Source organism: Crossiella cryophila (genome assembly GCF_014204915.1).
GTDB lineage: Bacteria > Actinomycetota > Actinomycetes > Mycobacteriales > Pseudonocardiaceae > Crossiella > Crossiella cryophila.
Genome location: NZ_JACHMH010000001.1, coordinates 1,759,205 through 1,816,214, shown reverse-complemented (window position 1 = coordinate 1,816,214; position 57,010 = coordinate 1,759,205). Strand labels below are relative to the sequence as shown.

General features: G+C 70.8%; 51 protein-coding genes (2 of these 51 cut by a window edge). 28 read left to right on the top strand and 23 right to left on the bottom strand.

Annotated elements, in window-relative coordinates:
• The 3 genes from HNR67_RS08545 to HNR67_RS08535 all read right to left on the bottom strand — a co-directional run.
• Window positions 1-2,322 carry the 5' portion of a S8 family serine peptidase gene (locus tag HNR67_RS08545; protein WP_185010350.1) on the bottom strand. The gene continues 825 nt to the left of window position 1, outside the view, so the window shows 2,322 of its 3,147 coding nt (coding positions 1-2,322); the start codon lies at window positions 2,320-2,322; its stop codon lies beyond the left edge, outside the window.
• Between the two features lie 225 nt (window positions 2,323-2,547).
• Window positions 2,548-5,799 (bottom strand): S8 family serine peptidase, encoded by a 3,252-nt coding sequence (locus HNR67_RS08540; protein ID WP_185001532.1) that lies wholly within the window; start codon window positions 5,797-5,799, stop codon window positions 2,548-2,550.
• 159 nt (window positions 5,800-5,958) lie between these two features.
• A complete protein-coding gene (locus tag HNR67_RS08535; RefSeq protein WP_312986789.1) occupies window positions 5,959-6,612 on the bottom strand; it encodes a DUF305 domain-containing protein in 654 nt (217 codons plus the stop codon).
• A 176-nt stretch (window positions 6,613-6,788) separates the two neighbouring features.
• Between HNR67_RS08535 and HNR67_RS08530 the strand changes: the two genes are divergently transcribed.
• Together HNR67_RS08530 and HNR67_RS08525 are read left to right on the top strand one after the other, a co-directional pair.
• Entirely contained in the window at window positions 6,789-8,186 is a 1,398-nt protein-coding gene (locus tag HNR67_RS08530; RefSeq protein WP_246492479.1) for an LVIVD repeat-containing protein, read from the top strand.
• Between the two features lie 427 nt (window positions 8,187-8,613).
• A complete protein-coding gene (locus HNR67_RS08525) occupies window positions 8,614-9,612 on the top strand; it encodes a LacI family DNA-binding transcriptional regulator (RefSeq protein WP_247763373.1) in 999 nt (332 codons plus the stop codon).
• 80 nt (window positions 9,613-9,692) lie between these two features.
• Here the strand turns inward: HNR67_RS08525 and HNR67_RS08520 are convergent, their stop codons facing one another.
• The 4 genes from HNR67_RS08520 to HNR67_RS08505 form a co-directional block, all read right to left on the bottom strand.
• On the bottom strand, window positions 9,693-10,292 hold the full coding sequence (locus HNR67_RS08520) for an HAD family acid phosphatase (RefSeq protein WP_221489814.1): 600 nt from the start codon (window positions 10,290-10,292) through the stop codon (window positions 9,693-9,695).
• Window positions 10,293-10,433: 141 nt separating this feature from the next.
• Window positions 10,434-12,311, bottom strand: coding sequence for a glycoside hydrolase family 97 protein (locus tag HNR67_RS08515; RefSeq protein WP_185001529.1), 1,878 nt, complete (start codon window positions 12,309-12,311; stop codon window positions 10,434-10,436).
• A gap of 139 nt (window positions 12,312-12,450) precedes the next feature.
• On the bottom strand, window positions 12,451-12,660 hold the full coding sequence (locus tag HNR67_RS08510) for a DUF397 domain-containing protein (protein ID WP_185001528.1): 210 nt from the start codon (window positions 12,658-12,660) through the stop codon (window positions 12,451-12,453).
• Between the two features lie 16 nt (window positions 12,661-12,676).
• The gene (locus tag HNR67_RS08505; protein ID WP_185001527.1) at window positions 12,677-13,525 is read right to left on the bottom strand and encodes a helix-turn-helix domain-containing protein; all 849 of its coding nucleotides are present in this window, start codon (window positions 13,523-13,525) and stop codon (window positions 12,677-12,679) included.
• A gap of 169 nt (window positions 13,526-13,694) precedes the next feature.
• Between HNR67_RS08505 and HNR67_RS08500 the strand changes: the two genes are divergently transcribed.
• A complete protein-coding gene (locus HNR67_RS08500; RefSeq protein ID WP_185001526.1) occupies window positions 13,695-14,174 on the top strand; it encodes a hypothetical protein in 480 nt (159 codons plus the stop codon).
• A gap of 28 nt (window positions 14,175-14,202) precedes the next feature.
• Here HNR67_RS08500 and HNR67_RS08495 read toward each other — a convergent pair whose 3' ends face one another.
• The 3 genes from HNR67_RS08495 to HNR67_RS08485 form a co-directional block, all read right to left on the bottom strand.
• Window positions 14,203-14,631 (bottom strand): hypothetical protein, encoded by a 429-nt coding sequence (locus tag HNR67_RS08495; protein ID WP_185001525.1) that lies wholly within the window; start codon window positions 14,629-14,631, stop codon window positions 14,203-14,205.
• A 16-nt stretch (window positions 14,632-14,647) separates the two neighbouring features.
• A complete protein-coding gene (locus tag HNR67_RS46150; RefSeq protein ID WP_312986785.1) occupies window positions 14,648-15,832 on the bottom strand; it encodes a cytochrome P450 in 1,185 nt (394 codons plus the stop codon).
• 225 nt (window positions 15,833-16,057) lie between these two features.
• The gene (locus tag HNR67_RS08485) at window positions 16,058-17,677 is read right to left on the bottom strand and encodes a glycosyl hydrolase family 8 (RefSeq protein WP_185001523.1); all 1,620 of its coding nucleotides are present in this window, start codon (window positions 17,675-17,677) and stop codon (window positions 16,058-16,060) included.
• A 399-nt stretch (window positions 17,678-18,076) separates the two neighbouring features.
• Between HNR67_RS08485 and HNR67_RS08480 the strand changes: the two genes are divergently transcribed.
• From HNR67_RS08480 to HNR67_RS08440, 9 genes are all read left to right on the top strand, one after another.
• Window positions 18,077-19,126 carry a gamma-glutamylcyclotransferase family protein gene (locus tag HNR67_RS08480; RefSeq protein ID WP_185001522.1) on the top strand — a complete coding sequence of 350 codons (1,050 nt, stop codon included), beginning with the start codon at window positions 18,077-18,079 and terminating at the stop codon, window positions 19,124-19,126.
• A 52-nt stretch (window positions 19,127-19,178) separates the two neighbouring features.
• On the top strand, window positions 19,179-19,784 hold the full coding sequence (locus tag HNR67_RS08475; RefSeq protein WP_185001521.1) for a DUF4232 domain-containing protein: 606 nt from the start codon (window positions 19,179-19,181) through the stop codon (window positions 19,782-19,784).
• A 15-nt stretch (window positions 19,785-19,799) separates the two neighbouring features.
• Window positions 19,800-20,588 carry a transporter substrate-binding domain-containing protein gene (locus HNR67_RS08470; protein WP_185001520.1) on the top strand — a complete coding sequence of 263 codons (789 nt, stop codon included), beginning with the start codon at window positions 19,800-19,802 and terminating at the stop codon, window positions 20,586-20,588.
• 160 nt (window positions 20,589-20,748) lie between these two features.
• Entirely contained in the window at window positions 20,749-21,309 is a 561-nt protein-coding gene (locus HNR67_RS08465) for a hypothetical protein (protein ID WP_185001519.1), read from the top strand.
• Complete coding sequence (locus tag HNR67_RS08460) at window positions 21,309-21,986, top strand: hypothetical protein (RefSeq protein ID WP_185001518.1); 678 nt, start codon at window positions 21,309-21,311, stop codon at window positions 21,984-21,986. Before HNR67_RS08465 ends, HNR67_RS08460 begins: the two co-directional genes overlap by 1 nt.
• Window positions 21,987-22,085: 99 nt before the next feature.
• The gene (locus HNR67_RS08455; RefSeq protein ID WP_185001517.1) at window positions 22,086-22,385 is read left to right on the top strand and encodes a putative quinol monooxygenase; all 300 of its coding nucleotides are present in this window, start codon (window positions 22,086-22,088) and stop codon (window positions 22,383-22,385) included.
• Complete coding sequence (locus tag HNR67_RS08450) at window positions 22,382-23,134, top strand: helix-turn-helix transcriptional regulator (RefSeq protein ID WP_185001516.1); 753 nt, start codon at window positions 22,382-22,384, stop codon at window positions 23,132-23,134. Before HNR67_RS08455 ends, HNR67_RS08450 begins: the two co-directional genes overlap by 4 nt.
• Before the next feature lie 172 nt (window positions 23,135-23,306).
• Window positions 23,307-23,855: a carboxymuconolactone decarboxylase family protein gene (locus tag HNR67_RS08445; RefSeq protein ID WP_185001515.1), complete on the top strand. Its 549-nt coding sequence runs from the start codon at window positions 23,307-23,309 to the stop codon at window positions 23,853-23,855.
• A gap of 17 nt (window positions 23,856-23,872) precedes the next feature.
• Window positions 23,873-24,703 carry a hypothetical protein gene (locus tag HNR67_RS08440; protein ID WP_185001514.1) on the top strand — a complete coding sequence of 277 codons (831 nt, stop codon included), beginning with the start codon at window positions 23,873-23,875 and terminating at the stop codon, window positions 24,701-24,703.
• On the opposite strand, the gene HNR67_RS08435 is transcribed toward HNR67_RS08440, so the two are convergent.
• Complete coding sequence (locus HNR67_RS08435) at window positions 24,681-26,414, bottom strand: M14 family zinc carboxypeptidase (RefSeq protein WP_185001513.1); 1,734 nt, start codon at window positions 26,412-26,414, stop codon at window positions 24,681-24,683. The genes HNR67_RS08440 and HNR67_RS08435 overlap by 23 nt on opposite strands.
• A 241-nt stretch (window positions 26,415-26,655) precedes the next feature.
• On the opposite strand from HNR67_RS08435, the gene HNR67_RS08430 reads away from it, so the two are divergent.
• The 4 genes from HNR67_RS08430 to HNR67_RS08415 are packed head-to-tail and all read left to right on the top strand — an operon-like array spanning window position 26,656 to window position 30,368.
• Entirely contained in the window at window positions 26,656-26,916 is a 261-nt protein-coding gene (locus HNR67_RS08430; protein ID WP_185001512.1) for a hypothetical protein, read from the top strand.
• 6 nt (window positions 26,917-26,922) lie between these two features.
• A complete protein-coding gene (locus HNR67_RS08425; protein ID WP_185001511.1) occupies window positions 26,923-27,174 on the top strand; it encodes a hypothetical protein in 252 nt (83 codons plus the stop codon).
• A 30-nt stretch (window positions 27,175-27,204) separates the two neighbouring features.
• Window positions 27,205-30,000, top strand: coding sequence for an FtsK/SpoIIIE domain-containing protein (locus tag HNR67_RS46145; protein ID WP_185001510.1), 2,796 nt, complete (start codon window positions 27,205-27,207; stop codon window positions 29,998-30,000).
• The gene (locus HNR67_RS08415; protein ID WP_185001509.1) at window positions 29,997-30,368 is read left to right on the top strand and encodes a hypothetical protein; all 372 of its coding nucleotides are present in this window, start codon (window positions 29,997-29,999) and stop codon (window positions 30,366-30,368) included. Before HNR67_RS46145 ends, HNR67_RS08415 begins: the two co-directional genes overlap by 4 nt.
• A gap of 6 nt (window positions 30,369-30,374) precedes the next feature.
• Here the strand turns inward: HNR67_RS08415 and HNR67_RS08410 are convergent, their stop codons facing one another.
• Window positions 30,375-31,016 carry a TetR family transcriptional regulator gene (locus tag HNR67_RS08410; protein ID WP_246492993.1) on the bottom strand — a complete coding sequence of 214 codons (642 nt, stop codon included), beginning with the start codon at window positions 31,014-31,016 and terminating at the stop codon, window positions 30,375-30,377.
• Window positions 31,017-31,114: 98 nt separating this feature from the next.
• Here HNR67_RS08410 and HNR67_RS08405 point away from each other — a divergent pair, with 98 nt between their 5' ends.
• Window positions 31,115-32,125 (top strand): NADP-dependent oxidoreductase, encoded by a 1,011-nt coding sequence (locus HNR67_RS08405; protein ID WP_185001507.1) that lies wholly within the window; start codon window positions 31,115-31,117, stop codon window positions 32,123-32,125.
• Here HNR67_RS08405 and HNR67_RS08400 read toward each other — a convergent pair.
• Both HNR67_RS08400 and HNR67_RS08395 read right to left on the bottom strand, forming a co-directional pair.
• Window positions 32,122-33,156, bottom strand: a complete 1,035-nt coding sequence (locus HNR67_RS08400) for an amidohydrolase family protein (protein ID WP_185001506.1) — start codon at window positions 33,154-33,156, stop codon at window positions 32,122-32,124. The genes HNR67_RS08405 and HNR67_RS08400 overlap by 4 nt on opposite strands.
• Before the next feature lie 9 nt (window positions 33,157-33,165).
• Window positions 33,166-34,818: an FAD-binding oxidoreductase gene (locus HNR67_RS08395; RefSeq protein WP_185001505.1), complete on the bottom strand. Its 1,653-nt coding sequence runs from the start codon at window positions 34,816-34,818 to the stop codon at window positions 33,166-33,168.
• 16 nt (window positions 34,819-34,834) lie between these two features.
• Between HNR67_RS08395 and HNR67_RS08390 the strand changes: the two genes are divergently transcribed.
• From HNR67_RS08390 to HNR67_RS46140, 9 genes are all read left to right on the top strand, one after another.
• Entirely contained in the window at window positions 34,835-35,452 is a 618-nt protein-coding gene (locus tag HNR67_RS08390) for a TetR/AcrR family transcriptional regulator (protein WP_221489812.1), read from the top strand.
• On the top strand, window positions 35,449-37,038 hold the full coding sequence (locus HNR67_RS08385; RefSeq protein ID WP_425554137.1) for a glycerol-3-phosphate dehydrogenase/oxidase: 1,590 nt from the start codon (window positions 35,449-35,451) through the stop codon (window positions 37,036-37,038). The genes HNR67_RS08390 and HNR67_RS08385 overlap by 4 nt, the downstream gene beginning before the upstream one ends.
• Before the next feature lie 222 nt (window positions 37,039-37,260).
• Entirely contained in the window at window positions 37,261-37,581 is a 321-nt protein-coding gene (locus HNR67_RS08380) for an acyl carrier protein (protein ID WP_185001504.1), read from the top strand.
• Window positions 37,578-38,342, top strand: a complete 765-nt coding sequence (locus HNR67_RS08375; RefSeq protein ID WP_185001503.1) for an alpha/beta fold hydrolase — start codon at window positions 37,578-37,580, stop codon at window positions 38,340-38,342. The genes HNR67_RS08380 and HNR67_RS08375 overlap by 4 nt, the downstream gene beginning before the upstream one ends.
• A complete protein-coding gene (locus HNR67_RS08370; RefSeq protein WP_185001502.1) occupies window positions 38,339-39,514 on the top strand; it encodes a glycosyltransferase in 1,176 nt (391 codons plus the stop codon). Before HNR67_RS08375 ends, HNR67_RS08370 begins: the two co-directional genes overlap by 4 nt.
• On the top strand, window positions 39,511-41,319 hold the full coding sequence (locus HNR67_RS08365; protein ID WP_185001501.1) for a class I SAM-dependent methyltransferase: 1,809 nt from the start codon (window positions 39,511-39,513) through the stop codon (window positions 41,317-41,319). Before HNR67_RS08370 ends, HNR67_RS08365 begins: the two co-directional genes overlap by 4 nt.
• A 136-nt stretch (window positions 41,320-41,455) precedes the next feature.
• Window positions 41,456-42,367, top strand: coding sequence for an ABC transporter ATP-binding protein (locus HNR67_RS08360; protein WP_312986778.1), 912 nt, complete (start codon window positions 41,456-41,458; stop codon window positions 42,365-42,367).
• Window positions 42,364-43,572 (top strand): ABC transporter permease, encoded by a 1,209-nt coding sequence (locus tag HNR67_RS08355; RefSeq protein ID WP_185001500.1) that lies wholly within the window; start codon window positions 42,364-42,366, stop codon window positions 43,570-43,572. The genes HNR67_RS08360 and HNR67_RS08355 overlap by 4 nt, the downstream gene beginning before the upstream one ends.
• 296 nt (window positions 43,573-43,868) lie before the next feature.
• Window positions 43,869-44,993, top strand: coding sequence for an alpha/beta fold hydrolase (locus tag HNR67_RS46140; RefSeq protein WP_312986776.1), 1,125 nt, complete (start codon window positions 43,869-43,871; stop codon window positions 44,991-44,993).
• On the opposite strand, the gene HNR67_RS08345 is transcribed toward HNR67_RS46140, so the two are convergent.
• The 5 genes from HNR67_RS08345 to HNR67_RS08325 all read right to left on the bottom strand — a co-directional run bounded on the left by HNR67_RS08345 (window position 44,990) and on the right by HNR67_RS08325 (window position 51,287).
• Window positions 44,990-46,324, bottom strand: a complete 1,335-nt coding sequence (locus HNR67_RS08345; RefSeq protein ID WP_185001499.1) for a cryptochrome/photolyase family protein — start codon at window positions 46,322-46,324, stop codon at window positions 44,990-44,992. The genes HNR67_RS46140 and HNR67_RS08345 overlap by 4 nt on opposite strands.
• Window positions 46,325-46,405: 81 nt before the next feature.
• The gene (locus HNR67_RS08340) at window positions 46,406-47,728 is read right to left on the bottom strand and encodes a citrate synthase (protein WP_185001498.1); all 1,323 of its coding nucleotides are present in this window, start codon (window positions 47,726-47,728) and stop codon (window positions 46,406-46,408) included.
• Window positions 47,729-48,213: 485 nt separating this feature from the next.
• Window positions 48,214-49,149, bottom strand: coding sequence for a carbohydrate kinase family protein (locus HNR67_RS08335; protein WP_185001497.1), 936 nt, complete (start codon window positions 49,147-49,149; stop codon window positions 48,214-48,216).
• Entirely contained in the window at window positions 49,146-50,366 is a 1,221-nt protein-coding gene (locus tag HNR67_RS08330; RefSeq protein ID WP_185001496.1) for an amidohydrolase, read from the bottom strand. The genes HNR67_RS08335 and HNR67_RS08330 overlap by 4 nt, the downstream gene beginning before the upstream one ends.
• Before the next feature lie 54 nt (window positions 50,367-50,420).
• Complete coding sequence (locus HNR67_RS08325; RefSeq protein ID WP_185001495.1) at window positions 50,421-51,287, bottom strand: class I SAM-dependent methyltransferase; 867 nt, start codon at window positions 51,285-51,287, stop codon at window positions 50,421-50,423.
• A 95-nt stretch (window positions 51,288-51,382) separates the two neighbouring features.
• Between HNR67_RS08325 and HNR67_RS08320 the strand changes: the two genes are divergently transcribed.
• Complete coding sequence (locus tag HNR67_RS08320; RefSeq protein WP_185001494.1) at window positions 51,383-52,195, top strand: alpha/beta fold hydrolase; 813 nt, start codon at window positions 51,383-51,385, stop codon at window positions 52,193-52,195.
• Here the strand turns inward: HNR67_RS08320 and HNR67_RS08315 are convergent.
• Both HNR67_RS08315 and HNR67_RS08310 read right to left on the bottom strand, forming a co-directional pair.
• The gene (locus HNR67_RS08315; protein ID WP_185001493.1) at window positions 52,179-53,084 is read right to left on the bottom strand and encodes an aldose 1-epimerase family protein; all 906 of its coding nucleotides are present in this window, start codon (window positions 53,082-53,084) and stop codon (window positions 52,179-52,181) included. The two genes, HNR67_RS08320 and HNR67_RS08315, sit on opposite strands and share 17 nt — an antisense overlap.
• 22 nt (window positions 53,085-53,106) lie before the next feature.
• Entirely contained in the window at window positions 53,107-54,498 is a 1,392-nt protein-coding gene (locus HNR67_RS08310) for an APC family permease (protein ID WP_185001492.1), read from the bottom strand.
• A 111-nt stretch (window positions 54,499-54,609) separates the two neighbouring features.
• On the opposite strand from HNR67_RS08310, the gene HNR67_RS08305 reads away from it, so the two are divergent.
• Window positions 54,610-55,254, top strand: a complete 645-nt coding sequence (locus HNR67_RS08305; RefSeq protein WP_185001491.1) for a hypothetical protein — start codon at window positions 54,610-54,612, stop codon at window positions 55,252-55,254.
• A 3-nt stretch (window positions 55,255-55,257) separates the two neighbouring features.
• On the opposite strand, the gene HNR67_RS08300 is transcribed toward HNR67_RS08305, so the two are convergent.
• On the bottom strand, window positions 55,258-56,313 hold the full coding sequence (locus HNR67_RS08300; RefSeq protein ID WP_185001490.1) for a hypothetical protein: 1,056 nt from the start codon (window positions 56,311-56,313) through the stop codon (window positions 55,258-55,260).
• Window positions 56,310-57,010, bottom strand: partial view of an ABC transporter ATP-binding protein gene (locus HNR67_RS08295; RefSeq protein WP_185001489.1) — the 3' portion only. It continues 178 nt past the right edge of the window; 701 of the gene's 879 nt are visible here — the last part of the coding sequence; its start codon lies beyond the right edge, outside the window — the gene reads right to left on this strand; the stop codon is at window positions 56,310-56,312. The genes HNR67_RS08300 and HNR67_RS08295 overlap by 4 nt, the downstream gene beginning before the upstream one ends.

The following is a 57,010-nucleotide window of genomic DNA, read 5'->3' as shown; positions in this document are numbered from 1 at the left end:
GGTGGGCGTGAACGGCAGGAACCGCAGCTGGCCCTTGCCCGGCGCGCCGCCACCGGCGAAATCGATCTTCAGGCCGGTGCTGCCCGCCGGCACCCTGACGAAGGTCGAGCGGGTGCTGTTGCGCCCGGCCTCGCCGCTGGCACTGGCGGTGAAACCGTTGGCGGCGTTGAGTTCCAGCGGGGCGAACACCGAGTTGAGGGTGAACAGGTCGATGCCGGGGGTCATCGGGTTGTCGATGCGCAGCAGCGCGGAATGCGCGCCCGCGGTGCGCGGGGTGATCCGCACCGGCAGGGTGACCGGCTGGTTCAGCGGCAGCCGGATGCTGCTCGCGGAGCTGAACGTGCCGTCGTTGCCGAGCCATTCCACCCGGTGCCAGGCCCGGTTCGGCGATCCGGTGGTGCGGGTGAGCGTGTAGGTGCGGGTGTAGCCCACGCCGACCTGGACGCCCTCGCGGTCGTGGATGCCAACGCCCACATCGGGTTTGGCCAGCTGTCCGGACAGGACGGTCTTGACTCCGACCTCGGCCTTGATCACCTCTGGCGCCGGATCCCGTTGCAGGGCGGCGAAAGCGGCCGGGACGTCCATCAGTCCGGCGCCCTGTTCGTAGGCGCCCAGGTTCGGCAGGAAGCGTGCGGTGGAGTAGATCGCGTTGCGCAGCAAGGCCGGATCGGGCCGGGCGCCGCCGCGGGCGGCCTTGTGCGCGCCGATCAGCAGCGCCGCGCCGCCGGTGGCCTGCGGGGAGGCCATCGAGGTGCCGTTGAACATCGAGTACCCGGCGGGCAGCGGATAGGTGCCGGCGATCGGACCGGGCGTTTGCCACGGTGGCACAGTGGAAATCGCCGCGCCGGGGGCGATGATGTTCGGCTTGAAGCCGCCGTTCTCCGCCGGTCCGCGGGAGGAGAACGGGTGCAGGCCCTGCTTGGCCGAGACCACGGATCCGTAGTCGGCCAGCCAGGTCTCGGCGGTGATCGAGGAGCCGACGCTGACCGCGTCCGCGGCCACCGAGGGGTCGCCGACGGTGTTCGCGCCCGCGCCCTCGTTGCCCGCGGAGATGAAGAGCTGGACCTTGTACTCGGCGATGGTGCGGTTGTAGAGCGCGGCGCGGGCGTTGTCCCCGTCGTTGAGACCGGGCAGGCCGCCGATGGAGATGTTGACGACATCGGCGCCGTTGCGCGCGGCGTAGAGCACGCCGTCGACCAGGCCGCTGGAGGTGCAGGCCACGGTGGCCAGGCAGGCCTTGACCGAGATGAGCTTCGCACCCGGCGCGCCACCGGCCATCGCCCCGCCGAAGAGCTTGTTCCCGGCCGCGATCCCGGCCACGTGCGAGCCGTGCGCTGCGCTGGCCATGCCCAGGCTCACATACGGCGTGGCCTTGCCGTCGTAGGTCGAGCGGTCGGTCTGCACCACGAAGGCGACCCGGTCCAGCACCGGCGTCTGCGGCCGGTCCTGGCCGAAGTGGCCGATGTCGTGCTTCACCTTGTAATCGATCATCGGCGTCTCGTCGGTGAAGTCGCCGTCGCCGTCCAGGTCGACCCGGACCTGCTTGGTGACCGTGTCCTGGAGCACGCCCCAGGAGTCGGCGCGGTCGCCGTCCCGGTTGACGTCGCCGCCGATCTCACTGCCCGTCGCACCCAGGTCCTGCGCGATTTCCCGGAACAGGCCGAAGGAATAGGGCCCACCGGTCGCGGGTGCGGACCAGTCCCGGTCGGCGGCGTTGAACTGTCCACTGTGGAGCTTGGTGGACATCTGCACCCAGGTGCCGTCGCCGGAGGTTGGCGAGTTCGCGGTGTACCAGTCGACGATCTTGCGCTCACCGGTGCTGGTGGTGGCCAGCGCCGGGTGATCCAGATCCACGCCGGAGTCCAGGATCGCGATCGTGGTGCCCCGGCCGTCGGCGCCGAAGCCGGGCGCGCCGATGTCCCTGGTGGGCAGATAGGGGTTGTCGCGCGGGGTCGCGGGGCCGGGCGCGGGCTGCGGGATCGGCTGCTCGGCGCCGTCCGGCCGCGGATTCTCCCGGCGCACCAGGTGATCCACGTCCACCGCCTTGACCGAGGCCAGCCGGGCCGCCCGCTCGGCGTGCTCGGCGGGCAGGTCGACCTTGAGGTACCCCACCGCGGGCTCACTCGCCCGCACCACCCCGCCCAGTTCCCGCAACTCGGCCTCGGCGTCCCCGGCCCGCCCGGTCTCGGCGGCGACCAGCAGGGTGACCGTGGCCTGCCCGGCACCGCGCGCCTCGGCGATCCGGCCGCGGTCGGCCTTGTCGAGCTGTTTGACCGCCTCGCCCGGCGGGGCCGCGGTCGCGGGCAGCGCGGTGAGGCTCATCGCGGCCAGCACCGAGCAGGCGAGCAGGAGCACCGCGCCGGGATGACGCGGCGGGCGAAGCGGTGTGGTCACGGCGGCACCCTTCGTACGGACGATCAGCGGAGCATCGGTCGCACGGTATCCACAATGGACGGTTTCGGCGCTTCGAGACGGGTGCCTTGGCCGGAAAGGACGAGACCCCGTCCGGGAGTGCAGCCCGGACGGGGTCTTCGTTCATTCAGTTGGTCAGCCGGTCACGGCCTGGATCTGCACCGCGCCACGGCCGACGGTCACCTTGTCGGCGGTCTGCACCAGCAGATCGCCGCGCAGGTGCCGCCCGGCGCCGGGCTGGCCGCCGACGTTGATCTTCGCCGGGACCGCCCACGAGGTGCCCGCCGCGTGCGCGGCGTCCGTGTCGGTCGCCGTGATGTTGCCAAGGGCCGCCGCGACGAAGGAGTCGAGGTAGTCATAGGCGGTGGTGCCGGCGGGCACCGAGTAGCCGTCGATCACCACGCGCCACTTGCCCGCGGCGGGGTTGGCGATGGTGACCGACTCCTCCGAGTCACCGTCGGCACTGGCCGCGGTGTCCACGCAGGTGCCGCTGGTGCAGTTCTGGACGGTGAGGTCCAGGTCGGCGGCGGCGTCGGCGGTGTTGCCGATGGTGGCGGTGAAGCTGGACGCGCCGGCCGGGACCGTGACGTCGTACTGCTGGGACGTCAGGTTGGCGATGCTCGGCCGGTCGGTCTTCGCGCTGGCCAGGGTGCCGCCGACGAGCTTGCCGGTGAAGCCTGCCAGGTTGTTGGCCACGGTGTACTGGCGCTCCAGCGGAGTGCCGACCGCGGCCGTGGGGATCACGTCCGGGTTCGGGGTGATCTTGGTGCCCAGCACCTCGGCGGTGACCGAGTACGGCGCGACCTTCACATCCGAGGTCCGGCGGGCCTCGATGATGATCTCCCACACGCCGGGCTGCGGGTTGGTGATGGTGCGGCTGTTCGGCGTGCCGCCCGAGCAACCGGCGCCCGCGTCCGGGTTGTAGCAGTTGGTGGTCGAGGTGACATCCCTCGGCACACCGGTCGGGTCGTAGCGCAGGAAGCGCACCTGGCCCTTGCCCGCAGCGCCGCCGGCGGCCAGGTCGATCTTGAGTGCGCTGGCGCCCTGGGGCACCCGCACGAAGACCGACTTGGCCTGGTTGCGGCCGATCTCACCGGTGGAGGTGACCTTGTACCCGGCCGCGGCGGTGAAGTCCTGGGCGGCGAAGACCGCGGCCAGGCCCTGCGAGTCGATGCCAGGGGTGGCCGGGTTGTCCAGGCGCAGCAGGGCGGAGTGCGCGCCTGCCGACTTCGGGTTGACCTTGACCTCGAACTTGACCGGGGTGTTCAGCGGGAGCTGCACCGAACGCGCCGAGGAGAAGGTGCCGTCGTTGCCCACCCAGTCCACCGAGTAGCGGTGGTTGCCGGCCGCGCCGGTGGTGCGGGTCAGGGTGTAGGTCCTGGTGTAGGACTTGCCGGCGGCCACGCCCTCACGGTCGTGGATGCCGACGCCGAAGCCGGGCTTGGCCAGCTGGCCTTCCAGCGAGGTGTCCACCTCGACCTCGGTGCGCACCGTGTCGGTGGCCGGTCCGCGCTGCAGCGCGAAGAACGCGCCCCAGACGTCGAACTTGCCGGCGCCCTGCTCGTAGGCGCCCAGGTTCGGCAGGAACTTGGCGCTCGAGTAGATCGCGTTGCGCAGTTGGGCTGGCGTCGGACGCTGCCCGCCGTGGGTGGCCTTGTACGCGCTGAGCAGCAGCGCGGCCGCGCCGGTCGCCTGCGGGGAGGCCATCGAGGTGCCGTTGAACATCGAGTACCCGGCAGGCAGCTGGAAGGTGCCGACGGTCGGACCGGGGGCCTGCCAGCGCAGCGTGGTGGAGATCGCCGAGCCGGGGGCGATGATGTTCGGCTTGAAGCCGCCGTCCTCGGCCGGACCGCGCGAGGAGAACGGGTGCAGGCCCTCCTTGGCCGCGGCCTCCGAGCCGTAGTTGCTCAGCCAGGTCGCCGCGGTGATCGAGGAGCCCACGCTGACCGCGTCGGTGGCCACCGAGGGGTCGCCGACGGTGTTCGCGCCTGCGCCGCTGTTACCGGCCGAGATGAAGATCTGCATCTTGTACTCGGCGATGGTGCGGTTGTAGAGCGCGGCCCGCGCGTTGTTGCCGTCGTTGAGGCCGGGCAGTCCGCCGATGGAGATGTTGATGACGTCCGCGCCGTTCTTGGCCGCGTACAGCACGCCGTCGAGCAGACCGCTGGAGGTGCAGCCGGGGCTGGACAGGCAGGCCTTGATCGAGATCAGCTTCGCGCCCGGCGCGCCACCTGCGATGTTGCCGCCGAGCAGCTTGTGCCCGGCCGCGATGCCTGCCACGTGCGAACCGTGCGAGCCGGAGGCGATGCCCAGGCTGACGTACGGGGTGCCACCGATGTCGTAGATCGAGCGGTCGGTCTGCACCACGAAGGCCATCCGCTCAACGATGTTGGCGGTCTCGGCCTTGTCCGTGCCGAAGTACTGCACGTCCTGCTTGACCTTGTAGTCGATCATCACCTTGTCGTTGGTGAAGTCGCCGTCGCCGTTGAGGTCGACCCGGACCTCCTTGGTGACGATGTCCTGCAGCACGCCCCAGGAGTCGGCGCGGTCGCCGTCCCGGTTGACGTCGCCGCCGATCTCGCTGCCCGCCGCGCCCAGGTCCTGCGCGGTCTCCTTGAACAGGCCGAAGGAGTACGGGCCACCCGTGCTGGGCGCGGTCCACTCGCGGCCGGCCTCGGTGAACTTGCCGGTGCGGCCGTTCTTGGTCATCGCGACCCAGGTGCCGTCGCCGGAGGTGGGCGAGTTCGCGGTGTACCAGTCGACGATCTTGCGCTCACCGGTGCTGGTGGTGGCCAGCGCCGGGTGGTCGAGGTCGACGCCGGAGTCCAGGATCGCGATGGTGGTGCCCCGGCCGTCCCAGAACGGCAGCGTCTGCCCGAACTGCGCGGCGCCGATGTCGCCGGTCGGCATGTACGGGTTGACCCGGGGGGTCTTGGCGTCGGGCGCCTTCTGCGGCAGCGGCTGCACCGCGCCGTTGGGCTGCGGACGCGGGTCGTCGACCGGGATGACCGCGTCGACGTCGATGGCGTCCACCGACTTCAGCTTCGCGACCTGCTCGGCCTTCTCGCGCGGCACGGAGACCTTGACGTAGTCCACGCTCTTCTCGGTGGACTCCACGACACCGCCGAGCGAGCGCAGCTCCTCAACGGCCTTGTCGGTGCGGCCCTTGGCCGCGGCCACCAGCAGGGTCACGTTCTGCTTGCCCTCGCGGGCGGCCTCGGCCAGGAGTTCCCGGTCGCGCTTGTCGAGCTGTTTGTCCGCCTGGGGCGGATTCTGTTGCGGGGCCGCCGAGGCGGGCGCGGCCAGGCCGAACGCGGCGGTGCCCAGCGCTGCGGCCAGCACGGCCGCGGCAGGCGCACGCCAGCGGCGGGTGGAGGGGTTGGTCACGGCTGATCCCTTCTTGGGAACGATGCCCAAGAGCAGAACCCGCCGCCAGGGGAAGTTCAATGGCGCAAACGGAGCACTCAATACTGTTCAATACAGTCCACTATGGACGTTAGCCATCCCACATAACGGTTGTGCGTCAAGGCTTCCGCCGGAAACGGTTCAGAACCGCATTTCCTTCATCCGCTTGATCTCCGCGGTCTGGGTGGCGATGACGTCCTGGGCCATCTCCTCGACGAAGATGTCGTGCCCGCTGGCCAGCACGTCGTTGGCCATCTTCACCGCGCCCTCGTGGTGGGCGATCATCAAGCGCACGAACAGCTTGTCGAAGTCCGCGCCCCTGCTGTTCTTGAGGTGGACCATGTCCGCGAAGGAGGCCATCCCCGGCATGGCCGCGTCACCGGAACCGTGTCCGCCGCCGGCATGCGCCTCCGGCACCGGTTTCTTGTGCCGCTGCAGGTAGGCCGACATGGCCTGGATCTCCGGGGCCTGCGCGCCGTCGATCCGCGCGGCCAGCCCGCGCACATCCTGGTGCTGGGCGCGGTCCGGGGCCAGCGCGGTCATCTCCAGCGCCTGCCGGTGATGCGGAATCATCATCGAGACATAGCGGAAATCGGCATCACCGGGCGGCCGCTCGGCCAGCGGCGGCATGCTCGACAGGGTTTTCGCCGGCTCACCAGGCTTGCCCGGCGCGATCACCGGCACCCGCTCGGTGGCCTCCGGCGGCGCACCCTGCGTGCCATTGCCGGTACAGGCAGTGAGCGACAGGACGGCGAATACCGCGAGGACACCGGTTTTCCAGGGCAGACGGCTCACGACCAGCGACGCTACCTGGGCGTCCGCCTGCTGGGAACCTGGAAAAACTGTGTGCAGCGGGGGGCCAAAGGCTGTTTCCTAACCGAAAGCACACGTAGATACTGCACAGATCCAGCCGTCACGCGATGGGAGCTTTGAGGGTGGCGTCTACCCAACGCACTGCACGCCGTTTACTGATGGTGCTGTCCGGAGCGGCGCTCGTCGCCGCCTCCACGCTCGCCGGCTCGCCCGCTGTGGCAGCCGAGCCGACCGACGGCATCCCCGGCGTTGACCAGATCGTCAGCAGCAGGAACATCAAGCAGGTCGCGAACCTGCCGAAGGAAGGGCCGTTCGCACCGGAGAACGCGCTCGGCACCGACATGGCCTTCCAGGGCGACTACGCCTTCGTCGGCAACTACAACGGGTTCGACATCTTCGACATCCGCCGTCCGGCGAAGCCGAAGCGGGTCGCCCAGGTGCTCTGCCCTGGTGGGCAGAACGACGTCTCGGTGCACGGGAACCTGCTGTTCCTGTCCACCGACTCCTCCCGCAGCAACAACTCCTGCGAGAACGTGAGCCAGCCGGCCACGGTCAAGGAGTCCTGGGAGGGCGTGAAGATCTTCGACATCAGCGACGTGCGCAACCCCAAGTACGTCGCCGCCGTGGAGAACGACTGCGGCTCGCACACGCACACCCTGGTGCCCGACAAGGGCAACCGGAACGTGTACCTGTACAGCTCCTCCTACGGCCCGTCGGCCGCCTTCCCGGACTGCCAGCCGCCGCACGACAAGATCTCCATCGTGAAGGTGCCGCTGCGCAACCCGGCGGCCGCCTCGGTGATCTCCGCGCCGGTGCTGTTCCCGGACGGTGGCAACCCCGGCGGTAGCCCCAGCACCAACCCGAACCTGTCCGCGACCTCGGGCTGCCACGACATCACCGTCTACCCCAAGCTGGACCTGGCGGCCGGCGCGTGCATGGGCGACGGCATCCTCTTCGACATCTCCAACCGGGAGAAGCCGAAGGTGATCGAGCGGGTGCGCGATGACGTGAACTTCGCGTTCTGGCACTCCGCGACCTTCAACAACCGCGGCGACAAGGTCGTCTTCACCGACGAGCTCGGCGGCGGCGGTGGCGCCACCTGCAACGCGGCCACCGGCGACAAGCGCGGCGCGAACGGCGTCTACGACATCGTGGGCAAGGGCGACAAGCGCAAGCTGGTCTTCCGCAGCTACTACAAGATCCCGCGGCCGCAGAAGGACACCGAGAACTGCGTGGCGCACAACGGCTCGCTGATCCCGGTTCCCGGCAAGGACATCATGGTCCAGGCCTGGTACCAGGGCGGCGTGTCGGTGTGGGACTTCACCGACTCCAGCAAGCCCAAGGAGATCGGTTTCTGGGAGCGCGGCCCGCTCTCGGACACCCAGCTCAAGACCGGCGGTTCCTGGTCGGCCTACTGGTACAACGGTTACATCTACTCCTCGGACATCCAGAAGGGCTTCGACGTCCTCCGGCTTGACGACTGGCGCACCGACCTCGCGAAGTTCCAGCACTTCGACGAGCTGAACGTGCAGACCCAGGGCCGTTACTTCGGCTGATGTCCTAACTCGACACACCCTGCGGGGGTGTCGCATTCTTGCCAACCAGGTGAGGGTGCGGCACCCCCGTTGTCGTGTCCGGGGGCAGAAACCGATTGCCTACAACAGCTTCCCTAAACCATCAGTGTTGCCGAATGTCGTGCGGGGAGCCTGTTCGGAGTAGCGTCCGGCATCCAGGAGTTCCACTTTTGTCGAGCTTCCGCCAGTTGACTGCGGCCGTTCGGGTGGGGATCACCGAGACACCTGGACAGCCCACACTCAGCAGCCGACAAACCCCCTAGAGTGACGGCTGTACCGGAGGGGGTTCAAGGGGGTTGGAGTGGTAACTCGGCCAGAGGCCGCTGGCTGGCGGCCAGTGGCAGTTTCGCCCGGCGCGTCCTTGTCCCTCACTCGAAGTCGGCGGCGTGATCGTCCGACCTTGCGCGAGGTGGCGGCGGCGGCCGGGGTGGATGTGTCGACAGCCTCGCGGCTGTTGCGGGGACAGGACACCGCCTATCGGGCGGAGACACGGCAGCGGGTACTCGACGCCGCCGAAGCGCTCGGGTATCGCCCGAACGCACAGGCTCGCGCACTGCGCCTGCAACGACAGCAGGCCATCGGTCTGCTCGTGCCCGACCTGGACAATTTCGGCTTCACGCAGATAATGCGGGGCGTCCAGGAAGTGGCGACCGAGCAGGACTACACACTGATGGTGGTCGAGGCCGGCAGCGGTGAGGGCGCGGGCAACGCCTACGACAAGCTCGGGCTCGAAGGCAAGGTGGACGGCGTGCTGGTGGCCTTCGCCAGCGTCGATGACCCGAACATCCAGGAGTGGGCCTCCCGCGAGCACCTGCCCATGGTGCTCGTGCAGCGCGGCACCCCCGGCTACCCGGCCGCGGTGGTGATGGACGAGGTGCGCAACGTCTCGATCATGGTCGATCACCTGGTGGAACTGGGGCACCGGCGGATCGGTCATGTGAGCGGACCACTGCGCACCGACACCGGCCTGCGGCGGCGCCAGGGTTTCGCCGCGGCCATGCGGTCGCACGGGCTCACCGTGCGCCCGGAATGGATCTGCGACGGCAACTTCCACTGGCGGGGCGGCCACCAGGCAGCCCTGCACATCCTGGACGCGCCGGCCGCCCAACGGCCGACCGCCCTGGTGGTGGCCAACCTGCTGAGTGCCCTCGGCACTCTCAGCGCAGCCCGTGAGCTGGGCCTTTCCGTGCCGCACGACCTGAGCGTGATCGCCATCGACGAGCACATCGTCGCGGCGCACACCGACCCTCCCCTGACCGCGGTGAAGACGCCGCAACGGGAGCTGGGCCGTGCCTCGGCACACATGTTGTTGCAGGTGCTCCAGGGGAACCGGCCCAGCAAGCTGGTGCTCCCCACACCGCCGGAACTCGTGGTGCGGGCTTCCACCGCACCCGCGCCGTCGGCGTAGCTGGACAAAGCAAGCGCGAACATTCGTGGGCGCCACCGGGTCAGGGTGGCGCCCACGTTTGTTGCTCGGGTCCGGCCAGATCAGTCCAAAGCGCCGTCGTAGTCGGGGAGCTTGAAGGTGCGTTCGGCGTGGCCGCCTGCCAGGTCCCAGGTGTTGTTGCCGACGTTGGCGACGATGGTGTAGCCCTGCTTCTCGATGGCGATGCGGGCGTCGGTCTTGACCTTCTCGGTCGGGTCGAAGTTGAACCAGGGGCGCAGGTGCAGGCCGTCCACGGCGTAGCCGACCCGCTTGAGGTTGTCCTCGGTTGGCAGGCCGAGCAGGTACGGGCGGTTGGTGACGAAGAAGATCGACGCGCCCTGTTGCTTGGCCCGCTTGGCCGCGGCCAGCACCGGTGGGATGGCCGGGGTGGGGATGCCGAAGTTGTAGGCGGTCTCCAGCGTGGTGTTGTCGATGTCGAAGACCACGGCCTTCTTGCCGCCGCCGGGCAGCCTGCTGTCGAGGTAGCTGCTGAGCTGGGTGGTCACCGCGGTGACGTCCCGGATCCAGGTCTCGTACGGGGGCTTGTCCGCCGCGAGGCGGGCCGGGGCGGGGGCCGTCGGCGCGGCCAGCGCCGCGGGCGCGCCCAGGCCCAGTGCCGCCACGGTGATCATCCCGACCAGGGCGGATCGCAGAACCCGCATGTCGCCTCCTCGCAGTCAGCGCGCTGTCGTCACGCGCCCGGCAAGTGCAGTGCAGGCGCGTGACGACAGCGTGACCGCGAGGTTTACCGGTCGGTAGCACCGAACGGCGGTAACGCGAACTATCTTCGGGAATTCGGCCGATCAGCCAGCCGGGCGCAGCCGGACGACGTAGCCCCCGTTCTTGGCCACCGGCACGGACAGGGTGCTGTCCCGACTCACCCGCTGGCTGGTGCGGACGATCTTGCCTTCCGGGCCGTCGCCGTAGATGTCGGCCGTCCACTCACCCGCGGGCAGGAAGGACAGCGCCGCGTCCACATTGCGGCCCGGACCGGCCAGTGCCGCGCCCACGTACCACTCGGCGCCCGCCCGCCGGGCGAACACCGCGTGCTTGCCAGGGTCGCCGTCGACCAGCTTGGTCTCGTCCCAGGCCGCCGGGACCGAGCGCAGCAACTCCTCGGCCAGTGGCTGCTTGGCGTAGTTCTCCGGGCTGTCCGCGAAGTGCTGCACGCCGGACTCGAAGACCACGGACAGGGCCAGCTCACCGGCGTCGGAGTTGGGCCGCACGCCGCTGAAGGTCACCGGGGTGAAGTCCATCGAGCCGGTCAGGTTCCTGGTGAACGGCAAGGTCAGGTAGTGCTCGATCGGGAACGGCTCGCGCCCCGGCCGCGGCTTGGTGCCCTCCGCGCCCTTGACCGCCTCCACCGTCATCACGTGCGGCCAGGTGCGCTCGGTGCCGCGCGGGATCGGCGCCCCGTGGAAGTTGAGCATCAGCTTGTACTTGGCCGCGGCCGCGAAGACCATGTCGTACCAGCGCATCCGGTCCTGGCCGTCGGACTCGACGAAGTCGATCTTCAGGCCGACCACGCCCCAGTCCTGGTACCGCTTGAACAACCGCTCCAGCTCGCTGGGGGTGTCGATGGTCTGCCAGCGCACCCACAGCCAGGTGTCCACGTTGCGCGCCTTGGAGTAGGCGACCAGGTCCGGGATCCAGGCGTCCGCCCAGCCCGAGTCGACCAGGTTGTACTCCCAGCCCTGCTTGCTCGCGTAGTCCACGTAGCGCTTCTGCAGGTTCAGGTCGCCGGTGCCCAGCGCCCACCAGGACCAGGCCGCGACGCCGGGCTTGATCCAGGAGGTGTCCGCGATCTTGGACGGCGGGGCCAGGTCGGTGATCAGGTCGCTCTCGGTCACCGTGGCCAGGTCGCCGACCACCAGGGTGCGCCATGGCGTGGCCAGCGGGCCGTTGCTCACCTCGGCCGGGTCCGGCAGCACCAGCTTGAAGCGCCGGTCGGCCGGGTCCAGCCGCACCCGCGAGCCGCCGTAGCGACCGTCCACATCGGACTCGGCCAGCAGCAGCCAGCTGTCGCCGACCTTGAACAGCGAGGGGTAGCCGTACTCGGTGGCCTCGGCCTGGGCCACGCTGCTGTGCTTGTGCGCCGACTCGTAGTCCCCGCGCCCGTTGTCGAAGGGCAGCAGGAAGGAGTCCGCGGCGGCCGGCACGGCGAACTCCGATGCCTCCCCGACCACGGTCACCCACTTCGGGCCGGAGAGCACGTAGCGGTAGGCCACGCCGTCGGCGGAAACCCGCACCACCACGTCGATCCGCTGGCCGTCCTTGATGAAGCGCAACGTGGTCTCGGCCGCGTCCGTGCTGTGCTCGCGGCGCTTGCCAACGGTGGTCGTGTACTTCTCGTGCACCGCGCGCTGGCTGATGCCGGTGAACCGCAGGCCGCTGGTGAAGTCCGCGTGCGCGGTCTCCACCCCCAGCGCGGACGGCTCCAGCACGGTGGTCTCACCCCGGCGCACGGTCAGCTTCAGCCGCCCGTCCTGCCCCAGGTCCAGCTCGGCCGACGGGGTCGCGGCCGCGCCTGGCACGGAGCGGGCGCCGGGCGCGGTGAGCTGCCAGTTCGTCGCGGCGCTGGCGCTGCCGATCGCGGGCAGGCTGAGCGTGACCGCGCTACCGGCCAGCACACAGACCAGCGCGACCCTGGCGCCGCTGCGGTGCGGCGATTGTCGTCTCATCGTGCGTTCCCTCCCAGATACCTGGCGGCAGGCACTCCGAGTCAACCCGGTCGCGTGAAGTACTCCTGTATACGTTTTCAGCCTTCATATGAAGGGAGGGCGGCCGACCATGTCGACCGCCCTCGTCCACCAGGTGCGACTAGACCAGGTCGAAGGACCCGGCCAGCAGTGTCGACTGGAAGGTGCCCCACGCGCCGGGGGTGAACACCAGGGCAGGGCCACTGGCGTTCTTGGAGTCCCGCACGCCGACGACGTCCGGGACGACAGCGACCTCCACGCACTGGCCGCCATTGCCGCTGCTGCGACTGGACGTGCGCCAGGTGGCGTAGAAAAGGTCGGAGGACAACATACTGACCCCTATTTACTCAGAATTCACTTACTGCCCGCTCGATGACCGCGACGGACTCGGCCGGGCCGAGTGCCAACGCTTGCAGGCGGTCGAACGTGAGCTTATACACGTCCAAATCCGCGGCTTCATCGAGATAGGCGGCGGAGGTCAGATCCTCCAGATACACCAGCGTGGGAGCCGGTTCGTCAGGGAAACGGAGCATGGTGAAGGTGAATCCGATGGCCGCGTGCGCCCCGGACCGGAAAGGCAGCACCTGGATGGTCACGTTGGGGCGACGCTGCACCGCCACCAGAAATGCGAGTTGTTCTCGCATAATCGCCGGACCACCCACCATCCGGCGAACGGCGGCCTCACTCATGATGAGATTCAGTCGCTGAGGGTCACCACTGAGCAGCCGGGCCTGCCGCTCCGCCCGCACCCGCACCAGCCGCTCCACCTGCTCCTCGGCCAGCTCCGGGCTGACCGCGGCGATCACCGCCCTGGTGTACGCCTCGGTCTGCAGCACGCCGGTGATCAGCTCGGCCTCGTAGACCCGCATCTCGCAGGCGGCCGACTCCAGGCCGACGAAGGTGCGGAACCAGTCCGGCACCGCCTTGCCGTAGCGCGACCACCAGCCGCGCTTCTTCGCCTCGGCCGCGATGACCAGCAGGGACGCTGACAGCTCGGCGGGGGCGGAATAACACTCGAGCAGCTTCTCCAGCTCGGCCCGCTTCACCGCGACATTGCCCAGCTCGATCTTGGTGATCTTGGACAGCGAGCAGTCGAGCAGCTCGGCCGCGCTCTCCCGGTCCACGCCTGCGGACTCGCGCAACCGACGCAGTTCCGCACCGACGTGCCTGCGACGCACCGTGGGGCTTTCGGCCATGTAGGGCCTCCTCGTCAACCTCCGGCACGCACAGTTACACCTTCGAGGGATGTGGAAAATGGAACATTCTGTTTTACTGTGCGATAAGTCTGGGTGGCCGCACGGTACAGGTCACCCCGTCTCACTCATTCGAGTGACCCCGGCAAGGCAGCAGGAAGGGACCAGGACCATGACCACCCCGGCGACCTTTCCGTCGCCCGCCGCGCATTCGGTCAGCACTCACCGACATCGGGCAGGCGAGCTGAACCCGATTGAGGAACGTATTGCCGAATACATGCACATGTCGCTACGTGACCAACGTTTGTTGCTCGCCTCACTGCGCGAGCGCAGCGTCGAATTCCGCGCCTTCGACCGCCGCTCCTCACTTTTGGTCTATACCGCACTGGTGGGATTCACGCTGGTAGCGGTCTCGGTGACGCTGCACAGTTTCAACGTGCCACGTTTCCTGGCCAGTGGCTGCGCGGTCGGCGCGCTGCTCGTGCTGGTGGTCGTGCTGGTCGGCATCACCCGCCGCCGGGAGGCGCTGCTGTGGGCCGCGGTGGCCGCGCACAGCCTGGATCTGGACCGGGCGGAGTTCGGGCGCGTGCTCAACCCGCCCCGGCAGAGCGGCGAATGGCTGCCCGAGCCGCGTTCCGCGGAATCGGGCTGAGACCCGGGAGAGCGGAAGGCTCGGGAGTTCAGTCCCAGAGCACGGGGGTTTCCGCGCAGCGCGGGGCCGGGATGGCGGTGCCCCTGGCGAACTGCGCGCACGGGGTGAAGGACAGCGCGGGCGCGGCCAGCGCGAGCAGGCTGACGAAGAAACGCTGATCAGCCACGGTGATCACGAAGTCCACCCCGGTGCGCCGCGGCGGGACCGGATCCTCCGAGGCGTCCCGGCGACGGTCCTCCTCGGCCATCAGCAGCAGGTGCCGGTAGGCGGCCTCGCCACCGGCGGGTGTCTGGGCGTCGAAGGCGGCCACGAAGGTGGTGCAGCTCGGGTCGAAAGCGCCCGCACCGCGTACCAGTCCGGCCAGGTCAGCCCAGGTCCGCGCGGCATCCGCGGGATCGGCGAGGCTGCCGTAGGCGCGTTGCACCAAGCGCCGGTGGGCGCGCTGGGGCGTCGTCATCTCGTCCTCCCGATTATCAGTGCCACTCAACCGGCAGCTCCCGCACGCCGTAAACCGCCATCTCGTGCCTGAACTTCACCTGATCGGGGGCAATGGCCAGCCGCAATCCCGGAACTGGCAACAGAGCGCGCACGGCCTCGGTCAGCTCGGCCCTGGCCAGCAACTGCCCGAGGCACTGGTGCACCCCGTGCCCGAAGGCCAGGTGCGGGGCGGCATGCCGCTGGAGGTCGAGTTCGTCCGGCTCCGGGTAGACCGCGGCGTCCCGGTTGGCCGAGGACAGCGAGACGATCACGCCGTCGCCGCGGGCCAGCCGCACGCCGCCGAGGTCCACCTCGCCCAGCACCGCCCGCACCACGCCCTGCTGCACCACGGTGGCGTGCCGCAGCAGCTCCTCCACCGCGGCGGGCACCAGCCCCGGATCGGCCAGCAGCTGTGCCCACAGCGCCGGGCGGCGCAGCAGGAGCAGCATGCCGATGCCGATCATGTTGGCGGTGGTCTCGTGCCCGGCGACCAGCAGCAGCCTGCTCATCCCGACCAGGTCGTCCTTGGTCAGCTCGCCGGTGCGCACCCGCTGCACGGCCAGCCTGCTGATCAGGTCCGCGGCCGGGTCGGCGAGCTTGCGGGCGACCAGGCCGTCCAGGTAGTCCCACAGCTCGGCCATGGCCGCGGTGACCTCGTGCCCCGGCCGGGAGCGGTCGAGCTGGATCTCGCTGCGGCCGGCGAAGAACTCGCGGTCGGCGAAGGGCACGCCGAGCAGGTCGCAGATGACCAGCGCGGGCAGCGGCCGGGCGAAGGCGCTCATCAGGTCGGCGGGCGGGCCCTGGCCGAGCAGCCCGGCCAGGCAGTCCCGGACCACGGCCTGGATGCCGGGGCGCAGCGCGGCCATCCGGCGCACGGTGAACTCGCCGGTGAGCATCCGGCGATACCGGCCGTGTTCCGGCGGGTCCATCGAGAGGAATATGCCGGGCATCCGGGGGCCTTCCGGCGCCGGCCGGATCTGCGGGAAGCCCGGATTGGCCGGGTCGCTGGAGAAGCGCGGATCGCCGAGCACGAACCGGGCATCGGCGTACCGGGTGACCAGCCAGACCGTCTCGCCGTGCGGGGTGCGCACCAGCGAGACCGGCTCGTGCGCGCGCAGGTGGGCGAAGCGCGGTGGTGGGTCGAGCGGGTTCACCCGGCTCGGCGGGTAGTCCGGGGGCACCGTCTCATCAAACCCGGCGCCCCCGGACTTCGAAAGGGGTGAGGGGTTGCCCCCGCCGCCAGACGGACAACCCCTCACGTTCATGGTGCGACCTGCTGTACCTGGTACGGATCGCAGTGCCGGGATGGTTCAACCCAATTCGTGAGACCGCTCCCAACCACCCGAAAGACTGGTCTGCGGCACTGGGCTAAACAACCCCCGATCGTCTCTTCTGTCGGAAACCGGTCATGCCGCCACGTACCGTCCGGCGAGCACGAGCAGCACCTGGACCTGGATGCTGCTGGCGTAGTAGTCGGTGGTGCTGAGCGAGGTGCTGGCGAGCTTGGCCCACAACCGGTCCAGCCACGCCTGGCTGCCGGGGTCGGCCATCGCGGCCACCGCGAACGGCGCGAAGAACGCGGCTGAGCTGCCGCTCTCCACCACCGCGCCGTTGAGGTCGTAGCCCTTGGCGATGCGGTTCGGGTCACCGCCGGTGGCCTGCTTGATCCAGGCGTTCATCTTGCGCACCTGGGCCTGGGCCGCACTGCCGGAGACGGTGATCGCGTCCACGCCGAGCCGCCACGGGTCGCGGCAGGCGTTCCAGCTGTACTTGCCGTCGGTCTCGGCGTTCTCCAGGAACTTGCCGATCGCGGGCCGCAGCGAGGACTGGGTGTCCTGCACGAAGTCCGGCAGCAGACCGGTGTTCGGCGCGAACTGCTGCTGCAACCGGGTGACCGCGTTCTCGGTCGCGCCACGCACGTTGTGCCAGAAGGAATCGCCGGTGGCCTTGGCGAAGGCGCGGAAGTGGCCGGGCATCCAGTCCGAGGAGCGCGAGCCGTTGTTGTGCGAGCCGGAGCTGGCCCAGTCGGCCACCAGCGGCAGCTTGTTGCCGGCGTGGACCTCGCTGCGCTTGATCGCGGCGATGATCCGCAGCGCCTCCTGGCGGTAGTTGTAGGCGCCGCCACTGCCCCACCGGCGGTCGGCCAGCAGCAGTGCGTAGGCGATCTCCAGGTCCGCGTCGGTGGCCGAGTCGCTGCCGTTGACGCTGACGCAGTCCGGGTTCTGCTCGGCCGCGTGCAGGTCCCGGTCGATCACCGAGGGATGGTTCTTGACGAAGCGCAGGATGCCGTCGAAGACCGTGCGCGCCTGCGGGTCGACATCGGCCATCAGCGCGGAGATGGTCATCCCGTAGCCCTGGCCCTCGCCGACGAAGGCGTGGTCGGCGTCCACCGAGCGCACCGCCCACTGGCCGCCGCCGCAGCTGGTGGTGAGGAAGTTGGTCTTCCACTGCTGGTAGTAGCGGGAGAGCACCTGGTCCTGCTCGGCCTGGGAGACCGAGGGGCGCAGCGTGCCGGGCAGGTAGCCACCGGTGGGCGGCGGTTCCTGGCCGCCGACGCCGTAGACCTCGAACTCCCACAGCGAGTAGCCGTAGACGGTGCCGCGCTGGGTGCCGGTCAGCCGCAGGTGCCGGGCGGTGGTGCTGACGTTGATCTCGTCAAGGCCGCCGTCGCCCGAACTGGTGCTGTGCAGGGCACGCCAGGTGTTGCCGTCGTCGGATGCCTCCAGCCGGTAGGCCCTGGCGTAGGCGTCCTCCCAGTTGAGCCGGATCTGCCGGATGTCCTTGGCAGCACGCAGATCCAGCTGGATCCACTGTGGATCGGCGCCCTCGGCGCTGGCCCACCGGGTGCCGGTGTTGCCGTCCACGGCCGAGGGGCCGGCCAGCGACGCCTCCTCCACGGAGGACGTGCTGACGTTTGCACCCAGGGCGAGGTTGGTGGCGGCGGAGGCGGTGCCCGCGCCGACGCAGAGACCGGCGAGCAGTGTCGTGACCACGACACCGGTGATCAGCCGAGGTGAGCCGTTCATGGTTTCGCGTCCTCTCGACTAGCGGATCGGGAGAAGCGGCAGGGGGATCCGAGGGTGACCCAGGCCACGTCGGCCGTCAAGGTTGTTAGGTAACTTTCCTGTCTATTGCGGCGCAAACTGGCCTGCTTGGGGCAATCGTTTGTGCCAACTGGCCGAACGCAGCCGAACGCGGCCGGTGCGTCACACGCAACGGCCGCGTTCGTAAGGGAGGCGGGCGCCCATCTCTCCCCCATGCCGATGGACGCCCGCCTGGTCAGCGCCCCCGGCTCCAGCGGTCCGGGTTGGGGCCTCTCGCCGGAGCTTTGCGCAGTGGGGCTTTGAACACCACGAACGTTATCCGCGGCCCCCGGTGCGGAAGTACGACCGGAGGTCGAGCGGTGCGCTGACGAAAGTCGATGGTTGGCTGGGGCCGTGTACCGCGACGAGGACTTCCCCGCCGACCCGTACCCGGGCGCGGTGCCGCCCACCTCCTACCTGCACACCGACGGCCTCGGCCTGCCGCTGCACGAGACCAGCACCGGCGCGCTGGTCCAGCCCGACGGGGTTGACCTGGACGAATGGCTGCTCCAGCGCGGCGAGGCGCCGTTGTCCGGGCGGATCCCGGTGCTGACCTACGGCTCCAACCGATGCCCGTCCAAGATCACCTGGCTGCGGGAAAACCTTCGTCTACCCGGGCCGGTGGTGGTGCTGCGAGCGCACTGCGCGGACCTGGCCGCGGTGTGGGCCAGCGGGTTCCGGCTACGCGACGGCGCCCGCCCGGCCACCCTGGCCGCCATGCCGGGGGTGACCGAGACGCACGCGGTGTGGCTGGCCACGCCCGAACAGCTCCGGGTGCTGGACGTGGTGGAGGGGCGGGGCGAGCGCTACCGGCTGGCCAGGGTGCACACCGGCCGGGTCACCCTGGGCACCGGCGCGCACCTGGACGGGGTGCTCGCCTACGTGGCCCGCGGCGAGGTGCGCGAACCGCTGCTGGTGGACGGCGAGCCGGTGCGCTGTCAGGAGCTGTCCCAGGCCGCGGCGCGGGAGCTGACCGGCGAGCCGGGGTCCTGCGGGCTGGCGGTCACCGAGATCACCGGCGACCCTGATCCGGGCCTGTGGCCGGACCGGGTGTTCGTCTACGGCACCCTGCAGCCGGGTGGTTCGGCCTGGTCGCTGGCTGCCCCGTTGGTCGGTGGGACGCCGCGGCGGGTGCGTGTGCCTGGCACGTTGTACGACACCGGCGAGGGCTGGCCTGGGCTGCGGATCGACCCGGCCGGCGAGGTGCCGGGCTGGCTGCTGCCGCTGGCCGATCCGGTGGCCGCGCTGCCGGTGCTGGATGAGTACGAGGGCACGGAGTACCGACGGATCCGGCTCGCCCTCGCCGACGGCACGGTGTGCTGGACCTACGTCTTCACCGCGGCCACCGACGGGTTCCGCGTGGTGCCGTGCTGGCCGGCCGGGCACGTGTGAAGATCACCGGCAGCGGGAAACCCGAGGGGGCCGACTCGGGAGGAGAACTGACGTGCGCATCCGACCTTTGCTGGCGCTGTCCGCGCTGACCCTGCTCGCCGCCTGCGGCCAACCAGCCGCCCAGTCCCCTGGCAGCGGCACGCCGAGCAGTGCCACGGCGAGCAGCAGCGCGGCGGCCAGTCCGAGCAGCACGCCCGCGGCCAGGGAACAGCCGCCGGAGGTGACCGCGGCGGCCCAGGTCGGCCGGTGCACCGCGGCGACGCTGCGCGGCGAGCTGAAGGCCGGTGATCCCGGTGCCGGACAGCGCTACGCGACGCTGCTGGTGACCAACACCGGCAAGGCCAACTGCACGCTCTACGGCTACGGCGGCCTGGCCCTGCTGGACGGTTCCGGCAACGCGCTGCGCACCCAGCTGGAACGCAAGCCCAGTCCCGGACCGAAGCTGGTGACGTTGCGCCCCGGCGGCAAGGCCGGCAAGGAACTGCACTGGGGCGCGGTGCCCGGTCCCGGCGAGCCGACCTCCGGCCCCTGCCAGCCCGCCCCGGCCAAGATCAGCGTGATCCCGCCGGACGAGCGCACGCCGTTCGAACTCGGCTGGTCTTTCGGCCCGGTGTGCCAGCAGGGCAAGATCGAGGGCTCCGCCTATCACGCCCTGTGAGCTAGGAGCGCGCCGATGAGGTCCAGGATCCTGCCGCTGGTAGTCGGCCTGTTGCTGATCGGCGGGGTCTCCGCCGCCGCCCCGGCCGGTGACGCCGGGGCGCGCGGCCGCCTTGACCTGGTGACCGCACGCGGTGAGCTGCGGGTGTGCAGCACCGGCGACTACCGCCCGTTCACCTACCGCGCCCCTGACGGCAGCTGGACCGGTATCGACCTGGACCTGGCCCGCGACCTGGCCACCCGCCTCGGCGTCCGGCTGAAGATCGTCCCCACCACCTGGTCCACCCTGCTGCCCGACTTCCGCAGGCACTGCGACATCGCCGTCGGCGGCATCTCGATCACCCTGGACCGCGCCCGGCAGGCCTTCTTCAGCAAGCCCTACGTACGCGACGGCAAAACCCCGATCACCCGCTGCGAGAACAAGGACCGCTTCCAGACCCTGGACCAGATCGACCAGCCGGGTGTGCGCGCGGTGGTCAACCCCGGCGGCACCAACGAACAGTTCGCCCGCGCCAGCCTCAAGCGCGCCACCATCGTCGTGCACCCGGACAACAACACGATCTTCGACGAGATCATCGCCGGCCGGGTGGACCTGATGATGACGGATGCGACCGAAACCCGTTGGCAGGCAAGGCAACGCCCGGAGCTGTGCGCGGTGCACCCGGAGGCCCCGTTCACCTTCAGTGAGAAGGCGTACCTGGTGCCGCTGGGCGATGTGGTGTTCCAGCAGTGGGTCGACCAGTGGCTGAATCTGGCGTTGCACGACGGGACCTGGGCGCGGATCAGCAAGCCCTGGCTGGGCTGAGACCAGGGTTGTCTTTTCGGCTGAACGGGCCAGGTTGTTTCGGCATCCGGCCGATCGAGACCAATTCGAACCCGATTGGTCGTACCTGGTAACAACCGGCGTGGTTCCGGCGACCTGACCACCATCTCTGCTCGGAAAAACGGGACAGCGAGGGGTCGAAGTGCCGGAAGAGGAACCTGGGCCGGTTCGGCTGTGGTGGTGGTCGGCCGCGAACTGGAAGCGGGGGGTGTCGATCTTCGCCGGGGCGTTTCTGTTGCTGTTCGGGCTGATCGGCACGGTGGGTGCGGTCCGTGGGCCGATGCCGCCGGTGACCAGTTCGGTCACCGTGGCCGCCACCGCGGCCAGTTCGACCGTGCCGCTGTCCGCGACCACCGCGGGGACCAGCACCACCAGCGTCGTGGTCAGCTCGGTCACCGCCACCAGCACGCCGGTCGGCAGCACCGAGGCCGTCCCGTCGAGTTCGGCGGAGCCGCCGCCTGCCCCGCCCGGTGGGCGGACCACCAGGGCCGCACCGCCACCGCCACCGCCGCCGCGGACGACCAGGGCGAGCACGCCGAAGCCGCCGCCGCCTCCGCCCAGCAGTCAGAAACCGCCGCCCGCCGGGGTGGTGACGCCCGGCGCGTTCTGCTCGACCGCGGGTGCGGTCGGGGTGTCCAAGACCGGCAAACCCATGGTGTGCGCGCCTGCCAGTGACGGCCGGTTGCGTTGGAGGTCCGCGTGATGACGAATGCGACCGACGCGGTGCGCGTGCTGCGTGTCTGGCAGACGCCGACCAATCCGGTGGCCTACCGCTGTCCGCAGGGGCACGGGGTGCTTGGACTGTTCAGTGATCGGGAGGCGGATACGGGGCTGATCCTGGCCTGTGCCGCGTGCAGTCACCGGGTGCCGGTGGACGCCGCGACCGTGGACCGGGCCGCGGCGGCGGCCGATACCCCGCCGACCATGGCCTTCGGCGCGGAGGAGATCCCGGCGGGCCACGGGTCCTGGCGTGGGCAGCTGGACAACGGGCTGGTGCGCACGCATGGGTGGCTGCTCGTCGGCAATCGGCCGGTCAGCTCGGGGTTGCTCAGCGCCATCGGCGGATTCCTTGTCTCGCTGGGGTTCCTGGCGGGCAACGCGTTGTGGCCGGTGCTGACCACGGCGCTGGGGTACGGGCTGTGGAAGCTCACGGTGGTGCGGCTGCGGCCCGCCTCCCGGGTGCGCAACCACAGCCTGATCACCGCGCGGGAGCTGGTGGAAGGCGATTTTGTGCGGCGGTACGGCCAGATCGGGCCGGTGGCCCGGGTGGAGTCGGCCACGCCGTGGACGGATGGGCTGATCGCGGTGCACTTCACCGGGGGTGGGCAGGCTCGGTGGGAGCCGACGCGGCAGGTTTGGGTGGCTGAGCTGCTGGACTGAGGCTGTCCGATAGGAGCGTGAATCTGTCAGACTGGCGGCAGTGTGCCAGGTGGTGTTCGGGCGAGGATCTTCTCAGCAACCACGACAGAGGAGGTCCACATGTTGATCGCCACCGTAGATTTCAGCACCGCGCCCGCCGACCGGGTCGCCGCGCTCGCCCAGTTCGACGCCGAACGGGACCGGGTGCGGGCCATGCCGGGCAACCGCGATTTCCGGGTCTTCGCCTCGCGGGAGGACGACGGGCAGATCACCGTGCTGCACGAGTGGGTGGACGAGGAGTCCTTCCGCGGCTACCTGGCCTCGGAATCCTTCGCCAGCTTCGGCGCGGTGGTCCGGCCGCTCACCGTCGGGGCGCCGGTGAGCAGGCGATTCCTGGCCGAGCCGGTCGAGATCGGATGACGGCCAAGGCGTACAGCTTCGTGCGGGAGGTCGAGGCGGGGCCCGAACGGGAACTCCGCACCGACCGGCACTACCTGCTGTACGCCTCGGCCGGGGCCCTGCGACTGACGGCCGACGGCCAGGTGTGGCTGCTGCCGCCGGCCAGGGCCGCGCTGGTCGAGGCGGGGCGGCCGATCCAGGTGAGCATCCCCCGGCCGGTGCGCACGGCCTCGGTGCTCTTCGACACCGGGTTCGCCCCGCCGCCGTCCGCGCCGCTGGCCGTGTTCGACCTCAGTCCGCTGGCCCGGTGCCTGGTCGCCGAGTGCGGGGCGTGGGGTGATCCCGACGCGGAGCTGCCGCCCTACGCGGAGACGATGTTCGCCGCCCTGGCCGCGGTGACCTGGCGGCTGGCCGAGCAGCCCAGCCCGGTCACCATCCCGGCCGGGCGGTCGGCGGAGCTGCGGCAGGCACTGCGGCTGACCGAGGCGCGACTCGGCGAGGAAGTGCGCTTCGAGGAGGTGGCGGCGCGGGTCGGGCTGGCGCCCCGGTCGCTGGCCCGCCGGTTCGCCGCGGAGACCGGGATGACCTGGCGGGCGGTGCTGCGCCGGATGCGGCTGGCGCGGGCGATCGAGGAACTGGTCGCCGGGGACGCACCGGTGACCGAGGTGGCCTTCCGGGTCGGCTACGCCTCGCTGTCGGCGTTCAACGCGGCCTTCCTGGAGCTGACCGGCCGCACCCCGACGGAGTACCGCGACAGCTGCCGGGGCTAGGGCATGTCCGCGGAGCCGCGTGGGCGAGAGTCGTGATCGAGGTGGTTCCTGGTGGCGCGGCCGGGCCGCCCTCATACCGGGCGTATTCGGGTGGTCCGGCCGTGCCGCCAGGGGCCGCCTCGGCGCGGCTATCGCGTGCGTGGCTGTGCGGACATGCCCTAGCGTTTCCCGGGTGACGTTGCGGTCGGTGCTGGCGGCGATGCCGGACTACGCCGAGGACATCCGGGCCAGCCTGGAATCGGTGCTCGGGGAGTCCGTGCTGAACACCCAGCGGCTCTGGGGCGCGGTGGTGGCGGTGGCGCTCACCGACGGGCGGACCGGGGCCCTGGCGGGGCTGGTGGAGGAGGCCAAGGGCCGGCTGTCGGCGCAGGCGTGGGACGCGGCCAGGGCGGCCGGGGCTGTGCTGGCCATGAACAACGTCTACTACCGGGCCAAGCACCTGCTGGGCGAGCAGGAGTACCTGAAGATGCCCGCGCGGTTGCGGATGCGGGTGGTGGCGCGGCCGGGTGTAGACAAGGGCGACTTCGAGCTGTGGTGCGTGGCGGTCAGCGCGGTGAACGGCTGCGAGGTGTGCCTTGAGCTGCACGAGCGCAAGGCGCGGGCGGCCGGGGCCTCGGCGGATGAGGTGCACGAGGTGCTGCGGGTGGCGGCCGTGGTGCACGCCGCGGGGGTGGTGCTGGCCGCGGAAGAGGCCCACCGCACCTCCTGTTCACACCACTGAGGGACAATTGGCCGGCGATGGTGGAAGACGAGCTGGAGCTGCTGATCACCGTGGTGGTCGCCGCCGAGAACGAGTCCCAGGCCCGGAATGCCTGTCTGGGGCTGGTAGCGCTGGGCGGCGGGCGGATCGTCGAGGCGGGTGACTGCTCCGATGAGGAGCCGGGCTGCTGGTCGGTGACGATCAGCCAGCCGAGTGACGAGCGGGCCGCGGCCAGTGACGCCGGGGCGTTGTCCAGGGCGGTGCGCACCTTCGTGCGCGGGCTGGGACCCGATGTCAGCGTGCCGAGGGTGTCCTGCGAGCTACCCACCGCCTGGACCGTGCTGGACGATCCCGACCTGGTCACCCAGCTGGTGCCCGGCGGCGAGCGGGTGCTGGTGGAGGCCTGGCTGGGCGCGAGTCCGCTGCTTCCGCAGGCGCCTGCCGACGAGGACCCGGACGAGGTGATCCCCGAGCCGGAGCCGGTGGTGCTGCCGGACGGGCCGGTGCAGCGGCTGCGGCTGTCGGTCGACGTGGCCGCGGACCGGCGGGCCGGGGCGGAGTGGCAGGCCAGGGCGGTGGCCAGCCGGATCACCCACGACGGCGAGCTGACCGACTTCACCCCGTGCGGACCGGGGGTGCTCGGGGTCGAGTTCGACCTCGGACTGGTGCCCGGCGACACCGCGACCGCGCTCAAGGACGCGATGGCCCGGATCGGCGAGGACAACTGGTCCGAGCTGGAATGGGACGGCGAGCACGCGGCCAGTTACTGGTCGGCCGACCCGGCGCCGAGTGCTGGCGTGATCGCCCTGCAGCTCAGCGCCGGACCGGCCGGGGTGCCGGAAGTGGCTACTTCACCCACGCCGCGGTGACCGGACCCCAGTTGCCGTCGGCGTCCTTGGCCCGCACGTAGGCCAGTCGCTCCAGGCCCCAGGCGCCGGCCTTGCCACCCAGTTCCACGGTCGCGCCGTCGCCGCTGACCTTCAGCGGCCGGGCCCGGCCGCCGTCCCAGGGCGCGCGGTCGAAGTAGATCTCCGCCTCGACCACCTTCTGCGCGGCCGGACGGCCGACGCCGACCGTGCCGTAGGCGTTGTCATCGGCCTTGGCGCTGACCTCGACGCTGAACAGGCCGCGCTTGACGGTCAGGCCGGACACGGTCGGGCCCAGCGTGGAGACGTAGGGCTGCCTGGCCGACTTGGCCGCGTAGAGCAGCGCGTCCTTGTTCAGCTCCCAGAACCTGTCCTGGCAGGTGTAGGCCGGGTGGAAACCGTTGCACTCACCGCTGTTCGGGCCGATCTCGAAGGTGAAACCGGCGATGCCCAGCTTGTCGTAGGCCCAGTCGTCGGCCGCGCCGGTGACGTTGTAGAGCACCTCGCCCGGCTGGCCGGTGGTGTAGCCGTTGTAGCCGCTCATCCGGAAGGCCATCGAGCGCAGCCCGGCGTCGTTGGGGGTCTTGACCTTCGGGTCGTGGCCCCATGGCATCAGCACCAGATTGCCGTAGGTGTGCAAGGTGATCATCGCACCGCGGGCGGTCGCCGGGGCGGCGTCGGTCTCGCCCGGTCCGCGCTGGTCCGGGAACAGCTTCTCGAACAGCCCGGCCAGCTGGTGGGTCTCCGGCTCGCTGGCCGCCTTCGGGCCGCGGTAGGTCTGCGCGCAGGCGTTGCCCGAGGTGCCGACCCCGCCCCAGCGGGAGTCCCAGTTGCGGTTGAGGTCGATGCCCTCGTGGTTGCTGCTCCACGGGCCGGGGCACGGGGTGACGCTGTTGCTGTCGTTGCGGTTCTTGCGCTGCCAGGCCGAGCTGTTGGCCGAGGTGCCCGCGTTGGTCAGGCCGTCCTGGACCACGCCGATGCCGTCCGGGTTCACCTGCGGCACCACCCACACCTCGGTGCCGCCCAGCAGCGCGGCCACCTCGGCCTCGCCGTAGGCGCCGTCGAGCAGCCGGGTGATGAACCGCCATGCCTGCTCGCTGGTGGTCACCTCGCGGGCGTGGATCTGGGCCATCAGCAGGAACCTCGGCTTGGCCGAGTCCGGCTTCAGCTCACAGCCGCGCCAGGCCTCGGCGGTGATGCACAGCGCTTCGAGCTGGTTGCCCTTTGCCGGGTCCTGCCCGCGCTCCCAGGACTCGCCGTAGGCCACCCGCCTGGTCAGGTCCGGGTAGTGCTTGGCAACGTCGGCCACGAAGGAGTGAAAACCCTCGACCGTCCGGTAGCCGCCGTAGAACGTCGGATATTCCTTGCCCGCCAGTCGTTTCGGCTTCGGGTAGGCCGCGGCCGCGCGCGGGGTGACCGCGGCGGGGACCTGCTGGACCCGGACCGTGCGCGCGCCGAGCCCGGCCAGCGTGCCGGGCACGCCGTCCTGGCTACGGACCAGGATCGCCGAGCCCTCCCGGCCCAGGACGTCCAGACCGGCCTCGGCCAGCCTGCGGCCCAGTTCGGCCGGGTCGCCGGGGGCGGTGACGTGCAGGATCTGCGCCGCGTCGGCAGCGGCTCCCGGTGCCGCCAGCGCGGGTGCGGGCAGCAGCGCGGCCGCGGCGACCGCGGTGGCGGCCAGCGCGGTGCGCAGCACGGAAAGGCGTTTCGCCATGTGAGCAGCCGTCCTTCCAGAGGATCAGTACCGCTCGATCCTGTGATGCGCCCGTGACCTGGAGCAAGCCCCAGACGGCTGGTGGACGGCACGGCGCGTAGTCCCCGCCCTCACCCCAATGGCGGTGGAAATCAACCCGATCTTGGTTGTACTGAGGAGGTGTTTGGGTACTACCTTCAACTAAATAAGCCGTGCCATGTCCGTGGCACGGCTGGAGTCGCATGGAGGAGCTGGGCGCGAGATGGCAAGTGTGGAGCAGGTACGCCACGGGATCTCACAGGCCACGGAGAAGGCGAGGGAGAGCGTCAACGCCCTCCAACAGGCCGTGACAGCCCTCGAAGAAGCCCAGACCGCGCTGCACCAGGTGACCCAGGGCAGCAGCCAGTCCGACGCCGAACAGGCCGCCAACCTGCTCACCCAGGCCGTGTCGAGCATCGGCGAGACGCAGAGTCAGGTGCAAAGCGCGATCAGCACCGCCGAGGGCTACGCCAACCGGCTGTAGGCGCCGGTGTCCTCTGTCGCGGAGGTGCTGGCCGTACTGGGCACCGTGCGGGACCAACTGCTCCAGGCGCACCAGGGCCTGACCGAGGCCGATGAGCTGCTCGGGGAGTCCCTGGCCGTGCTGGCCAGACTCGGCAAGCACCACTCGGAGTCGTTGACCCCGCCCGAACTGCTCGGCGCCAGCACCCAGCACCAGCGCAGCGTGGAACTGCTCACCGCGGCGCTGGACCGGGTGGAAGGCCTGATGACCTCCCTGTGAGACTGGCGGCGTGATCTTGGGCGGTGCAGCGTGAGCAAGAAAATCGAGCGGCGGGCGCGGATCGGCGAGGTCTTCGGCGAGTTCCACGACGCGGTGGCGATGGCGCTGGGCGCGGCCAGGCAGGAGCACACCGTGGCCGAGGCGCAGCACCGCCGGGCCGAGTTCGAGCTGACCCTGCGCAAGCAGGGAATCCGTGCGGTGCAGGCGGATCCGGCCTTCGCCGGGCAGTACGCCGACCCGGCGCTGCGCCCGCTGGCCGAACACGCGCTGGCCGAGCACGAGCAGGTTTTCGCGCAGTGGACCGGGAACGGCCCGGCCACCCTGGCCGAACTGGTCCGCGAGCACGCGCCCGGCTCGGCAGGGGATCACTGGGAACACTGGCTTGGCCTGCCGGGCACGCACGACGGCAGCGTCCCGGCGCCGGGGCTGTGGCGGATCGGCTCGGCCCGGATCGAGGACGCCTCGCTGGCCGAGGAGTTCCCGGCCGCGGTGCCGTTGCTCGACCACGGCCACCTGCACGTGCTCTCCGACCACAGCACCCGGATGCACGCCGAGGCACTGGTGGAAACGCTGGTGCTGCGCGCGCTGTCCTACTTCCAGCCGGGGCTGGTGCAGGTGCACGTGTGGGACACCGGCCAGTTCACCGGCTCGCTGCCCGGCCTGTACCCGCTGGCCCGCGCCGGGCTGCTCACCGTGCACGACCCGAGCCGGTTGCAGGACCTGCTCACCGAGTTCTCCGAGCACATCCGCCGGGTGCACACCCGGATCCTGGTCGACGGGCACGCCTCGCTGCGCGCGCTGACCACGGCCACCGGCAAACGTTCGGAACCGTGGCGGATCGCGATCCTCTTCGGCAACCGGGAGGACCTGGACGACCAGCTCCGCCAGCAGTTGCAGCGGGTCGCCCGCAACGGACTGGCCTGCGGCATCCAGCTGATCATGGTGGACATGCGGCTGTCGGTGAACAGCCCGCTGGAAACGGTGGAACTGCACCGGGACGGCACCGTCACCGCCAGCATGACCGGCGAGCACGCCACCGTCACCCTGGACGATCCACTGCCGAGGGACCGGGTGCCGGTTGCCTGCGGGGCCATCGCGGACGCGCTGCTGGAGCGGCGCAGCCGGGTGTGCACCTTCGCCGACCTGCTGCCCGAGACCCGCTGGGCCGAGCACTCGGCCACCGGGGTGAGCGCGCCGATCGGCCGCAGCGACGGCCAGGACGTGTTGCTGCACCTTGGCGATTCCTCGCCGCACGCGCTGATCGGCGGGCCAAGCGGCTCCGGCAAGACCAACTTCCTCTACGCCATGCTGGGCAGCCTCACCGCCCGCTACTCCCCCGACGAACTCGAGCTGTACGTGCTCGACTTCAAGGAGGGCGTCTCCTTCGCCCAGTTCACCCCCGGCCGCAAGGACCCGAGCTGGCTGCCGCACGCCCGGCTGGTCGGGGTGAACGTCAACGCCGACCGCGAGTTCGGGCTGGCACTGCTGAAGTACCTGGCCGATGAGATGCGCCGCCGGGCCGAGGCGGCCAAACGGCACGAGGTCACCAAGCTGGAGGAACTGCGCACCGAGGACCCGGAGGGGCGCTGGCCGCGGATCGTGGCGGTCATCGACGAGTTCCAGTTCCTCTTCGCCGAACGCGACGCGGTGACCAACCAGGCGGCCGGACTGCTGGAGGACGTGGCAAGGCGCGGGCGCTCGCAGGGCATCCACCTGGTGCTCTCCAGCCAGGACGTCTCCGGCATCGAGGCGTTCTGGGGCAAGCCGGCCATCTTCGAGCAGTTCATCGTGCGGATCGCGCTGCCCAAGGCACGCCGGGTGCTGGTGGACACCAACCAGGCCGCGATCGAGATCCCCCGGCGGCACGCGGTGATCAACCACGATTCCGGCGTGCGGCACGGCAACGAGGTGGCCCGGATCCCGGACGCCACCAGCCGCGGCACCTTCGACGCGCTCCAGGTCGAGCTGTGGCAACGCCGGCCGGCGCACCTGGGCGAACCCCGGCTCTTCGACGGCGACCACGTGCCCGCACTGTCCACTGTGGAGGATTTCCGGCTGCTGGAACCACGGCGCGGCAGGCCGCCGGTGGCGTTGCTGGGACAGGTGATCGACGTGGCGGGCAGCGCGGCCGGGGTGACCCTGGCCCGCACCCCCGGCCGCAACATCGCCGCCTTCGGCTCGGTGCTGCGCGATGCCACCAGCGTGCTGGCCGCGGCCACGCTGTCGCTGTCCCGGCAGCACCTGCCCGGCGAGGCCAGGTTCACCCTGGTCTGCGTGGCCGAGGACGCCCGGCCCCAGGCCGAGACGCTGACCTGCGCGCTCAAGGACTCCGGCAACGAGGTCGAGCTGATCGACACCGACGGGGTGCGTGCCGCGCTGGACGCGCTGGCCGCCGACCTGGGCGCGCGGGCGGCCAGCGGCGCCGGCAACAACGAACCGGCCCGCCCGCACTACCTGGTGCTCTACGCCATCGACGCGGCCTACCCGTTGCTGGAACAGAAGGATCCGGGCACCCGGCAGTCCGGAGTGGACAGTCTCAAGCAGATCCTCAAGCACGGCCCCGAACTGGCCACCCACACCATTGGCTGGTGGCGCAGCGTGCAGCGGCTCAAGGGCGGATTCCTGGGCGGCGGCATCGAGGACCTTGGCGCCTGGGTGGCGCTGGACGTGCACGGGCCGGACCTGTCCAGCCTGGCCGCCGGGCAGCTGATCAGCTGGTCGCCGCGGCCCCGGCGCGGGCTGTTCTTCGACCGGGCCGAGCACGCCAGGCCCGAGGTCGTCATCCCGTTCGACACCGCAGAGGCCAGCGGGGAGGGCCAACCGTGAACGAGCCGTCCGCGAGCGAGCGCTACCGGGCGATCACCGGCCAGGTGGACGAGGCGGTGCGCCGGATGCAGAAGGTGGACGCCGAACGCGCCAAGGAGCTGTCCGAGGTGGTCCGCCAGGCCAAGGCCCGGCACGAGAAGGCCGAGCGGCAGCTCGAGGAGACCGAGGCGGACCTCAAGGAGAGCTGGCGCGAGGTCGGCAACCTGTTCTACGACGAGCGCTGGTTCCAGATGAAGCCGCTGCCCAAGCCGATGCTGCCAGCCGACGGGCTGTCCATGGAGCAGCGCACGGCGCGGATCAAGGCCGCGCAGACCGCGCTGGAGGAGTTGCTGCGCAAGCGAGGCGGGCTGATCCGGCGCCGGGACTGACCGGACTCACCAGCGTTCGCCGGAGCTGGACCAGGCGGCGGGCAGGCCAGCGATGCCCAGGTCCATCGACTCGATCACCTGCGCCCGCAGCTCGTCCAGGGTCGAGTAGCCGCGCTGGCAGGCCACCTCCATGCCCAGTCGCGCGCTCGCGCACAGCACCCGGATCAGCAGCCGGCAGCGGATGTCCTCGGCCGCGGACACGCCCTGCCGGGTCGCGATGACCTCGGCCAGCCTGCGCTCGGAGACCGCCGAGGTGGACAGCCAGCGGGCGAACAGGGTCGGCGTCTGACTGATCAGCCGGTGGGTGGCGCTGTAGCGGGCCGGGCCGCCGTCGAAGGCGGCGATGTGGTCGAACATGGCCAGGTAGGCGGTGCGGGTGGCGGCCACCGGTGGCTCGTCGGCCGGACGCTGCGCCAGTGCGGCGATGCAGAACTCGTCCAGCTCGGCGAACTGGGACAGCGCCACGTCCTCCTTGCCGGCGAAGTACCGGAAGAAGGTGCGCGGCGAGATCTCCACCGCGGCGGCGATCTCCTCGACCGTGGTGGCCTCGAACCCCTTGCTGAAGAACAGCTCCAGGGCGGCGTCGACCAGCGCGTTCTTGGTGCGCAACTTCTTGCGCTCGCGCAGGCCCAGCTCCTCTTTGACCATGCTCACATCCGTCAGTCTACGCCAGGTGTCGCCGAACGCCTATTGTCATGGTATGTTTTTTGTCAGTGAGTGACACATTCTCAGTTGAGGAGCTCAGCATGACCACCCCGTCCACCGGCCTGGAAATCCGTCTCGCCTCCCGTCCCGAGGGCTGGCCCACCCAGGACAACTTCGACCTGGTCCAGGCCGAGGTGCCCACCCCAGGCGAGGGTGAGTTGCTGGTGCGCAACAAGGTCATGAGCGTCGACCCGTACATGCGTGGCCGGATGAACGACACGCAGTCCTACATCCCGCCGTTCGAGCTGGGCAAGACGCTGCAGGGCGGCGCGGTCGGCGAGGTCGTGACCTCCAACGACCCCGGCTTCGCCGTCGGTGACCTGGTGCTGCACATGGGCGGCTGGCGCGAGTACGCCAAGGTCGCGGCCAAGCAGGTGGTCAAGGTGGACGCGAACCTGGCCCCGGCAGGCGCCTTCCTCGGTGTGCTTGGCATGCCCGGCCTGACCGCCTACGCCGGTCTGCTGGCCGCCGCCCAGTTCCGCGAGGGCGATGTCGTGTTCGTCTCCGGCGCGGCCGGCGCGGTCGGCTCGCTGGTGGGCCAGATCGCCAAGCTCAAGGGCGCTTCCAGGGTGATCGGCTCGGCCGGTAGCGCGGAGAAGGTGGAGTACCTGGTCAAGGAGCTGGGCTTCGACGCCGCGTTCAACTACAAGGACGGCCCGGTCGCCGAGCTGCTGGCCGAGGCCGCGCCCGAGGGCATCGACGTCTACTTCGACAACGTGGGCGGGGAGCACCTGGAGGCCGCGATCTACTCGGCCAAGCAGGGCGCCCGGTTCGCGCTGTGCGGGGCCATCTCGCAGTACAACGAGACCGGCGAGACCGTCGGCCCGCGCAACATGATCCAGGTGCTGGCCAAGGGCCTGAACGTGCGCGGCTTCATCGTCTCGGAGTACCAGCCCATGCAGGAGCAGTTCTTCGCCGAGGTCGGCACCTGGCTGGCCGAGGGCAAGCTCACCTACCGGGAGACCGTGGTGGACGGTCTGACCAACGCCCCGCAGGCGTTCCTTGACCTGCTCAAGGGCGCCAACACCGGCAAGATGCTGGTGACCGTCTAAGCGTTGCGGACCACGCGGCCGTCGTGCACCACCAGGGTGCGCGGCGGCCGTTGCCGTACCGCCTCGGCGACGGAGTCCGCGGCCAGCACCATCAGGTCGGCCCGGTCGCCCTCGATCACGCCGTAGCCGCCGACCCGCAGCGCCCGCGCGCCGTCCCTGGTGGCCACGTCGGCACACAGTTCGACCTCGTCGTCCCGCTCGAACTCATTGGCCTGGGCCAGCAGCCAGGCCTGGTCGAGCAGATCGCCGCCGTCATCGCCGAGGCCGACCGGCACCCCGGCCCAGCGCAACCGGCGCAGCGGCAGCGGATCGCCCCAGGCGGTGGCCAGCGTGGTGACCGAGATGCCGTGCTCGGCCAGCAGTTCGGCCAGCAGCTCGCGCCGGTGATCCTCCACTGTGGACAGTGCGAGGCAGTGCGAGAGGGTGACCCGGCCACGCATGCCAAGGGCGGCGACCCGTTCGCAGATCAGCTCGATCTCGAAGGCGCCCAGTTCGCCGGGGTCGCGCAGTTGCAGGTCGATGCCGGCCGAATGCCGTTGGGCCAGCTCGAAGAGCAGGTCGAGGTGGCGCACCGGATCGCGGTCGTGCCCGGCCGGGTCCAGCCCGCCGAGCAGGTCGGCGCCCGCGGCCACCGCGGCGTCCAGGAGTTTCTCGCCGCGTTCCTCGCGGATGAGCCCACCGGCCACGAAGGCCACGACCTGGATCCTGGCCCGGTCGGCGAACAGCTCGCGGGCGGCCAGCACCTCGTCCAGGTCCTCGGCCGGTCCGTGCACCCGTGCGAGGGTGACGCCGGCCTCGACCAGCCGGGCCAGGGTGGCCTCGGCCTGTCCCGGGCGCGGCCGGACGTGCGCGGCGACCAGGCCGGGCAGCAGCACCCCGCCACCGCCGTCGACCTCGGGAATCCCTGGTGGCGCGGTGAGATCGGATCCCAGCGCGGCGATCGCCCCGGCCTGGCAGAGCACATCGATCGCCGGGGTGTCGGCCGCGGAGGACCACGGGCGGACGGAACGGATCAGCACATCACCGGCCATTTTCGGACCCTAGGGCCTCTCCCCCGGTGACACCAGCTTTCCGGGGTTAAGAACTCCAGTCGGATCCAGCCGGGCCTTGACCGCGCGCAGCACGTCCAGGCCCAGTTCGCCCACCTCGGCGGCCAGCCAGGGCGCGTGGTCCACGCCGACCGCGTGGTGGTGGGTGATGGTGCCGGCGTGGTTGACGATGGCCTCGCAGGCCGCGATTTTGGCGCGCTGCCACTGTTCCAGCGGCGCCTGTTCGGCACGCGGGCTGAGCACGGTGAAGTAGAGCGAGGCGCCGGTCTCGTAGGCGTGCGAGACGTGGCACATCACCACCGGCCGCGAACCCGCGGTGCTCAGCGAGTCGGTGAGCGCACCGCGCACGCCGGTGCGCAACGCGGCCAGCCCGGCCCAGTCGGTGGCGGTCTCCAGGGTTTCCACGCACACCCCGGCGTCCAGCAGCAGATCCCGCTGCCGGGGTCCACCGAAGCGGCCCTTGCGCCAGGCCTCGCCCAGCGGGCGGCCCAGCCGCACCGGACTGAACTCGCGCAGCGCGCGAAGCGCGGCCTGCCGCCGGGTGGCCAGCTCGCGCGGGGAGGTGGTTTCCCAGCCCAGGATGAGCAGGCAGGGCGCGACCACGCCGCGGGTGCGCAGGTAGGCCCGCAGTGCCTTGCCCTTCCAGCCGCCCGCGAGTTCCAGGGATGCCTCGGTCTCGTCCATGTCGGACAGGCGGGTGACATCGGCGAGCACCCGCTGCTGGGCGAGTGCGCGCAGGGCCAGCGCACCGCGTTCCCAGCCGTCCAGGACCAGGCCCTCGTAGTGGTGGAAGGTGGGCGCCTCGCGCACCCGCAGGGTGAGTTCGGTGATCACGCCGAACGCGCCCTCGCTGCCGATGACCAGCTGTTTCAGGTCCGGACCGGCGGCCGAGGCTGGGCTGCCGCCCAGGCGCAGCTCACCGGCGGGGGTGGCCAGCCGCAGCGCGTGCACCATGTCCTCGAACCGGCCGTAGCCCGCCGAGGCCTGCCCGGCCGAGCGGGTGGCGGCGAACCCGCCGAGGGTGGCCCGCTCGAAGGACTGCGGGAAGTGGCCGAGGGTGAAGCCGTGCGCCTCCAGCAGCCGTTCCGCGTCCGGCGCGCGTACCCCGGCCTGGAAGACCGCGGTGTGCGAGATCGGGTCGACCGAGACCAGTTTGTCCAGCCGGAGCAGGTCGAGGGCGATGACCGAGGCCTTGTCCCCGCGCAGCGGGTTGACCCCGCCGACCACCGAGGTTCCGCCGCCGAAGGGCACCACCGCGACGCCGTGTTCGGCGCAGACCTCCAGCACCCGCTGCACCTGCTCGGGATCGGCAGGCAGCACCACCGCGTCCGGCACCGCGGGCTCGCCGCCGCCCCGGTGCCGCATGAGGTCCACATAGGACAGTCCGCCGGAGCGGCCGAGCCTGGCGTCCCGGTCGGTCAGCACGCCTGCCGTGCCGACCACCGCCACCAGGGCGGCCAGCGCGGCCGGGGGCAGCGCCGAATCGGCCACGGTGTGCAGCGAGGCCGGGCCGACCGGGGTGGCCACCTCGGCCAGGCCGATCCGGGAGCGGAGCCAGCGCAGCGCGTGCGGCGGCAGGTGGGCCGCCTTCGCGCCCTCGGGCGTCCAGGTGTTGCGGAGGGTGTGGTCGATGCGCTCGGTCACCGCTACAGTGTGACACATGGGGTCCGAGTGTCACACCTCCGAAGCACCACCGGTGGTCCGCGGCCAGCGGGTGGATGACGAGGTCCTGCTCGCCGCGGCCAAGGACTGCGTGCTGGCCGTCGGCGTGCGCCGCACCACGCTGACCGAGGTCGCCCGGCGGGCCAGGGTGAGCCGGATGACCCTGTACCGGCGCTTCCCCGACGTCACCAGCCTGGTCGCCGCACTGCTCACCCGCGAGTTCCGCGGCCTGCTCAGCGCGGTCGCCGCCGAGGCGGCCACGGAACCGAACGCGCGGGCCCGGCTGGTCGCCGGGGCGGTGGCCGCCGGGCACGCGGTCGCGGTGAACCCGCTGATGCGCACCATCCTGGAGGTCGACCCCGAACTGCTGCTGCCCTACCTGGTGCAACGGGTGGGCAGCACCCAGCGGCTGGCCGAACAGTTCCTGCGCGAACAGGTCCTCGCTGGGCACGCGGACGGCTCGGTGCGGCCCGGCGACGTGGCCGCGCAGTGCAGGCTGCTGTTCCTGATGGTGCAGTCGGTGGTGTTCTCGCTGCGGCTGGCCGTGGCCGAACCGGATGAGACCGGGCTGCTGGCCGAGCTGCGACACGGCCTGGACGCGGTGCTGCGCCCATGACCGTGCCCACGCTGCCCACCGGGTCCCTGCGCGCGACCTCGCTCAACGCCACCCGCCGGGCCGCTGACCTGGCCTGGCTCACTGCCGGAGGCCAGGTCGACCTGCTGGTGGTCGGCGGCGGCGTCACCGGCGCCGGGGTCGCCCTGGACGCGGCCGCCCGCGGCCTGTCCGTGGCCCTGGTCGAGGCCCAGGACCTGGCGTTTGGCACCTCCCGGTTCTCCAGCAAGCTGGTGCACGGCGGCCTGCGCTACCTGGCCAAGGGCGATGTGGCCCTGGCCAGGGAGAGCGCGGTCGAACGCGGCCTGCTGATGACCCGCACCGCCCCGCACCTGGTGCGCACCCTGCCCCAGCTCATCCCACTGCACCGCAGCGCCCGCGGCGCCGGGGTCAGCCGCGGCAACGAGACCGTGCTGATGACCGGCCTGCGCGCGGGCGACCTGCTGCGCCGCACCGCGGGCACCCCCGGCGCCCTGCTGCCGCCACCCCGCCGGGTCCCGGCCGCGGAGGCGCTGGCGCTGGCAGGCGGCCTGCGGGTGAGCGGACTGCGGGGCGGACTGCTCTCCTACGACGGCCAGCTGGTCGACGACGTGCGCCTGGTGGTCGCGCTGGCCCGCACCGCGGCCGGATTCGGCGCCCGGATCATCACCAGGGCCAGGGCCCTGCACCTGGACGGCTCCGGCGGCGAGATCGTGGACGGGCTCACCGGCGCGAGGGTCACCATCCGGGCCAAGGCCGTCGTCAACGCCACCGGCGTGTGGGCCGACCGCCTCGTGCCAGGGGTCCGGCTGCGGCCCTCCAGGGGCTCCCACCTGGTGCTGGACGCGGGCACGGTGGGCATCGGCGGCACCTCGCTGACCGTGCCGGTGCCCGGCGAGCGCAACCGGTTCGCGCTGCTGCTGCCCCAGCTCGACGGCCGGGTCTACCTCGGCCTGACCGACGAACCCATGGACGGCCCGGTCCCCGACGTGCCCGAGGTCCCGCAGGCCGACGTGGACTTCCTGCTCGACGTGGCCAACACCGTGCTGGCCCGGCGGCTCGGCCCGGCCGACGTGCTCGGCGCGTTCGCCGGTCTGCGCCCCTTGATCGATCTTCCGGGTACTCGTGGCCGCACCGCGGACCTCTCCCGCAAACACGCCGTGCTCACCTCGCCGGACGGGGTTACCACGGTGGTGGGCGGCAAACTCACCACCTACCGGAAAATGGCCGCGGACGCGGTGGACGCCGCGATCGCCCGCCGCGGCCTGGCCGCGGGCCCCTCGCGCAGCACCCAGGTCCCGCTGGTCGGCGCCGCGCCTGCCGAATATCTGTCCACAATGGAGGCTGCGCCGCGGCTGGTTGCCCGCTATGGCGCGGAAGCCGTGCGACTGTCCGCATTGGCCCAGCTCGACCCCAGGCTGGGCGCCGAGGTCGCCGACGGACTCGGGGTCACCGCGGCCGAGGTGGTGTGGGCGGTGCGGCACGAGGGCGCGCTGGACGCCGACGACGTGCTGGACCGGCGCAGCCGGATCGGCCTGGTGCCCGCGGATCGGTTGCGGGCCTTGGACTCCGTCACCGAGCTGGTGCGCAGGGCGCACGAGGGTCTCTGACGACACAGCGTAGCCGCCGCCGGTAAATTGCTTGCGGCGTCATTCAAACGGGTTGTCTTGGCGGCGTTTTCGCCGCAACGACAAGCAATTCCGGCTTGAATCCTGTCACCTTGGGGAAAGCACCGCCCTGGACCCTCCACAAAGGACGGCCCCCTGCGGCCCACGTCCGCGGTGTCCCGTCATCACCGGTGTTCGCAGCCACCGTGACAGGAGTGAAACGCGATGAGTTACGCAGATCTGGCGCCCGCGGTGGAGCAGCAGGTGCTCGCCACGGTGACCGAGCTGCTCACGGCCGTGATCGGCCAGGAGTACGCGCAGAGCATCGACATCACCATGGACACCTCGTTCAACGAGGACCTGGAACTGGAGAGCATCGAGTTCGTCGCGCTCTCGGCCAAGCTGCGCGAGCACTACGGCAGCAGGGTCAACTTCGCCGCCTTCCTGGCCGACAAGGACGTGGCCGAGACGGTCGGGCTGACCGTCGGCCACCTGGTCCGCTACCTCGCCGACTGCCTGGCAGGCGAGCGCGGAGCCGCCCCATGACCGAGGTCCGCGCCAACAACCTCACCTTCCACGTCCAGCCCCTGTCCACCCCGCAGACCAGCCCTGATGCCCCCCTGGTGGTCTTCCTGCACGGCCTGGTCGTGGACAACCTCTCCGGCCTCTACCTCACCCTGGCCACCCCCGCGGCCACCACCGGAACGCGCACCCTCTGCTACGACCTGCGCGGCCACGGCCGCAGCGAACGGCCGCCGACCGGCTACACCCTGGACGATTCGGTCACCGACCTGCACGCGCTGCTGGACGCCCTCGGCGAGCACCGCCCGGTCCGGCTGGTCGGCAACAGCTACGGCGGCCTGCTCGCGCTGGCCTTCGCCGCGCACTGCCCGGACCGGGTGGAGCGGATCATGCTGATCGAGTCGCTGGTGCCCACCCCCGGCTGGGGCGAGCGGATGGCCGACACCCTCACCGACGCCGCCGTCGGGGCCTTCGACCACAACTTCACGCACATGAGCGGCCGCAAGTGGGACCGGACGGTCAACCAGGTCGAACAGCTCATCGGGCACACCACCCTGGTCGCGGACATGGGCGAGCAGGAGCCGTTCAGCCCGGAGCGCTACGCCATGGTGAGCATGCCGGTGCTGGCCGTCTACGGGTCCGAGTCCGAGCTGCTGCCGGAGGTCAGCGTGTTGCAGAAGTACCTGCCGCAGCTGGAGCTGGAGATCCTGCCCGAGCAGTCGCACATGCTGCTGACCAGGGCGACCGGCCTGGTCAGGGAAGTGCTGGCCAGGTGGTTGCGGTGAGCAGGGTGCTGTTCGTGGTGCCGCCGCTGGCCGGGCACACCCTGCCGACGGTGGCGCTGGGCCACGAGCTGGCCGGGCGCGGGCACGAGGTCGCCTGGGTCGGGCACCGCGAGGTGATCGCCCCGCTGCTGCCCGACCCGGACCGGCTCATCCCGGTGCAGCGCGGGCCGGATGACTGGCTGACCGAGGTGGTCGCCCGCTCGCACGGCTTACGCGGACCGGCCGCCTTCCAGTTCCTCTGGCGGGACTTCCTGATCCCGCTGGCCGAGTCCAGCCTGCCAGGGGTGGCCGAGGCGGTCGGCCGGTTCGGGCCCGACCTGCTGGTGGTGGACCAGCAGGCGCTGGCCGGTGGCGTGGTCGCCAGGCAGCACGGGCTGCCCTGGGTCACCTCGGCCACCACCTCGGCCGAACTGACCGACCCGTTCGTCACCGTGCCCAAGTTCGGCGCCTGGGTACGCGAGCAGCTGGACGGGCTGCAACGCGCGCACCGGGTGCCGCTGGCCGTGGCCGAACGTGGCGACCTGCGCTTCTCCGAGTACCTGGTGCTCGCCTACACCACCCGCTGCCTGGTCGGCTCGCAGCGGGAGTTCCCCGATCACTACGCCTTCGTCGGCCCCTCGCTCGGCGCCAGGGCCGCCACCGTGGACTACCCGTGGCACTGGCTGGACGGGCGGCGGCAGCACCTGCTGGTCACCCTGGGCACGGTGGACCGGGAGAACGGGGCCCGCTTCCTCAACGCGGTGCTCGCCGCGGTCGAGCCGCTGGGCTCCCGGCTCCAGGTCACCATCGCCGCGCCACCCAAGTTGTTTGGAGAACTTCCGGCCCATGTGCTGGTGCGGGAGTTCGTGCCCCAACTGGAGGTGTTGGCCAGGACCGACGCGGTGGTATGCCATGGCGGGCACAACACGGTGTGCGAGTCACTCGCACATGGCCTGCCACTGGTGGTCGCACCGATCCGCGACGACCAGCCGACCATCGCCAACCAGGTGGTGGAAGCGGGGGCGGGGCGCCGGGTGCGGTTCGGCCGGGTCGGACCGGCCGAGCTGCGGGAGTCGATCCTGGATGTGCTGACCTTCCCTGGGTACCGAGCGGCGGCCGAACGTATCCGGGCGTCCTTCGCCGACGCCGGTGGCACCGCGGCGGCGGCCGACCAGGTGGAGATGCTGACATGAGTTCGATGTTGGGCTGGCTGCCGGTGATCACGATGATCGCCTTGGTGCTCAACGGTTTCCGGTTGCGCGGGCAGCTCGGCTGGCTGCCCGTGCTCGATGATGAGGAACCCGGTCCGCACGGCCGCTTCCAGTTCGTGCTCGCCAAGGGCGCCGAACTGCCGGAGCGGACCATGGCCGCGGCCGAGGACTGGGCGCGCAGGCAGGGGCTGGCCGTGCTGGACCTGATCCCGCGCGGTCTCGGCGTGACCAGGGCGCTGGACCTGGCCCGCGCGGGGCTGGGCAAGGACTTCCTGGCCAACCGGCTGGCCAGTGCGGGCGGGGCCGGGCACGCGCTGCTGGTCGCGCCGAGGGTGGCCGAACGCGAGGAACTGATCGCGGACCCGGACACCGTGACCACCGCCGGACTCACCACCAGACTGAAGCGATTGGCCTGCACCGCAACGGATTTCGCGGTCGCCCCCGGACTCGGCGCGCTCACCGAGTCCCCGGCCCAGCGTGCCGGGCGGCTGCGCGCCGAACGCGGGCTGTTCCGCGCCGTGCTGCCGCCGCTGGTCTGCTACGCCGCGCTGCTCACCTCCGTTGTCGCGCAACCGATCCTGGGCCTTGGCGCGCTCGCGCTGTTCAGCCTGCAGCCCTACCTGGTCTTCGCGAGCAGCCCGGTCCGCCCGGCCGACCTGCACCGCCAGGTCGCGTTGCGGCTGGTGCTGGATCCGGCGAACTGGGCCCGCACACTGGCCGCGCTGTGGCGCACCAGGACCCGCGGCGACCGGGTGGCCGAACTGCGCGCTGCCTACGCCGCCGAACTCGCGCAGGGCACCGACCGCTTCTTCGAGTCCCGCCGCCCGGACTGCCCGTGGTGCGGTTCGGCGGCGCTGTCCCCGCACGTGCGCTGCGCCGACCTGGTGCTGAACAAGCCAGGCCGGTTCACCCTGGAACGCTGCGCAGGCTGCGGGCACGTGTTCCAGAACCCCCGGCTCAACCTGGCCGGACTCGACTTCTACTACCGCGACTGTTACGACGGCGAGGGCGCGCGCACCGCGGAGACCGCGTTCTCCGCCGGCCCCGCGGTGTACCGGCGGCGGGCCGAGATGGTGGCCCCGTTCACCACCCCGAAGACCTGGCTGGACGTGGGCGGCGGGCACGGCCACTTCGCCAACCTGGCCCGCGAGGTCTGGCCGGAGACCGCCTTCGACGGCCTGGACCTGGGCGCAGGCATCGAGGAGGCGGCCCGGCGCGGCTGGGTGGACCGCGGTTACCGCGGCCAGTTCCCGGAGCTGGCCGCCGAACTCGCCGGTCGCTACGACGTGCTCAGCATGTTCCACTACCTGGAGCACACCAGGGAGCCCTTCGAGGAGCTGGACGCGGCGGCGAAGGTGTTGTCCGCAGGGGGTTTCCTGCTCATCGAGGTGCCCAACCCGGCCTCGGGCTACGGGCGGCTGCTGCGCACCTACTGGATGCCCTGGTTCCCGCCGCAGCACCAGCACATGATCCCCAGGGACAACCTGGTGCGCGCGCTGACCGAACGCGGTTTCGCCGTGGTGGCCCAGGACCGCGGCCGCGCGGACCAGTCGATGGACCTCACCATGGCCCTCGCGCTGGGCCTGAACCGGCTGGCCCGCAACCCGAACCAGCCCTGGCGGCCGGTGCCTGCCACCTGGTGGCGGCGGGCCCGGTACCGGACGATCATGCTGGCGGGCGCGCCGCTGCTGGTGCTGAGCTGGCTGACCGACAAGCTGGCGCACCAGGTGATCAAGCGCGGCAACGGCGGCAACGCCTACCGGGTGCTCGCGCAACGCGCGGGTTAGCCGCTGCGGTTCTGGGCGCTGGGTGTCAGGCTGCTCACGACGGCCCGGAATCAGCTCGATTATCGGCTGGCTGGGAGATAGTGGACACCGGCACCCGCGTCCTGGGCGCGAAGTGGACAACCGAGAGGAAAACGCCGTGGCTGAGGCAGTGCTGGAGATCGATCGGGTCTCCAAGCGCTATGGCGAAGTGGTCGCCCTGCGGGAGATGACCTTCTCGATCGGGGCCGGCGAGCTGTTCGGCTTCGTCGGCAGCAACGGCGCGGGCAAGACCACCACCATGCGCATCGCGCTGGGTGTGCTGGCCGCCGACTCCGGCGAAGTGCGCTGGAACGGGCGCCCGGTGGACTTCGAGACCCGCCGCAACATCGGCTACATGCCGGAGGAACGCGGCCTGTACCCGAAGATGAAGGTGCTTGAGCAGCTGGTCTACCTGGCCGAACTGCACGGGCTCTCCAGCAAGGGCGCGCGCAAGGCCGCCGAGGAGTGGACCGAACGACTTGGCCTGGCCCCGCGCCGGGACGAGGAGGTCCAGAAGCTCAGCCTTGGCAACCAGCAGCGGGTGCAGCTGGCCGCGGCGCTGGTGCACGATCCCGAGGTGCTGGTGCTGGACGAGCCGTTCTCCGGGCTGGACCCGGTGGCGGTGGACGTGATGAGCCAGGTGCTGCGGGAGAAGTGCGCGGCCGGGGTGCCGGTGATGTTCTCCAGTCACCAGCTCGACCTGGTTGAGCGGCTCTGCGACCGGGTCGGGATCATCCGAAGTGGACAGATGGTGGTCAACGGCAAGGTGTCCGAGCTGCGCACCGGCGGCAGCGACCGCTACCTGCTCGACCTGCCCTACGCGCCGGCGGACTGGGCGCGTGAGCTGCCAGGGGTCACCGAGCTGAGCGTGGACGGGTCCCGGTTCCTGATCGAGCTGGCGCCGGGCACGGACAGCCAGACCGTGCTGGCCGCGGCGGTACGCACCGGCGAGGTGCGCGAGTTCAGCCCGCACCGGCCCACGCTGACCGAACTGTTCCGCAACGTCGTCACCGAGGGAACCCCGGCATGAGCAGCAGCCCCCTGACCCCGGCCCGCGCGGTGTGGCTGGTGGCCCGCCGCGAGCTGAACACCCGGGTGCGCTCCAAGTCCTTCGTGATCAGCACCCTGGTGATCATCGCGCTGATCGGCGCCTACGTCGGCCTCATCTACTTCATCAGCCAGTCCAACTCCAAGAGCACGGTCGGCCTGACCGGTCAGGCCAGCGCGGTGGCTGAGCAGCTCAAGGCCACCGCCAAGGGCTTCGGCGAGCAGGTGGACACCGTCGAGGTGCCCGATGCCGCCGACGGCGAGAAGCAGCTCAAGGACGGCGCGATCGACGTGCTGGTCAGCGGTGCGCCGGGCTCGCTGCGGGTGCTGGTGAAGAACAGCCTCAACGACGCGGTGCGCGGCAGCCTGGACGAGGTGGTCCGGCAGCAGGCCCTGGACGCCCAGCTGGCCCAGGCGCAGACCGGGCTTGACCCGGCGCAGGTGCGCCGGACGCTGGCCGAGGCCAGGGTGCAGGTGGACAAGATCGAGCCGGAGGATCCGGAACGCGGGCAGCGGCTGGGCATCGCGATCGGCCTCACCGCACTGCTCTACATGTCGCTGATGATCTTCGGCATGGCGGTGGCGCAGGGCGTGGTGGAGGAGAAGTCCAGCCGGGTGGTGGAACTGCTGCTCTCCACGGTGCGGCCGTGGCAGTTGCTGGCAGGCAAGGTCGCCGGGATCGGGCTGGCCGGGCTGTTGCAGATGAGTGTGATCACCGCGGTGGCGCTGACCGCGGCCACCAGCACCGACCAGCTCACCCTGCCCGGCGGGCAGATCACCGGCACCCTGGTGACCGGGGTGCTGTGGTACCTGGCCGGGTTCTTCACCTTCGGCACCCTCTTCGCCGCCTCGGCCGCGCTGGTCGCCCGGCAGGAGGAGGTCGGTTCGGTGGTGCAGCCGGTGATGATGGCCGCGGTGCTGCCAGCGGTGCTCACCTTCCTGATGCTGCCGCGCAGCCCGGACAGCACGCTGCTCCAGGTGTTGTCCATGATCCCGCCGTTCGCGCCGATCATCATGCCCGCGCGGATCGCGATGGATGTGGCCGCGGGCTGGGAGATCGCGGTGTCAGTGGTGCTCACCGTGGCCGGACTGTTCGCCTTCATCCGGCTGGCCGGACGGATCTACTCCAGCGCGGTGCTGCGCACCGGCGGCCGCGTCAAGCTGCGCGACGCACTCAAGTCCGCCTGAAGACCGTGTTGGCCGTTCTCGTACGGTGTGTTGGCCGTTGTGGACGGTGTCTTGGCCGGATGGCGTACCAGTTCGGCCAACACTGTGTACGACAACGGCCAACACGCCGGCGGGGCCTGGGCTGGGCTGGCGGTTGTGTAAGGACATTGCCAGGGACTGGTCGCCGGAGGATCTGCGCACCGAGTGCGCGATGGTGACCGTGCCGGTGGACTACGCGCGGCCGGGCGGGCGCAGCATCGGTATCGCGGTCTCTCGGGTGCGGGCCCACCGATCCGGCTCGCCGGCGGGGTGTGGTGGTGTTCAACCCCGGTGGTCCGGGGCATGCCGGGATCACCCAGCCGGGGAAGATCAGCGAGAGCAGGGCGGCCGGGATCGGGCGGGAGCACGACCTGATCGGCTTCGACCCGCGCGGCGTGCAGTACAGCGCGGATGTGCCCTGCCCGCACGAACCCGGTGACACCGCCGAACCGCCGCCGTCCTTGTCCGACAAGGAGAAGGCCTGGTTCGTCTTCGAGCGTGCTGCCAGGGTGAACCGGCGGTGCGTCGGGCTGGACACCGAGTTCGTGCGCAACCTGACCACCGAGAACATCGCCAGGGACGTGGACCGGATCCGGATCGCGCTGGGCGAGCGGAAGATCGGCTTCTACGGGGTGTCCTGGGGCACCGCGCTGGGCGCTAGTTACCGCAGCCAGTTCGACCGGCAGGTGGACCGGATGCTGCTGGACTCGGTGATGACGCCGGACCTGAGTCTGTCCACAATGGACGACGGGCAGGTGGCGGCCGGTGAGCGGTCCGTGCACGACTTCGCCGCCTGGCTGGCCCAGCGCGACCGCGAGTACCACTTCGGCCGCACCCAGGCCGCGGTGCTGGCGGCGCTGAAGCAGTTGCGGGACAAGCACGGCGAGCAGGCGCAACAGCACCTGGCCGGGCCGCGCTGGGACTGGCCGAGCGCGGCCAAGGCACTGGCCGCGCTGCGCGACGGCGGTGGCGGCGCGGAGCGCTCCGGCTGGGACACCACGCCCACCGGCGGCAACTCCTTCCAGCAGACCGCGGTGCTGTGCAACTCCTCGACCAGCGCCCGCGACTTCGAGACGATCTACCGGCTGCGCCAGGAACGGATCCAGAAGTACCCGCTGCTGGGCTCCCCCGGCTTCTGGGACGGCACCTGCGCGGGCTGGGAGCTGCCGGTGCGGCCCTGGGAGTTCAGGCCGGGGACCAGTCCGCTGCAGCTGGTCGGGCACCGGTTCGAGCCGGTCACCCCGTACGAGTGGACCGGGCTGATGCGGGAGCGGATCGGCGGCACGGTGCTCACCGTCGAGGACGACCACCACGGTTCGCTGTCCGGACTGCCCTGCGCGCGCGAGGCGGTGGAGTTCTTCCGCACCGGCCGCGCTAGTTCGGGCTCCTGCCCCGGCGCCTAGTCCCGGGTGGCCGCGTACCGGGCCAGCGCGACCTCGCGTTCCTCGGCGTGGTCCACGATCGGCGCCGGGTAGCCGGGCACCTCGCCCGGCTTGTGCACCCGTTTCCCCGGCACACCACGGAGTTCGGGCACGTACCGGCGCACGTAGTCCCCTGCCGGGTCGAAACGTTCGCCCTGGGTGACCGGGTTGAACACCCGGAAGTACGGGGCCGCGTCGGTGCCGCAGCCCGCGGTCCACTGCCAGCCGTGCTGGTTGGAGGCCAGGTCGCCGTCCACCAGGTGCCGCATGAAGTGCCTGGCCCCGCGCCACCACGGCTGGTGCAGGTCCTTGACCAGGAAGCTGGCGGTGATCATGCGGACCCGGTTGTGCATCCAGCCCTCGGCCAGCAGCTGGCGCATGCCGGCGTCCACGATCGGGAAGCCGGTCCGGCCCAGCCGCCAGGCGGTGAACAGCTCCTCGTCGGTGTTGTGCTCGATCCGGTCGAAGCGGCGGTCGTAGTTGCCGCGGGCGGTGTCCGGGCGGTGCCAGAGCACATCGGCGTAGAACTCCCGCCAGGCCAGCTCACTGCGGTAGGTCTCCGCGCCCTCGCCCTCCCGCCCGGCCAGTTCGGCGAGCAGCGTGCGCGGGTGCAGCTGCCCCCAGCGCAGGTAGGGCGAGATCCGGCTGGTGCCGTCCACATCGGGCCGGTCCCGCCGTTCCGCGTACCTGGTCACCCGTTCGTCCACAAAGGACTCCCAGGCGGCCAGCGCGGCCCGTTCGCCCGCCTCGGGCAACACGATCCCACCGAGGTCCTCCTCCGCGGGAATCGGCACGCCACCCGCCTGCGCAATCCAGTCCACTGTGGACGAATCGGTGTCCGCGGGCGCCCGCCAGCCGTGGGTGGCCCAGGCGCGGCGGAACGGGGTGAAGACCTTGAACGGGGTGCCGTCGCCCTTGCGCACCCTGCCGGGCGTGACCGCGTACGGCGAACCGGTCTGGACGAACTCGATCCCCTTGTCCGCCAAGGCTTCCGCCACCCGCTCGTCCCTGGCCCTGCCGTACGGACCGGTGTCGGCGGACACGTGCACGCTGCCCGCGCCGACCGCCGCCGCGATCTTCGGGATCTCCGCCGCCGGATCGCCGCGCAGCACCAGCAGGCGGCCGTCGAGCTGCTCCTCCAGCGCGCGCAGGCTCCGGTAGAGGAAACTCCGGCGCACCGGCCCTGACGGGCGGAGCAGGGCGTCGTCGAGCACGAACACCGCGAGCACGGCAGGCGAGCGGCCCGCCGCGGCCAGCAGGGCGGCGTGGTCGCCGAGTCGCAGGTCCCGCCGGAACCAGAGCACAGCCGTCATGCCGGGAAGGTACCCACAGCAAACAGCCCCGGCACATCCGCAGGGGATGCGAACCGGGGCCGCTTCTGTGGTGTCAGGCGATCAGCGGGCGGTGATCGGCGCGTAGTCGCGTTCGGCGGCGCCGATGTAGACCTGGCGCGGACGACCGATCTTGCGAGCGGGGTCCTTGATCATTTCCTGCCACTGCGCGATCCACCCTGGCAGCCTGCCCAGCGCGAACAGCACGGTGAACATGCGGGTCGGGAAGCCCATGGCCTTGTAGATCAGGCCGGTGTAGAAGTCGACGTTCGGGTACAGCTTGCGCTCGACGAAGTAGTCGTCGCTGAGCGCGTACTCCTCCAGCTTGAGCGCGATGTCCAGCAGCGGGTCCTGCACACCCAGCTTGCCCAGCACGTCGTCAGCGGTCTTCTTGATGATCGCCGCGCGCGGGTCGTAGTTCTTGTAGACCCGGTGGCCGAAGCCCATCAGGCGGACGCCGTCCTCCTTGTTCTTGACCTTCTTCACGAACGAGTCGACGTCACCCCCGTCCGCGTGGATCTTGTTCAGCATCTCCAGCACGGCCTGGTTGGCGCCGCCGTGCAGCGGGCCGAACAGCGCGTTGATGCCCGCCGAGACGCTGGCGAACAGGTTGGCCTCCGAGGAGCCCACCAGCCGCACGGTCGCGGTGGAGCAGTTCTGCTCGTGGTCGGCGTGCAGGATGAGCAGCAGGTCGAGGGCGCGGGCCAGCGCCGGGTCGACCTCGTAGGGCTCCGCGGGCAGCCCGAAGGTCATCCGCAGGAAGTTCTCCACCAGGCCGAGGGAGTTGTCCGGGTAGAGGAAGGGCTGGCCGACCGACTTCTTGTAGGCGTACGCCGCGATGGTCGGCAGCTTGGCCAGCAGCCGGATCGTGGTGATGTCCACCTGCTCGTCGTCGAACGGGTTCAGGCTGTCCTGGTAGAAGGTGGACAGCGCGGATACCGCGGAGGACAGCACCGGCATCGGGTGCGCGTCACGCGGGAAGCCGTCGAAGAACCGCTTCAGGTCCTCGTGCAGCAGGGTGTGCCTGCTGATCTTGCCGGTGAACTCGTCGAGCTGCGCCTGGGTGGGCAGTTCGCCGTAGATCAGCAGGTAGCTGACCTCGACGAAGCTCGAGCGCGCTGCGAGCTGCTCGATCGGGTAACCGCGGTAGCGCAGGATGCCCGCGTCACCGTCGATGTAGGTGATCTCCGAGGCACAGGAGGCGGTGTTCACGAAACCGGGGTCGAGGGTGACCATCCCGGTCGTGGAGAGCAGCTTGCCAAGCTCGAAGCCGGGCGCTCCGTCGGTGGCCGAGACCACCGGCATCGGATGCTCCCCGCCCTCATAACGTAGCGCGACGTTGGCTGGTTTCACCGTCGAATCTGGCGCGGTCGTCGCGTCGGGCATGCGAGTCCCTCTCACGCTAAGGCGAGGCGCTTCACGCGCGCGGGGTGGGTTTGCCACCACCCGCAGCAACCGCCTCGTTGGGGTCCTGTCAGTGGTCACGCTAGTGGGCGTTACATCCCAGCGCAGCCGCGTGAGTGGCCTTGCGGCACATCTGGGACAGGTATCACATAACGCCCGTCCGGTTACCTGAGTGGAACCGGTGGGGTCCAACCTAGGGAATCCGATCGATCAAGACCAGATCCCCGCAGGCCAGCGGGGTACGTGACGCTCACTACAGTGCCAGATGCATCGATCAAGATCGCAATCGGGTAGTGGAGTACCCACTAGTAACCGGGGTCACTCAGTGGACTGGACCAGTTGGCCGCGCAACGCAGTTCGGCTACCCACGGTGATTCTTGATCGGCCTTGATCCAGCACGGGGAAATATCGGTCCGGTGTGCCGGAACACACCGGAATCCGATATTTTCCAGCCGAAATCCGACCTATTAGCGAGCCTGGAGTTCGGCCGCATACGGCGGCTCGGCCCCGGCCCGCGAACAGGTCAGCGCGGCGGCCCGCCCGGCGAATTCCAGCGCCTGCCGCCACTGCTGCCCGGTCAGCGCGAGCAGCGCCTGCCGGGACAGCGCGCCCTGCTGGGACAGCCAGCCCAGGGTGGCCGCGTGCACGGTGTCGCCCGCGCCGATGGTGTCCACCACGTCCACCGCGGTCGCCGCCGCGTGCGCGGTCAGGCCCTCGGCGGTGCGCACGGTCAGGCCCTCGCCGCCGCTGGTGAGCACGACCGCGGCCGGTCCGGCGGTGAGCCAGTCCGCGACCGCGGCCTGCGGGTCGCCGTCGGCCAGCCAGGCGGCGTCCTCCACGGACAGCTTGAGCAGGGTGACGTGCGGCAGCCAGCTCCGGAACCGGGCCCGGTAGGCCTCGGCGTCCGGGATGAGTCCGGACCGGATGTTGGGGTCCAGCGAGACGAACAGGCCGCGCCCGGCCTCCCGCCGCATCATCTGCTCGTACACGCTCGCGCCGGGCTCCAGCACCAGCGAGAGGGTGCCAAGGGCCAGTGCGGTGGCCCTGGAGTCCAGCGGACCGGGGTCGGTGACCAGGCGGTCCGCGGTGCCCTCGGTGTGGAAGGAGTAGCGGGCCGAGCCGTCCGCGGCCAGGCCGACCACGGCCAGCGTGGTGGGCTCCGCGCCGCGCTGCACGCCGCCGACGTCCACGCCCGCGGTGACCAGCCGGTCCAGCAGCGCGTCGCCGAACTGGTCGGTGGACAGGCGGGAGACGAACCCGGTCGGCACGTCCAGCCTGCCCAGCGCCACCGCCACGTTGTACGGCCCGCCGCCAAGGCGCGGCAGCAGCGGCCCCAGCTCACCGTCCATTGTGGACGGGTCGGGGACCAGGTCGACCAGTGCCTCGCCGCCGACGATGATCACGAACTGGCTCCTCGCTGGTAGGGGCTGAGCACGACGCCCTCGCCGCGGTGCTCGTCGAAGGTGTAGACCTCGCGGCCGTCCACGAAGACCCGCAGCGCGCGGCTCATCACGTCCAGCGGGTCGCCGGACCAGAGCACCACGTCGGCGTCCGCGCCGGGCTTGAGCGAGCCGATCCGGTCCTGCAGGCCGAGCATCCTGGCCGGGTTGACCGTGATGGAGCGCAGCGCGGTGCGCGCGTCCAGGCCCTCCTTGACCGCCAGGGTGGCCTGGTGCACCAGGAAGTGGATGGGCACCACCGGGTGGTCGGTGGTCAGCGCGATCTGCACACCCGCCTTGGCCAGCAGGCCGGGGTTGCGCAGGGAGCGCTGGCGCAGCTCCACCTTGGACCTGGCGGTGAACAGCGGGCCGATGACCACCGGGATGTCCCGGTCGACCAGCAGGTCGGCGATCAGGTGCGCCTCGGTGCCGTGGTGGACGATGAGCCGGTAGCCGAACTCCTCGGCCAGCCGCAGCGCGGTGGCGATGTCGTCGGCGCGGTGGCTGTGCTGGGCCCAGGGCAGTTCCCGGTCGAGCACCCTGACCAGGATCTCCAGCGTGGGGTCCCGGTCGAACGGCTTGTGCTCGGCGGCGGCGTGCTCGCGCCTGGCCTTGTAGTCCTGGGCCTTGACGAAGGTGTCGCGGATGACCGCGGCCACGCCCATCCTGGTCGAGGGCAGCTTCTTCTGGTCGCCGTAGACCCGCTTGGGGTTCTCACCCAGCGCGCTCTTCACACTGGCCGGGTTGACCACGACCATCTCGTCCACGGTCCGGCCCCAGCACTTGAGCGCCACGGTCTGGCCGCCGATCGGGTTGCCGGAGCCGGGTTTCACCACCGCGGTGGTGACCCCGCCGGAGAGCGCGTCGGCGAAACCGGTGTCGGCCGGGTTGATCGCGTCGATCGCACGCAGCCGGGCGCCGTTGGGGTCGGTCATCTCGTTGGTGTCCTGGCCGGCCCAGCCCTCGGCCTCCTCGTGGATGCCGACGTGCGCGTGGCCCTCGACGAACCCGGGCAGCACCCAGGTGCCTGCCGCGTCCACGACCTGCGCGTCCTCTGGCACCTCCACGGCGTCCTGGGTGCCGACCGCGACGATCCTGCCGCCGCTGATCAGCACCGTTCCGCCGTCGATCGGCTCGCCCTCGACGGGCACCACATATCCACCGGTGATCGCGATGTCCACGGCGGGAACGCTAACGGAGTATGCGGCTGGGCCGAAGGGTCTTGTCCGGTTCGGTCAGGTGATCCGGTCACCCGGTGAGGTCGGTTCGGGCACGTGCGGTTCCAGGTCGAACAGGCTCACCTGGTAGCCGCGGGCCCGGCTGCGCAGCGCGGCCCGCACCACGCCGAGGGTGGCGCGGGTCTGCGGCGGCAGCGAGCGGGCCAGCCGTTTGGGCAGCTGGAGCAGGGTGCGGGACTCGCGGTGGGCCAGGCCAAGGCCCCAGCCGGCGATCTCGGCCGGGTCGTCGCAGCCCCAGCGGAAGCTGGCGGCCACGGTCTTCTCGAACACCGGCGCGTCCTGGTTGTCCACCAGCCAGCGTCCCGCGGTGTCGAAGGCCAGGCCCGCGCCGGGGAAGTGCCGGGACAGCCCGGCCAGCGCGAGCCGGACCTGGGCCGGCGGGAAGTACAGCAGCACGCCCTCGGCCACGAAGAAGTACGGTCCGGGCAGCTCGCGGACGGCATCCGGCCAGTCCTCAGCCAGCACCGAGGCGCCGAGCAGCTTGCGCCGGTCGCATTCGGTGAAGAACCGGCGGCGCAGCGCCATCGCGTCCGGCAGGTCCAGGTCGACCCAGTGCACCCGCCCGTTGTCCAGCCGCTCGAACCGGGTGTTCAGCCCGGCGCCGATCTCGATCACGGTGCCGCCGGGGTGCGCGTCGATGAACTCGCGCACCCACTCGTCCAGGATCAGCGTGCGCAGCACCGAGCCGAGCAGCATCGGCGAGCGGCCGAAACGGGTGAAGTCGTAGTCGATCCGGGCCACCATCCGGGCCGCGGTCTCATCGCGCAGCAGGCCCCGTTTCTTGCCGGTCTCGACCGCGCGGGCGTACAGGGTGGCGAGCAGGGTTTCCTGGACATCGCCCAGCTGCACCTGGATTTGGGCCATTCGGGTAGTGAAACAGCGGCCGGGCGGGGCGGCCAACGGGACGGGCGGCGTGTTGCCGGGGTTCATCCGCTCGTGCCATGGCACCCTGCGCGGCGATGACCGAGCACCCGCGTACCCGCGATGGCCGTCTGCTGCACCGGATCCGCCGCGGTGCGGGCGAACCGGTGGTGGTCTTCGAGTCCGGCATCGGCGCCAACCGCGGCAGCTGGACCCTGGTGGAACCACTGGTGCGGGCGGCCACCCTGGTCTACGACCGGGCCGGACTGGGCCGCAGCGACCCCGATCCGGGCGGGCGCACGGTGGCCAGGATGACCGCCGATCTGCTCGATCTCCTTGCCGCCGAAGGGATCCAGCGCGCGGTGCTGGTCGGGCACAGCCTGGGCGGGGTGGTCGTCCGGCACCTCGCGCACCTGCGGCCGGACCTGGTCGCCGGACTGGTGCTGGTGGACCAGGTGCAGGAGGAACTGCCGCACTACCACCAGGATCGGCATTTCCGGCTGGTCAGCCTGGGCTACCGGGCCGGCGCGCTACTGGCCCGCACCGGCCTGCTGACGGCGTTGCTGGCCGGGCGGCTGCACCGGGATTTCCCGCCGGAGGCGGCCAGGGAGATCACCGCCGAGGAGCTGAGCCCCGGTTTCCTGCGCACCGCGGCCACCGAGGTGCGCGCGCTGCCCGGCGGCCTGGCCGAACTGCCACCGCTGAGTCCGCCGCAGGTGCCGACCACGGTGATCTCGGCAGGCCGCACGGGGCCGGTGGAGAAGAAGCTGCGGCCGCTGCTGATCAGCGCGCACCGGGACTTCGCCGCCGGACTCCCGCACGGCAGGCACGTCCTCGCCGAGGAGTCCGACCACCTGGTCCCGGTGCAGCAACCCGGGCTGGTGGCCGCGGAGATCAACCGACTGCTCTGATCCCCCAGCTCGCCGACCAGGTCTGTCCCGGTTCGAGGGTGATCAGGTCCAGGCCGTTGTTCAGCGCGTCCGGCGGGCAGGTCATCGGCTCGATGGCCACCGCGCGGCCGCGGCCGGGGAACCCGTCGGGGGTGTAGACCTGCACCCAGGAGAACACCGGGTCCGCCCACAGCTCCACGCCGCCGTCCTGGCCACGCAGCAGGTGGTGCACCAGGCCGTCCTCGGCCGGCAGGCAGCCGCCGAAGGCGGTGTCCAGCTCGACGCCCCGCAGTGGGCGGGCGGTGCGGAAGTCCAGGTCGGTCCCCGCGATCGGGGCCGGTGCGCTGGTAGGGATCTTGCGTTCGGGGTCGAGTTCGACCGCGGTGGTGGCGGCCAGTTCCAGGGTGCAGTCGTCGGTGGCGGCCGCGCCCGCCCTCGGGTACGGGTGCGCGCCCACGCCGAACGGGATCTCCCGGTGACCGCGGTTGGCCACGGTGTGCGTGACGGTCAGGCCCTCGGCGTGCACCCGGTAGGTCACCGTGGTGCGCAGCCGGACCGGCCAGCCGGGCTGCACGTTGACGTCCGCGCCCAGGGTGATCTCCGCGGCGGAACGGGACTCCGGCTGCCAGGAGGTGTAGCGCACCAGGCCGTGACTGGCGTTGCCGCGGGCCGGTTCGGTCAGCGCGAGCTGCTGGGTCTCGCCCGCGTAGGTCCAGCGGCCGCCGCCCACCCGGTTGGGCCATGGCACCAGGACCGCGCCGCAGCCCATCGGCGGGGTGTGCTCATCGGGATAGGTTTCCAGGTAGGGCAGGCCGCCGATCTCCAGGATCCGCGGCGCCGCCCCCACCTCGTTGATCACCGCCCGGACCGGGCCGTCGGTGATCTCGAACTGCTCGCCATTCACCGTCACGGCGAGCAGTCAAACACGCTGCCTAGTTCTTGCCGAGGTTGGCGGCGTCGAACTCGATCTTGCCGTTGGTCCGGCGGACGAAGAACCAGTTGACGAACCACAGCAACAGGCCGATACCGAGCAGGATGCCGGCCAGCTTGTAGTCGTCCCACGGTCGCCCGGAGAACGGCAGCGCCAGGTAGGCGCAGGTCACCGCACCCAGGATGGGCACGACGGTGGGCGCCCTGAAGTGCTTGTGCGCCGCCTTCTCCTTGCGCAGCACCAGGCAGGCGATGTTGACCACGGTGAACACGATCAGCAGCAGCAACGCGGTGGTGCCGCCCAGGATGCTGATGTCCAGGGTGGACACCAGGATCACCGCGATGATGCTGGTGAACAGGATCGCGATCCACGGGGTGCGCCGGGTCTGGTGCACCTTGCCGAAGGGCAGCGGGATGATCCGCTCGTTGGCCATGCCGTAGACGAGCCTGCTGGCCATCAGCATGTTGATCAGCGCCGAGTTGGCCACCGCGAACATGCCGATGAAGGCGAACAGCGCCAGCGGGAAGGCCGGGGCGCCGATCTGGACCACCTTCAGCAGTGCGCTGCTCTTGGCCGCGGCCAGGTCACCGGCCGGCACCAGCAGCGAGGAGGTGATCGCGACCAGCAGGTAGACCGAGCCCGCGATGCCCATGCCCATCAGCATCGAGCGCGGGAAGATCCGCACCGGGTCCTTGCACTCCTCGGCCATGTTCACCGAGTCCTCGAACCCGACCATGGCGAAGAAGGCCAGCGAGGTGGCCGAGGTGATCGCGATCAGCGTGCTCTGGTCGGCGGTGTTGAACTCGAGCAGCCGGGACGGCTCGCCCATGCCGTTGGACACCGCGTAGACGCCGATGCCGATCACGATCAGCAGGCCGCCCAGCTCGACGATGGTCAGCGCCACGTTGGCCTTGACCGACTCGCCGACGCCGCGGAAGTTGATGAAGGCGAGCAGCGCGAGGAACCCGATGGCCACCCACGGGCCCGGGGTCTCCACGAACGCCTTGAGGTAGGTGCCGCCGAAGGCCACCGCCGCCGAGGAGGCCGAGGTGATGCCGGAGCACATCACCGCGAAGGCCACCATGAAGGTCAGGAACGGCATCCGGAACGCGCGGTTGGTGTACAGCGCGGCGCCCGCGGCCTTCGGGTACTTGCCGACCAGTTCCAGGTAACTGAACGCGGTCAGGAAGGCCACCACGAAGGCCAGCAGGAAGGGCACCCACAGCGCCCCGCCGACCTTGCCTGCCACCGTCCCGGTCAGCGCGTACACACCGGTGCCGAGGATGTCGCCGATCACGAAGAACAGCAGCAGCTTCGACCCGATGGCCCGCTTCAGCTCGGGCTGACCGGCGTTCGTGTCGGGAGCCCCCTGGGCTTTCGCTTCGCTCGCCATAAGCAAAAAGTGTGCCTGGTCACAGCGAGTGCCGGGAGCCACCCGACCGTGTTTCGAACTAGGTACACCAAATCGTCACCCTGCTGGGCCGAATGTGCTGAACTACCGGACATGGGCAAGCGCGCAGTCCTGGTCTCCGCCACGCTGGCCACCCTCGCGGTGGCCTCGGCCTGCACCTCGCCGCCGGAGCCGGCGGTGGGCTCGCCAGCGCCCGCGCTGGAGCGGGACGCGATCGCCTACGACAACCTGGACTTCCGGAAGAGCCGCCCGCCGGTCTTCGACAACACCTGCAAGACGCTGCCGCAGAACATCACCACCCTGCTCGGGCTGACCACCGCGCCCAGGACCGGCTTCGGCAACTCCGCCTGCATCGGCAAGGAGGAGTGGGGCGAGTACTCCATCGCCCAGTACAAGCAGAGCGACCGCAAGTCCGAGGAGAAGTTCTTCTCCGACGTGTGGACCGGCGACGACGCCACCGGCCGGTACTTCGAGCGGCTGATCCTGGCCGAGCGCTACTACGCGGTGCAGACCCTTGGCTATGACAACGCCAGCTGCGACCTGGTGGTGGACACCGGCTCGTCCACCCCGTTCAAGGTCACCATCTACGTCCCGGACAAGGACGCCGAGGTGCAGCGCAAGCTGGATGAGAAGTTCGACCCGGTCACCAGCCGGGACCGGCTCTGCCCGCGCGCCCGCGAGTTCGCCACCAAGGTGCTGGCCGCCATCGATCCCGATGGCGGCAGCCGCAAGAGCTGAGGCTCAGCCGGCGTCGCGCCTGCTGACCACCAGTCCGCCGAGCACCAGCAGGCCGAGCCAGACGATCACCGAGACAATGGTCTGCGCCACGCCCGCACCGAGTCCGGCCATCGCGTAGGCGGCCTCCAGCGGGTAGATCAGGCCGATGATCTCGGGCAGCCCGGCCCTGGCGAAGGTCAGCAGCGGCACCGCCACGAAGAACACGGTGACCGCGGCCGCGGTGTTCGGGATCAGGGTGGCGATCACCATCGCGGACAGCAGCACCAGCGCGGTGGCCAGCCCGATCACGCCGAGCGTCCAGCCGGGCCGCATGCCCAGCCAGTAGGACTGCACGTTCATCGCGGCGCGGGTCTTCACCAGCAGCGGACCGGCGATGAAGGTCACCAGGGTGCCCGCCAGCCACACCCCGACCAGCACCGAGAGCTGGGCGAGCATGTAGCGCAGCCGGGAGGGCTGCACCAGCAGCGTCGGCTGCACGCTCTTGTACTGCCATTCCCCGGCGACCAGTTTGATCACCGCGACGAACAGCAGCAGCTGGCCGAGCTGCACGCCGAGCAGGTTGGGCAGGATCTGGTCGGAGGCCGAGCGCAGGTAGAACTGCGGCAGGATGATCAGGCACAGCACGCCGATGAGGAACAGCGGCGCGAAGGCCAGCACGATCTTGTCCGAGCGGGTGCCGACCAGCTTGCGGAACTCCACCAGTACCAGGCGCAGGAAGCTCGCCGACTTGGCCGCGCGCTCGGCCCACGGTCCGTTGGAGAGCGGGCCGGAGTGGCCCTGGACCGGCTGGCCGGGCAGCTGACCGGGTGGCATGGCGGGCTGCTGGCCGGTGGGCGGGCCGGGCAGGCCGGGGTGCTGACCTGGGTGGACCGCGGGCTGGCCGCCGGTGGGCGGGCCGGGCGGGAAGCCGGGCTGCTGGCCGGGATAGCCCTGCGGACCGCCGGGCATCGGCTGGCCCGGGTAGCCGCCGGGCATCGGCTGCGGGCCGGTGGGCTGGGGTCCGGTTGGCTGGGGCGGGTAGCCCGGTGTGGGCTGGCCGCCTGGGTAGCCGTGGGTCATGCCGGTCCTCCCCCGGTGAGCCGGAAGAACAGGTCCTCCAGGTTCATCTGTTCCTCGCGCAGGCCCAGCAACGGGATGCCCGCGGCGAAGGTGATGTCGGAGACCTGCTCGACCGAGGCGTGCGCGGCCATCAGGCCGTCCGGCGCGGGCTGGATCGCGATCCCGGCCCGTTGCAGGGTCTCCGCGAGCTTGTTCATGTCCCTGGCGCGCACCAGCGAACGCGAGGAGGTGGTCAATGTGGACAGTGGGCCGTCGGCCACGATGCGGCCGTTGCCGATCACCAGCACCCGGTCCGCGGTCTGGTCCACTTCGGACAGGACGTGGCTGGACAGCAGCACCGTGCCACCCCTGGACGCGTGCCCGCGCAGCAGGTTGCGCACCGAACGGATGCCCTCGGGGTCCAGGCCGTTGATCGGCTCGTCCAGCACCAGCAGCGGCGGGTCGGTGAGCAGCGCGTGCGCGATGCCCAGTCGCTGGCGCATGCCCAGGCTGTACTTGCCGATCTTGCGGGTGGCCGCGTCGGCCAGGCCCACCGTCTCCAGGACCTCGTCCGCGCGCCGGGCAGGCACCCCGGCCAGGGTGGCGGCCATCCGCAGGTGCCCACGGCCACTGCGGCCAGGGTGCACCGCGGCGGCGTCCAGCAGCACCCCGGCCACGTGCGAGGGGTTGGGCCAGGCGGTGAACGGGCGGCCGGCGA

Excerpts from the sequence above, each read along its gene's own strand:
- HNR67_RS08305 (WP_185001491.1), top strand. The coding sequence starts at position 54,610 with ATGGGCAAGCGCGCAGTCCTGGTCTCCGCCACGCTGGCCACCCTCGCG.
- HNR67_RS08470 (WP_185001520.1), top strand. The coding sequence starts at position 19,800 with ATGAGGTCCAGGATCCTGCCGCTGGTAGTCGGCCTGTTGCTGATCGGC.
- HNR67_RS08380 (WP_185001504.1), top strand. The coding sequence starts at position 37,261 with ATGAGTTACGCAGATCTGGCGCCCGCGGTGGAGCAGCAGGTGCTCGCC.
- HNR67_RS08345 (WP_185001499.1), bottom strand. The coding sequence starts at position 46,324 with ATGACGGCTGTGCTCTGGTTCCGGCGGGACCTGCGACTCGGCGACCAC.
- HNR67_RS08430 (WP_185001512.1), top strand. The coding sequence starts at position 26,656 with ATGGCAAGTGTGGAGCAGGTACGCCACGGGATCTCACAGGCCACGGAG.
- HNR67_RS08410 (WP_246492993.1), bottom strand. The coding sequence starts at position 31,016 with ATGGTCAAAGAGGAGCTGGGCCTGCGCGAGCGCAAGAAGTTGCGCACC.
- HNR67_RS08320 (WP_185001494.1), top strand. The coding sequence starts at position 51,383 with ATGACCGAGCACCCGCGTACCCGCGATGGCCGTCTGCTGCACCGGATC.
- HNR67_RS08385 (WP_425554137.1), top strand. The coding sequence starts at position 35,449 with ATGACCGTGCCCACGCTGCCCACCGGGTCCCTGCGCGCGACCTCGCTC.
- HNR67_RS08500 (WP_185001526.1), top strand. The coding sequence starts at position 13,695 with ATGACCACCCCGGCGACCTTTCCGTCGCCCGCCGCGCATTCGGTCAGC.
- HNR67_RS08455 (WP_185001517.1), top strand. The coding sequence starts at position 22,086 with ATGTTGATCGCCACCGTAGATTTCAGCACCGCGCCCGCCGACCGGGTC.
- HNR67_RS08530 (WP_246492479.1), top strand. The coding sequence starts at position 6,789 with ATGGTGCTGTCCGGAGCGGCGCTCGTCGCCGCCTCCACGCTCGCCGGC.
- HNR67_RS08405 (WP_185001507.1), top strand. The coding sequence starts at position 31,115 with ATGACCACCCCGTCCACCGGCCTGGAAATCCGTCTCGCCTCCCGTCCC.
- HNR67_RS08390 (WP_221489812.1), top strand. The coding sequence starts at position 34,835 with ATGGGGTCCGAGTGTCACACCTCCGAAGCACCACCGGTGGTCCGCGGC.
- HNR67_RS08365 (WP_185001501.1), top strand. The coding sequence starts at position 39,511 with ATGAGTTCGATGTTGGGCTGGCTGCCGGTGATCACGATGATCGCCTTG.
- HNR67_RS08515 (WP_185001529.1), bottom strand. The coding sequence starts at position 12,311 with ATGAGACGACAATCGCCGCACCGCAGCGGCGCCAGGGTCGCGCTGGTC.
- HNR67_RS08450 (WP_185001516.1), top strand. The coding sequence starts at position 22,382 with ATGACGGCCAAGGCGTACAGCTTCGTGCGGGAGGTCGAGGCGGGGCCC.
- HNR67_RS08310 (WP_185001492.1), bottom strand. The coding sequence starts at position 54,498 with ATGGCGAGCGAAGCGAAAGCCCAGGGGGCTCCCGACACGAACGCCGGT.
- HNR67_RS08400 (WP_185001506.1), bottom strand. The coding sequence starts at position 33,156 with ATGGCCGGTGATGTGCTGATCCGTTCCGTCCGCCCGTGGTCCTCCGCG.
- HNR67_RS08340 (WP_185001498.1), bottom strand. The coding sequence starts at position 47,728 with ATGCCCGACGCGACGACCGCGCCAGATTCGACGGTGAAACCAGCCAAC.
- HNR67_RS08485 (WP_185001523.1), bottom strand. The coding sequence starts at position 17,677 with ATGAACGGCTCACCTCGGCTGATCACCGGTGTCGTGGTCACGACACTG.
- HNR67_RS08505 (WP_185001527.1), bottom strand. The coding sequence starts at position 13,525 with ATGGCCGAAAGCCCCACGGTGCGTCGCAGGCACGTCGGTGCGGAACTG.
- HNR67_RS08510 (WP_185001528.1), bottom strand. The coding sequence starts at position 12,660 with ATGTTGTCCTCCGACCTTTTCTACGCCACCTGGCGCACGTCCAGTCGC.
- HNR67_RS08375 (WP_185001503.1), top strand. The coding sequence starts at position 37,578 with ATGACCGAGGTCCGCGCCAACAACCTCACCTTCCACGTCCAGCCCCTG.
- HNR67_RS08435 (WP_185001513.1), bottom strand. The coding sequence starts at position 26,414 with ATGGCGAAACGCCTTTCCGTGCTGCGCACCGCGCTGGCCGCCACCGCG.
- HNR67_RS08440 (WP_185001514.1), top strand. The coding sequence starts at position 23,873 with ATGGTGGAAGACGAGCTGGAGCTGCTGATCACCGTGGTGGTCGCCGCC.
- HNR67_RS08355 (WP_185001500.1), top strand. The coding sequence starts at position 42,364 with ATGAGCAGCAGCCCCCTGACCCCGGCCCGCGCGGTGTGGCTGGTGGCC.
- HNR67_RS08300 (WP_185001490.1), bottom strand. The coding sequence starts at position 56,313 with ATGACCCACGGCTACCCAGGCGGCCAGCCCACACCGGGCTACCCGCCC.
- HNR67_RS08520 (WP_221489814.1), bottom strand. The coding sequence starts at position 10,292 with ATGCGGGTTCTGCGATCCGCCCTGGTCGGGATGATCACCGTGGCGGCA.
- HNR67_RS08325 (WP_185001495.1), bottom strand. The coding sequence starts at position 51,287 with ATGGCCCAAATCCAGGTGCAGCTGGGCGATGTCCAGGAAACCCTGCTC.
- HNR67_RS08495 (WP_185001525.1), bottom strand. The coding sequence starts at position 14,631 with ATGACGACGCCCCAGCGCGCCCACCGGCGCTTGGTGCAACGCGCCTAC.
- HNR67_RS08460 (WP_185001518.1), top strand. The coding sequence starts at position 21,309 with ATGACGAATGCGACCGACGCGGTGCGCGTGCTGCGTGTCTGGCAGACG.